Here is a 56240-nt window from a genome sequence, read left to right as displayed (position 1 = left end):
GGGCGGACTTCGAGGTAGGTGCGGGGGCGCTCGCCGAGGAGTTGCAGGGCGCGGCGAATGTAGTGGGTCTGGGATTCGATCATGTAGATGATGGAGCCGACGCCGAGGTTGGTGTTGGGACCGTAGACGAGGAACAGGTTGGGAAATTCGGGGACGGTGATGCCGAGGTAGGCGTGCGCGCCGCCGTCCCAGGCGTCCTCCAGGTTGCGGCCGCCGCGGCCGCGAATCTTCATGGGCCACAGGAATTCCGTGCCCTTGAAGCCGGTGCCGTAGATGATCACGTCGGCTTCGTGCAGCGCGCCGTCGGCGGTGCGGATGCCTTCGGGAACGATCTCGCTGATGGCGGTGGTCTCCACGGTGACATTGGGTTCGCACAGGGCCGGGTAGTAGTCGTTGGAGAACAGCGCGCGTTTGCAGCCGATCGGGAAGTCGGGGGTGAGCTTGGCGCGCAGCCCCGGATCGGCGACCTGCTCCTCGAGATGCTTCGCCGCGATCCGGGACACGAATCGCGCGATTCCGGGGAACTCGACCAGGCCCAGTGCCAGGAACTCGGCCAGCATCCACCACGAAAGCCGTTCGGCCACCGGCATTCCTGGCACCGCGATCAGCACGCGTTGATGCACCGGCTTGTAGTCGGTGTCGAACTTGGGCAGCACCCAGGCCGCGGTGCGCTGGAACACCGTCAGGTGCGCGGCCTTCGGCTGGATCTCGGGAACGTACTGGATGGCGCTGGCCCCGGTGCCGATGCTGGCCACCCGCTTGCCGGCCAACTCCACGCCGTGATCCCACTGCGCCGAGTGGAAGGACTCCCCGGCGAACTGCTCGATCCCAGGTATCGGCGGCATGGCCGGTCGCGACAGCTGCCCGACCGCCGAGATCAGCACGTCGGCGGTCCGGACTGCCCCGTCGGCGGTCCGCACCGTCCACTGCCCGGTCGTCTCGTCGAATTCCGCCTCGCTGACGTCGGCCCCGAACACGATGTGGTCGCGCAGCCCGTGCCGATCGGCGATCCCGCGCATGTACTCCCAGATGTCCTCGCGCGTCGAATACCGCTGCCGCCACCTCGGTTTGGGCTCGTGCGCGAACGAGTACAGCGGCGACGGCACATCGCAGGCCGCCCCGGGGTAGGTGTTCTCCCGCCACACTCCGCCCAGGTCCGCGGCCCGTTCCAGAATGGTGAATTCGCGGAAGCCGTTGCGTTGCAGCTCGATCGCCATGCCGAGCCCGCCGAACCCCGCACCGATGATGATCACCTTCGGCATTGTGGTGCTCCTCACATCGAAGACTCTTCTCAGGGTAGGAGCGCTCGTCGAATTTAGTGGGCGACCGGATCGAGAATTTCGGCCATAATCAGGCTATGGGCACGGTGCAGGAGGCGGGAATCCGGGATTGGGACTTCCCACGTGGGGTGGCGAGTGTCGCGCTCATGGTCGGTTTCGCACGCGAACACGGGGTCCCGGCGGCGCGCATGCTGCAGGGCAGCGGGCTGAGCGAGAAGCAGCTGGCCAACCCGGACGAGCAGATCGACGCGCACACCGAGCTGGCGGTGATCCGGAATCTGGTGCGTGAGCTGGGCGGGCGTCCCAACCTCGGGCTGGAGGTGGGGCGGCGGTACCGCATCACCACATTCGGCATCTTCGGTTTCGCCTGTGTCAGCAGCCCCACCCTGGGCGAGGCCATCGCCTTCGCCCTGCGCTACCTGGAGTTGAGCTTCACCTTCTGTATCCCGGCGGCCCGCTGGCGGCCGGGCGAGTTCGTGGCCCGGATCCACGACGAGGGCGTGCCCGCCGACGTCCGCCGCTTCCTGGTGGAGCGTGATGTCACCGCCATGCACCAGATGATGTCGGACCTCACCGGCAACCGGATCCACCTGCTGCGCGCCGACTTCGACTTCCCCGCGCCCGGCAGCCTCGACATGTATACCGAGATCTACGGCGTGACACCGAGTTTCGAGGCCGATCACAACCTGTTCACCATGGACCCGGCGGTCCTGGAACAGCCCTTGCCGCAGGCCAACGAGCACACCTGGGCCATGTGCCTGGCGCAGTGCCGCGAGCTGGTGTCGCGCCGCCGCGCCCGCACCGGCATCGCCGCCGAGGTGCGGGAGCGGCTGGTGCCGCGCGGCGGACTGGACGGTTTCGCGGTGCCGCCGGGAATCGACTCGGTGGCACGGGATCTGAATATGAGCACCCGCACCCTGCGCCGCCACCTGGACGCGGCGGGCACCAGTTACCGGCAGCTGCTGGACGAGGTGCGGCGCGCGCTGGCGGAGGAGATGCTCACCGCAACACCGCTGTCGGTCAGCGATGTGGCGATCCGGCTCGGCTACGCCGAGGCGTCGACCTTCATCCACGCCTTCAAACGCTGGACCGGCACCACCCCGTCGGCGTACCGGCGCGGCGCGGTCAGTCCAGCGGTTCGCTGAGCCAGCCGCCCATGGCGATGGGCCGGAACATGGACAGCAGCCGGCCGTCCTCGATGGAGTGGAAGATGATCGACGGGTCGGGCGCGAAGTCGATCGGCACGTGTCCCGGTGCGGCCGTCTCCCATTCGCAGCCGATGGTGGAGGACACACTCGGCGCGACGATCAGCGGCTTGCCCGCGAACTGGGTCATCAGCCCGGCGTGCACGTGCCCGGTGAGCACCGCCGCGATCCGGTCGTCGCCGGCCACGATCTCGGCCAGCCGTTCCGGATTGGTGAGCCGGATCGGGTCGACCACGGTGGACCGCACCGGCACCGGCGGATGGTGCATGGCGATCAGCACCGTCTCGTCGGCGGGGGTGGCGGCGAGCAGGTCGGTGAGGAAGTCGTAGGTCTCGTCCTCGAGCAGGCCCTCCGGCTTGCCGGGGATGCTGGAGTCGAGCAGCGCCAGGGTGACGCCGTCCACGCGGTAGGACTGGTTGATCGGGCCGGTGCCCTCGGTGCCGGGGAACAGGACGCTGCGCATATTGCCGCGGTCGTCGTGATTGCCGGGCAGGATCAGCACGGGCAGATCGGCGGTCAGCGCGGCGCGGGCCTGCTGGTATTCCTCAGGCTCGCCCTCGTCGGCGATGTCGCCGGTGACGATGATGGCGTCGGGTCGCCGCGGCAGCTCGGCCAGGAAGGCCATCACCCGTTCGGCGCGTTCGACATTGCGTGCGCCCATATTGAAGTGGGTGTCACTGAGCTGAGCGAGCAGAACCATCGGCGTTCGCTTTCTGTCATGGGTCGCAGCATTGCGCCCGGCTGTGCCACCGCACCGCAGCACCTTATTCAGGCTAGATGACCTGCCCAGATGTGGTCGCGGTGAGACCCGCCACCCAATATAGCGAACGTGAATCAGTGACCCGGCTATGTGGTGCGGGCCATGAGTTCGCTTGCGCTGCTCAGCAGTTGCCGTGGGTCGTCCGCCACGCTGGTGTCGCCGACGCGCCAGAAGTCCGCACCCGGCTCGGCTTCCAGCTCCAAGCGGCCCGACGGCCGCCAGGACGCGTCCAGTGTCAGCCGCCAGGAGTGCAGGTGGGTGCGGCCGAACGCGCCGGACTTGTCGAAGAGCGGGTCGCCGACGATGGGGTGGCCGATCCAGGCCAGGTGGACGCGAATCTGGTGCCGCCGTCCGGTGATCGGGCGCACTGCCAGGACGGTGCTGTCCGCGCCGCGGGCCAGCGTGGTGAATTCGGTGACCGACGGATAATTCTTGCCCGCCAGCACATCCTGGTCGTCCACCCGCCAGGTGTCGCCGTCGCGGCGAATGCTCTCGCGGGGCGCGGCGATGCGCACCCGGTTCTTGCGGCCCACGCTCAACGGCAGGTCGATGACGCCGCGGTCGGGGAGCCCGGTGGAGGCGGTGACGGCCAGGTACGCCTTCTCCACGGTCCGCTTGTTGAACTGGCGGGTGAGCTGCCCGTGCGCGGGCAGCTCCTTGGCCAGCAGCACCAGGCCCGAGGTGACCTTGTCGATGCGGTGCACCGGGTAGAGCGTCTCGCCCTGCGCGGCGGCCATTTCGACGATGTCGGTGTCGTGGCGTTCACCGGTGACGGAGATCCCGGCGGGCTTGTTCAACGCCAGCACCGCCTCGTCCTCGAGGATCAGGCACTCTTTCCGCAGTTCGGGCCACGACATCACCCGCTCCAGCGTAGCGAGGGCCAACTCTCGGCTCCGCGTCAGGCGACCGCTTGCTCCAGCTCGGCCAGACCGTTCTCCAGATGGTCGATCATGCGATCGAGGTCCGGCACCGTGCGGCGGCAGCCGACCAGACCGAAATCGAGGTTGTCGCCATTGGTGGTGAGCGTGATGTTCATGGCCTGCGATTCGAAGGGAATCGAGAGCGGATAGTTGGCGTCGAGGCGCGCGCCCTGCAGATAGACCGGCTTGCGCGGGCCCGGCACATTGGAGATCACCAGGTTGAACGGCATGCGCGGCAGCGCCTCGAAACCGGGTAGGAGGGAGACGCCCAGCGGCGTCATCAGCGCGGCCGACAGCAGCATCGCCTCCAGCTTCGGCAGCTGTGTGAACACCTGCTTCGCGTCGCGCATGGAGGCGCGAATCTGGTCGAGCCGCGCCACCGGGTCGGCGAGGTGGGTGCCGAGGTTCGCCAGGCAGGCCGCGACCATATTGCCCTCGGAGGTGTCGGCCTCGGCGGCATTGCGGATATTGACCGGCACCATGGCGATCAACGGCTCGTCGGGCAGCGCGTCCCGCTCGAGCAGGTAGGCGCGCAGCGCGGCGGAACTCATGGCCAGCACCACGTCGTTGACGGTGGCCCCGGTGGCCTGCCGGACGTCGTTGATCCGTTCCAGCGGCCAGGAACGCACGGCGATGCGCCGGGCCCCGCCGATGGAGGTGTTGAGCAGGGTGCGCGGTGCGGTCATGGGCAGGGTGAGTCGTCCGTCGAGGGCGCCCCGCAACGGTGCGGCGATCGACCCGCTCGCGCGCAGCAGCCGCGGCAGGGCCTTGCCCGCCTGGGCCCACAGGCTCTCGGGTTCGGGGCTGTCGTCGCGCGGCACCGGCGGAGTGCCCCACGGGACGGCGATCCGGGTGTCGAGCGGGTCGTCGGTGAGGGTGCGCTGCAGCAGCCGCATGGCCGAGACGCCGTCGATGAGGGCGTGGTGCATCTTCATGTAGAGCGCGAAGCGGCCGTCGCTCAGACCCTCGATGATGCGCCCCTCCCACAGGGGCCGGTGCCGGTCCAGCAGGATGCCGTGCAGACGCTCGGTGAGATCCAGCAGATCGCTCATGCCGCCGGGCGCGGGCAGCGCGGATCGGCGCAGGTGGTAGCCGAGATCCACGGTGTCGGCGTGTGACCAGGCGAGGCTGGAGAAGCCGCCCAGCAGCCGGCTCGGTTTGCGGCGGAAGCGGGTGCGCACCTCGGTGCTCGCGGCCATGGCCTCGAACAGTTCGTGGGTGTAGTCGGGGCCCGCGTCGGCGGGCGGCTCGAACAGCTGGAGGCCACCCACGTGCATGGGGTGCTCGCGGGATTCGATGGCCAGGAATATCGCGTCGAGCGGGTTGAGCAGGTCCATGGAAGCCGCCTTTGCCGGGTGGGCAGAACTGCCCGGAGCGGATACGGTGCGGCGACGCTGCCCCCCGCTGCGTTAACAGAAAATCAGGCTATCACTGTCTGTGACTCGGCTCTCGTTGAGCCTTTGAGCAAATCTACGGCATCACGTTCCGTTCGGGCCGCGAAGGCCATGGCGACGGCGGTTCGGCGGCCGTGCGTGAACGGGTGCACGCGATGCAGGGTGGTGTCGGTGCGCAGCAGGTAGAGATCGCCGGGGCCGAGCTCCCAGGAGTGGATCCGATTGCGCGTCAGGATCCGGTGCACATCGGTGTCGTAGGGATCGAGGCAGGTGTGCGCCACCGTCTGCACGAAACCGCCCTCGGCCGGCGGCGGGCACTCCACCACCAGGACCAGTGTGAAAGCGTAAGCGTCCCAATGCCATCGCCCGAGCACGTCGTCGTGCCGCCGGCGGCTGACGTGGAAGCGTTCGGGTTCGGGGCAGGGCAGGACGGGTTCGGCCGCGATCACGGACAGGCTGTGCCGCAAGGGTTCACAGTCGTAGAGCTGGGGGATGCAGGCGGTGTGGGCCACGACGTCGGAGCCGGTCGATTCCACGTGCTGGCGGGTCAGGCTGTCACCCTCGGGGAGCAGGTCGCCTCACTGCCGGTGGTGGTCGAGCAGTGCGAGGGTCTCGGCCGCGAGCACGCGTTTGACCCGGTGTGGGAGCAGGAAACCGAGTCTGGCGATTCCGGTCTCGGCGAACCGTTTTCGCGCGTGGGCCAGAGCCGAGGGATCGACCTCCCTCAGGTGCCGCCGAGCCGTATCGACCGTGTTGTGAACCCGCATCGCGCACGCCCTTTCGGATCGATTGTATTGCGTTGTCCGGCAACGACTATGGAGTTGGGTTTCCGCTCGATCACGATCTGAAACGAATACCTTCGCTGGACGCGCCGAATCGGCCCGTTATCGCCCGCGTCCCCGGCCCGCGCGGTAGCTTGATAATTGCTATGGCGGATTACGGGCATGAGCTCAGGTTCGGCATCTTCGTCCCGCCCGATGCGGCGCGCGGGCGTGCCCTGCTGCGCCTGGTCCGGCAGGCCGACGACTCCGGGCTGGAAGTGCTGGCCGTCCAGGATCATCCGTATCAGCCCGCGTTCCTCGACACCTGGACCCTGCTGTCCTATCTGGCCGGAGTCACCCGCACCCTGACCCTGATGCCCGCGGTCGCCAACCTGCCGCTGCGTCCGCCCGCGGTGCTGGCCCGCAGCGCCGCCAGCCTGGACCTGCTCAGCGCGGGTCGTGTCGAACTGGGTCTGGGCGCGGGCGCGTTCTGGGATGCCATCGAGGTCATGGGCGGCGCGCGACGCACCCCCGGCCAAGCCCTGAGCGCGCTGCGCGAGGCCATCGGCGTGCTGCGCGCGCTCTGGGGCGAGGCCGACCGCTCCCGTCTCCCCGGCGACTTCTACCCGCTGCGCGGCGCGAAACCCGGCCCGCGCCCGGCACATCCGATCGGCATCTGGCTCGGCGTCTACGGCCCCCGCGCGCTCCGCCTGACCGGTGAACTCGCCGACGGCTGGCTCGGCAGCGCCGCTTATGCCCCGCCCGCCACTCTCCCGGCCCGCATGGCCGCCATCGACGACGCCGCCCGATCATCCGGCCGCATCCCCGCCCTGATCCGCCGCGCCTACGTCATCGACCCCACCATGGGCCCGCCCCAGCTCACCGACCTCGCCCTGACTCAGGGCATCAGCCAATTCCTGCTCCCCGTCGACCCCGAAGGCGAGCGCCCCACCCGACATTTCGCGGCCGAGACCGCCCCCGCGGTCCGTGCGGCGGTCGCCGCCGCCCGCGCCGGGCACGTACCCCTCTAGGGGTTCGCGGCGAAGCCTTCGAGGGTCACGAGAGTTGATCAGGCCCCGAAGAAGCGGTTGTGCATGATCTGGCGGATCGGGGAGAGCAGCCCGTCGAAGGCGACGCGGTCCGACTTCACCGTGTGCAGGCTGGCGTCACCGCGCTTGGGGTCCTCGCAGATCACCCGTAGTCGTTTGCCGCCGTGATACGCCGCGCCGAGGGTGAGGTTCACGGTCCCGTCGGCCCCGACGACCCCCCATGGCCCGCTCACGTCGTGGCCCGCGATCTGGCACTTGTTGTTCGGCTTCTCGCCGGTGACGTGCGCGGTCACCTCGCCGCGCCCCTGGATGACTGCCCGGGGTTCGCCATGGGCGGTGGTGGCCGATCCCACGGCGAGCAGGAGGCCGAGGCTGCCGACCACGGTGACGGTGAGTACGCGGTTGCGCAGCGATCGAGACATAACACTGATATTGGACCGCGTCATATGAGCTTTTGATGATGTCGAGGCGTGAATCGCGGGTGAACAGCATGCCAAACCTGGGTGGTGGCCGCCATGTACGTCACGGTTGCCCTGCGGTATCTTGCATTTCGATCCCACTCCGCACCGATCGGAGTGTTTTCGGTCAAGATTGAGTAGCTGTCGGTACGCTGTGCGCCGTTCTATGTGCCCCGATTGGTAGAGCTGGACGGAACCCTCCCGAAGGAGGATGTGGTGACTGCGGTATCTCCAAAGCCCGAACAGGACCTCGAGGCGGTCCGGCCCTACCCGCCCCGGAAACGCTCCAAAGGATCGTTCATCTATCAATTGGTCACCACGACCGACCCCAAGATGCTCGGTCAGATGTACTTGTTCACGTCGATCTCGTTCTTCCTGATCGGCGGTCTGATGGCGGTGCTCATGCGCGGCGAGCTAGCGCGGCCGGGCATGCAGTTCCTGTCCACTGAACAGTTCAACCAGCTGTTCACCATGCACGGCACCATCATGCTGCTGTTCTACGCGACCGCGGTGGTGTTCGCCTTCGCCAATATCATTGTGCCGCTTCAGATCGGCGCGCCCGACGTCGCTTTCCCGCGGCTGAACGCGCTGAGCTATTGGCTGTACCTGTTCGGCGCGAGCATGGCGACCGCGGGCTTCATCACCCCGGGCGGCGCGGCGGATTTCGGCTGGACGGCCTACACCCCGCTGTCGGACATCGTGCACACCCCGGGTGTGGGCGGTGACCTGTGGATCCTGGGGGTCGCCGTCTCCGGTCTGGGCACCATCCTCGGCGGCGTCAACTTCATCACCACCATCGTGGTCCTGCGCTGCCCCGGCATGACCATGTTCCGGATGCCGATCTTCACCTGGAACATCCTGATCACCAGTCTGCTGATCCTGCTGGCCTTCCCGATCCTGACCTCGGCCGCGCTGGCCCTGTTCTACGACCGGCACCTGCACGGGCACATCTACGACCCGGCCAATGGCGGCAATCTGCTGTGGCAGCACCTGTTCTGGTACTTCGGCCACCCCGAGGTGTACATCATCGCGCTGCCGTTCTTCGGCATCGTCTCGGAGATCTACCCGGTCTTCTCCCGCAAGCCGATCTTCGGTTACACCACGCTGGTGTACGCGACGATCGCCATCGCGGCGCTCTCGATCGCGGTGTGGGCGCACCACATGTACGCCACGGGCGCGGTGCTGCTGCCGTACTTCTCGTTCATGACCTTCCTCATCGCGGTCCCGACCGGTGTGAAGTTCTTCAACTGGATCGGCACCATGTGGCGAGGTCAGCTCACCTTCGAGACACCGATGCTGTGGTCGCTCGGCTTCATCGTGACGTTCCTCTTCGGCGGTCTGTCGGGCGTCATCCTCGCGAGCCCGCCGCTGGACTTCCATGTGTCCGACACCTATTTCGTGGTCGCGCACTTCCACTACGTGCTCTTCGGGACCATCGCCTTCGCCACCTTCGCGGGCATCTACTTCTGGTTCCCGAAGATGTCCGGCCGCATGCTCGACGAGCGTCTGGGCAAGTGGCACTTCTGGACCACGTTCATCGGCTTCCATACCACGTTCCTGGTGCAGCACTGGCTGGGCAACATGGGTATGCCGCGCCGGTATGCCGACTACCTGCCGAGCGACGGATTCACCACGCTGAACACCATTTCCACCATCGGCTCGTTCGTTCTCGGCGCGTCGATGCTGCCGTTCGTGTGGAACGTCTTCAAGTCCTACCGCTACGGCGAGGTCGTGACCGTGGACGACCCGTGGGGCTACGGCAACTCTCTCGAATGGGCGACCTCCTGCCCGCCGCCACGGCACAACTTCTACGAGCTGCCCCGAATCCGTTCGGAGCGACCGGCTTTCGAGCTGCACTACCCGCACATGGTCGAGCGGATGCGCGCGGAGGCCCATGTGGGCTGGGGTTCGGGCCAGCACACGGTGCACGAGACCGAGAAGGCCTCCACCACCTAGTTCTCCCGCACGTCCACCAGGTTCTCCTCGACATCGAGCGCGGCGGTCGTCTCCGGACGGCCGCCGCGCTCGCGGGTCAGGGCCGGGGCCGCCCGTCGAGGCGTTCGATATCGGTGTCGAAGCGTTCGAGGAAGTTCGCGAGGGCGGAGCGCTCGGACACCGTCGCGGCGTGATCTCCCGGCCGCGGGTGCGGCCTGATCGGACGTCCATATAACGCCTGATCATGCGTCCATTCGCGGCACGAAAGGAATAGCAGCGGACTTGCTGCCTCGGTGCTGTACTGTCCGCATTCGGAGCGTGAAACCGCCGCGCTCCGGCGCTATCCGCAGGTCTCGACTTCGGGAGGGACAATGCTCACCGATTCTCCGGATGTTTGCGATGCCGCACCGGCTTTCGTCCGCCGCGCCACCGAGTCCATCGAATCGCCCTACGACTGGCAACGGCAACTACAGCGTTGGAACGACACCAGTACGGCCGTCGCGCTGACCCTGCCGCGGCTGTTGACCCGGGCCGCCTCCTACGACCCGGAGGCCCCGGCGGTGGTGTGCGGGGGCCTGACCCTCAGCTATCGCGAACTGGACGGGCACGCGAACAGACTGGCGCGCAAGCTGATCGGTGCGGGCATCGGCCCCGAGGACGTGGTGGCGGTGGCGCTGCCGCGGTCGCCGGAATGGGTGGTGGCGGTGTGCGCGGTGGCCCATGCCGGGGCCGCCTTCCTCGCGGTCGACCCGGACGCGCCGATCACCAGGATCGCCCCGATCCTCGCGGATTCCGGTGCGGTCGCGGGGATTACGGCCGATTACCGGCGGGACTCACTGCCGGCGCCGGGCACCGGTCCGTGGCTGAGCATCGGTCCGATCACGTCCTGGGACGGGGACGGTGATGCCCCGCTGGAGGTACTCGACGCGCGAGCCCGGGAACTGGTGGCCGAGGGCGCCGACGCGCCCTTGCGCCGGACCAGTGGCGAGAGCGCGCCCGGCCCGGCCGGGGTGTGGGCGGCTCCGCTCGCGGCCCCGATCACCGATGCCGATCGGGTGCGCCCGCTGCACCTGCGGAATCCCGCCTACGTCGTCTACCCGCTCGAATCGAGCGGTGTGGTGCGGGGCGCGACCATGACCCACGCCGCGCTCGCCCATCTCGTGGTGACCCAGGCGCAGCGCTGCGACACCGATCCCGACGCCCGGGTGCTGGCCGCCGCCACTCCGGGTCGTGACACGGCGATCTGGGAACTGTTGCTGGCCTTGGCCTCCGGGGCCACCCTGGTGCTCGCCCCCGCGGGGCCGTACGCGGGTGCGGACCTGTATGAACTCATGCTGGACGCCCGGGTCACCCACGCCGTGCTGACCCCGTACATCCTCGCCACCCTGCCCGGCGCGGAACCGCTCCCGGACCTGCGGCTGCTGGCCACCACGGGTGCGGCCTGCCCCGCCAAGCTGACCGGAATCTGGTCGGCCGGAAGGTCGTTCGTGAGCGGCTACGGCTGGGCCGAGACCGGCCTGCACGCCACCGTGAGCCGCGCCCTGACCCCGGTCGCCCCGCATGTGGCGGTCTCCATCGGGGGCCCGGTGGTCGGGACCCGCTGCTACATCCTGGACCAGAAGCTGAACCCGCTACCACCCGGTGTGATCGGCGAAATCTATGTCGCCGGTGCGGGATTGGCCCGCGGCTACCACCGCCGCCCCGCCCCCACCGGCGAGCGCCTGGTCGCCGACCCCTTCGGCGATCCGGGCGACCGCATGTTCCGCACCGGTGAGATCGGCTGCTGGCGCGGTGACGGCGAACTCGACCACCACGGCCGCCTCGGCATGCTCCCCATCGGCCAACTGGTCGGCTACGGCGACGCCACCGTCCTCAACAACACGGCGGCCGTCTGGCGCTGACGGCGGCGGCGCGGACCGGCCGCTCCTGTGACCGGCGGCTGTGCCCTGCTGCGGGCGCAGCCGGTCTGTGGCGCGCCCGATCCGGAAAGGTCGCCGCGTTGCTTGGGCGAATCTCGGGTCGACGGTCGGAAATGTCGGCCGCGCAGTGGCTTTCGCCGCGCGGTGGTTGTTGCCGGGTTACGCCTGCTGGGTGGGAAGGACGATGACCTGGCGCAGGTTCACGTGGGCCGGGCGGCTGGTGGTGTAGGCGATCAGGTCGGCGATGTCGGCGGCGCTCAGCGCGTCGATGAGACCGAACATGCCGTCGAGCTGGCCGCTGATCTCCGGATTGTCGATGTGGGTGCCGAGTTCGGTGTCGGTGAGGCCGGGCTCGATATTGGTGACGCGGACCTTGCGGGTGCCGAGTTCGGTGCGCAGGGTGGCGGAGAGCTGGGTGATGGCGGCCTGGGTGGCCCCGTACACCGAGTAGGCGGGGAAGGTGACGTGCGCGCCGATGGAGGAGATGTTCACCAGGTCGGCGGGGCGGCCCGCGTCCGCGGCGGCGAGCAGGTCGGGCAGGAAGGCGCGGATGATGCGCAGCCGGCCCGCGACATTGGTGTCGAGCATGCGGGTCCACTCGTCCTCGCGACCCTCGGTGATCGGGTTGGGCAGCATCACGCCCGCCGAGTTCACGACCAGGTCGGCGGGGCCGAAGGCGGCGTGCACGGCGGCGGCCGCGGCGGTGACGCTCGCCGAGTCGGTGACGTCGACGGTGACGGCCAGCGCGGTCCCGCCGTCGGCCTCGATCTTGGCGGCCAGGGTTTCCAGGCGGTCGGCGCGGCGGGCCAGCAGGGCGACGCGGGCCCCGTTGCGGGCCAGCAGGAGGGCGGTGGCCTCGCCCATGCCGCTGGCGGCTCCGACGATGACGGCGATACGGCCGGACAGGTTCTCGTAAGTCATGTCCTCATCCTGCGAGCGTTTCCAGCGGCCGACGAGGGTTGCGCTTTTCCTGGGTCTGCCGGTACCAGGATGGGTTCGTAGGCTGGATCCCATGCAGAACGACCTCGGTGACTTCCTGCGCTCCCGCCGCTCCCGTATCCGGCCGGGGGACGCCGGACTGCGGGAATACGGCCGCCGCCGGGTCCCGGGCCTGCGCCGCGAGGAGGTCGCGCAGCTGGCCGGGGTGAGCGTCGACTACTACATCCGCCTGGAACAGGGCCGCGGCAAACATGTTTCGGATGCCGTGCTCGACGCGGTGGCCCGGGCGCTGCGGCTCACCGATCCGGAGCGGCTGCACCTGTACGCGCTGGCCCGGCCCGGCGGCACCGTCGACGCGCATCCCACCACGGCGTCGGGCGTGTACAGCGCCGCCATCCATCCGGGTGTCCGCCTGGTGCTCGACGCTCTCACCGCACCCGCTTTCGTGCTGGGCAGGCGGATGGATGTGCTGGCCTGGAATGCCCTGGGCGACTCGGTGTCCGGTTTCAGCAGGGTTCCGGCGGGGGAGCGGAATCAGGCCCGCTACCTGTTCCTCGAGCCCGCCGCGCCGGCCTATTACCCGGAGTGGGAGACGGTGGCCGGTGAGACGGTCGCGTTCCTGCGCCGTGACGCGGGTCTGCACCCCGACGATCCGCGCCTCACCGCCCTGGTCGCGGAGCTGTCCGAGCGCAGCCCGGATTTCCGGCGGCTGTGGGCGTCGCATCCGGTCAAGGAGAAGACGCGCGGCGCCAAGCTGATCCAGCATCCCGAGGTGGGCCGCCTCGAACTCGGCTACGAGACCTTGGCGCTGCCCGCCGATCCGGACCAGCTGCTGGTGGTCTACACCGCTGAGCCGGGTTCGCCGACCGCCGCGGCGCTGGCCCGGCTGGCGGGCCTGCGCTCGGTCGGCGTCTGATCCGCGGGCCGGATCTCAGTTCGTCGCAATGGTTTTGCGGTGCACCGGACCGTGCGCGTCCTGGCAGTGCGGGACGTGGTCGTGGTCGTGGTCGGGGCATTCCGCGTGGTCGGTGTAGTCGACCTGCAGCACGCTGTGGTCGATGTGATGCTTCTCGGCCAGCATGTGGGCGACCGCGGCCCGCACCGCCTGACTGTCCGCGTCCTCGTCGACCAGGATGTGCGCCGACAGTGACGGGGTGCCCGAGGTGATCTCCCAGATGTGCAGGTCGTGCACCTCGATCACGGAGTCGACCGCGGCCATCTCGGCGCCGATCTCGACCGGGTCGAGGTAGGCGGGCGCGGCCTCGAGGAAGATGCGGCCGGAGGCGCGGACCAGGCCCACGCCGGCCTTCACCATGAGCACCACCACGATCAGGGTGGCGATGCCGTCCGCGCGGGCGAAGCCGGTGAGCATGATGATCAGACCGGCGACCGCGGTGGCGATGAAGGCGAACAGGTCGTTGAGGATGTGCTGGTACGCGCCCTCGACATTGAGGCTGGTGCGGTTGGCCTTACTGATCATCCAGCTGGCCAGCACGTTCACCACGATGCCCGCGAGCGCGGTGACCAGCACCAGGCCGCCGGTGACGTCGGGCGGGTCGATGAGGCGGCGGATGGCTTCGTAGGTGAGCCAGCCCGCGAGCCCCAGCAGGGTGAGGCCGTTGGCCTGGGCGGAGAGGATCTCGGCGCGTTTCCAGCCGTAGGTCATGCGGCCCTCGGCGGGCCGGGCGGCCAGGCGGATGGCCCACAGCGCCAGCACGATCGAGGCGGCGTCGGTGAGCATGTGCGCGGCGTCGGAGAGCAGGGCCAGCGATTGGGCGATCAGGCCGACGACGACTTCGCCGAGCAGGAACACGACGATGACGGCGAGCGCGCCGGCCAGCCAGCGCTTGTCGCTGTCGGCGGTCGCGCCGTGCGAATGCCCGGCGTGATCGTGTCCGTGTGAATGCCCGTGGTCGCTCATAACCCTCCTCCGTTGTCGCTCGAACAAGACCATATGCATAAATCGCTATGTGTGCAATATTTGTGACACGTTCGATTCGACCGGATTGCCCGAAATGTGCTTCGACCTGGTCACGAGAGATCGCGGAAGGTCATGAGGAACCCGGCGAAGGCGATCACGAACAACGCGATGAAACCCAGCGCCCGCAGCCACAGCCAGGGCCAGTCCCGGACCCAGAGTCCGGTGAGCATGACCCCGACCAGCATCAACGCCCCGTAGAGGGGGGTCCGCTGCGGATGGCGACCCATATCTCCTGCATACGCCTTTTCCCGCGATCGGGCATGCGTGACCCGCCGGGTCCATAAAATCGCAAGGGTGGACGCAATCCTGACAACCATCGGTGTCGTCGCGGTGATCGGTCTCTCGGGCGCGGCCTACGCGGCCTTCCTACTGCTACGGGGGCGTAAATAATTCGCTGACAACGGTTTTCGCGTCGTCCACCGATCAGTTGTCCACACGCGGCCAGGGGTAGAAGGCCAGGTGGATCAGCAGCACCACGAGTCCGGCGAGCAGGATCGCGGCGACCGGGTGCGCGCGTCGCTCCAGGTAGCCGATGGTGCGAAACAGCGTGGGGAACGGGACATCTCGGGTGAAGACCATGGCCAGCACGCTGGGCAGGATGACCCACATCAGGGCGATCAGTCCGTAGAGCACGTACGCGCCCAGGTAGGAGTGCGGGTTCATGCCGCGGTCGGCGATGGCGAACAGGACGCCGAAGGCGTAGGTGGCGAAGGCTGCCGTGAGATAGCCCGCGCCCAGCAGCGTGATCACCGAATCCGTCTTGGTGACACGGCCGTTCACGGTGATGGTGCGTCCCGCCACCTGCTGCACGACGGGATCGGGCGGGGTGGTCAGTTGCGGGACCGCGTAATAGGCGAGCAGCACGATCACCGTCACCACGACCACCCGCACGATCGAATGCTGGGTCTCGAGATGGCCGATCGTATTGGAGATGGTGGGCCAGCTCGCCAGCCCGAACACCGATGCCAGTTCCGATACGGCGATGGCCAGCGCGGCCAGGCCCCACATGCAATAGCCCCAGAATTCCACCGAGTGGCCCGCGGGTGTGGGTACGAGTTTGGGGCCGACACCCTCCGTCATGCTGCCGTTGTATCACTAGAACCGGGGTCTACCTGCGAGTATGTGCAGTCGATGCCAGGTTGTCACGGCTCCGACATCTCTCGGTACCGGCGGGTCGGTTCGGGTGTGCCGCAGTCGATTAGGACCGTGGGGTCCGGTTTCAGCGACCCGCCGGTTCACCGCTACCTGCCGTCCGCGGTCAGGCGACCGGCGGTACCCCAGCTGTCCGCGGGCGTCTCGTGGATCCAGACCTGCCCGGCCTCGTCCGGAATCCGACACGCGCCGGTGATGCGGCGCACCACAACTCCACGACGCTCAGGCCAGATAGCGGCCGTACCAATCGATCACGCGCCGCCAGGCTTCAGCGGCGGCGGTGGGCTGGTAGCGCGGGCCGGTGTCGTTGAAGAAGGCGTGGTCGGCGTTCTCGGCGACATAGCTGTCGTGCGGCAGGCCGGCCTGGTCCAGGGCGGCCTCGGCGGCGGGCCGGGATGCGTCCACGCGGGCATCGAGCGCGCCGTAGACCGCCAGGACGGCGGCCCGGGAGCCGGTGACCTGGCCGCCGTCGGGGAAGGGGCCGTAGAAGGGGGTGGCGGCGGCCAGCTCGGGAGTGCCGGAGGTGAGCAGCAGCCAGGTCAGGCCGCCGCCGAAGCAGAAACCGGTGGCGCCCAGCCGCTTTCCGGGCGCCCGCCGCCCCAGCTCGGTCAGGCCCGCGCGCAGGTCGGCGATGAAGCGATCCTGAGGGATCTTGCTCAAGGCGGCGGTGGCGGCGGCCTGATCGGTGAAGGTGGCGGTGCCGCCCTCCTCGGAGAGCAGATCCACCGCCAGCGCCGAATAGCCCGCGCCCGCGAAACGGCCGGTCACCGAACGGATGTGGTCGGTCAGGCCGCGGTTCTCATGGATGACCAGCACGCCGCCGCGCGGCTGCGCCGCCTCGGCCCAGGCGGCCTGCAGGGTGCGGCCCTCGGGTCCGGCGAAGGTGATGGGAGCGGCCGGTACCGCGTTCGCGGCGCCCGGCGGCGGGGACGACGGGCTCGCGGAAGGTCCGGCGGCGGTCGTGGCGGGAGTCGACTGCCGGGCCGATTCGGCGCAGGAAGCCAGCAGCGCTACCGCGGCCGGCGCTCCCATGCCGAGCAGACTCAACCGGCGTAGCGCCTCGCGGCGGCTGAGCAGGCCCTCGACGTGGTCGGTGGCGATTTCCTCTGCGATATAGCGCTGCAGCGGCGTCATGCCCTCAGCCTAGGCCGCTGCACCGCCGCGGTCCCGGAGACAACGCTGTGGAAACGCTCGGGGCGCCCAGTGTTCATTCCAGGACCGGCCCGGACGGGCTACCGGTAGGCGTTGATGTCGAACGCCCCGTTGGACTGCCGGAACGATTCCGCCGAGTCCGGCCACAGCAGGGTGACGCGGCCGGTCTGCTCGTCGCGGTACCAGCTGGTGCAGCGGCCCTGGGTCCAGACGGTGTCGCGGGCGCGGTTCTCGATATCGGCCATGGAGGATTCGACCGCCTCGGGTGTGACCTCCAGGACGGTGTCCGGTACCGCCGCCAGGTGGTCGAAAGCGCTGAGCACGTAGTCGATCTGGGTCTCGATCACGTAGATGGCCGAGTTGTGGCCGAGCGCCGCGTTCGGACCGTCCAGGACGTACATGTTCGGGAAGCCGTCCACGGTGGTGGAGGCGTGGGCCGCCATGCCGTTGCTCCAGCGTTCGGACAGCAGGGAGGTGCGGCCGTGGATGCGCTTGGCGATGGACGGGCGGGTGGCGTTGAAGCCGGTCGCGAAGACCAGCACCTCGAGGTCGTGGGCCTGTCCGCTCGCGGCGATGGCGAGGCCGTCGCTGATCCGGGTCAGCTCGGTCGACTCCAGCCGCACATTGTCCTGTTGCAGGGCCGCGTAGTACTCGTCGGAGAACAGGATTCGCTTGCAGCCGATCTCGTAATCCGGGGTGAGCCGCCGCCGCAGTTCCGAATCGCGGACCTGCGCGGCCAGGTGGTCGAGCGCGCGGCGGCTGAGCAGATCGATCTCCGGGTGCCGGCGGCGGCGCGCGGCGATGCTGAGCTCCGCCTCGGCGAACAGCTCGTCCCGCAGCGCGGTGATCGACTGCGGGTCGGCGGCGAATCCGGCCAGCTCGTCGGGGGTGTAGAAGCGGTCCCCGCGCGGCAGCACGTACGGGGCCGAACGCTGGAAGACCACGACTTCACTGGCCTCGCCCGCCAGCCGCGGCAGGATCTGCACCGCCGACGCGCCCGTGCCCACCAGTCCGACTCGCTTGCCGACCAGGGAGACCTTCGGATTCCAGCGCGCCGAATGCCAACGGCGACCACGGAATTCGGTGAGGTTCGCGATCGGCGGGATCTTGGGTTCGGTCAGCCGCCCGGTGGCGATGACCAGGTTCGCGGCCGAGAACTCGCCCTGCGAGGTGCGGATCCGCCAGCGCTCCTCGGCTTCGAGCCATTCCGCCTGTTCCAGTGCGCAATTCAGCCGCAGATACGGTTCGAGCGCTTCCTGCTTCACGCAGGAGCGCAGGTAGTCGTGAATCTCCGCGCCCTCGGCGAACACCCGCGACCAGCGCGGGTTCGGCAGGAACGAGAACGAGTACAGGTGCGCCGGAATATCGCAGGCCACACCGGGATAGCGGTTGTCGCGCCAGGTGCCGCCCACATCCTCGGCCTGTTCGATGATCACGAACGATTCCCGGCCGCGGCGGGCCAGCTGGATGCCCATGCCGATACCGGCGAACCCCGCGCCGACGATCAGGACGTCGACCTCTTCCGGGGCAGGTGCCGCGGTGAAATTCGAAGCCATGGCGTCAGATCCAGCCGTACTGGGTGGTGCGCTGCCGCAGGGTGCGGCCCAGCTCGCCCGCGATCCGCTCGACATCCTCGACGGTGAGGGTCAGTCCGGCCTCGGGACCCGATTCCGGTGCGAGCCGCCCGTCGAGCAGCAGTCCGCCGAAATCGTTGGCGCCGCAGCTCAACAGCTCGACCGCCGCGGTGACACCCAGCCGCGGCCAGGCGGCCTGAATATTGTCGATCAGCCCGTGCAACAGCAGCCGCGCGACGGCGTGAACGGCCCGGGACTGCCGCCGCAGGCGTTCCGGGACCTCAGGCGTGCGGAATCCGGCCGCCGCGGTGACGGGATCCATGGGCATGGCGATGAATTCGGTGAAGCCGCCGGTGCGGTCCTGAATCTCCGCGAGCAGGCGCAGATGCGCGAGCTGCTGCGCGGGAGTCTCGATATGCCCGTACACCATGGTCGCGGTGGAGGTCAGCCCCGCGCGATGCGCGGCCTCGATCACCCGAACCCATTCGCTCACCGGGAGGTCCGGCCCGCCCTTGAGCCGGGCACGGACGTCGTCGTCGAGAATCCGCGCTCCGGTGCCGGGTACCGACCCCAGCCCGGAAGCCTTGGCCCGCACCAGGTATTCGTCCAACGGCACCCCGAGCCGAGTCGCACCGTCGAGCAGCTCCTCGGGCCGGAAGGCGTGCAGATGCAGGGGTGCGCTGACGGTGATGGCCGAGACCAGCGACAGGTAGTCGTCATCGCTGTCGGCGGGCAGCGGGCCCTGCATGCAGATCTCGGTGGCGCCGAGTTCATACGCTTCGGCGACGAGGGCGGCCAGCCGATCCCGCGCGGCCGAGCCCGACACCGCGGCCGTGTCCAGGTTCCGATTCACGACATAGGTAACGGCATCGCCGACACTCTGCTTCCGCACGGCGTCCGCGAGTTCCCCCAGCCGGTCCAGTTCGGGCCCATCGGTCTCCAGCAGCGCGAGGTACCCCGCGTCCGGCAGGCCCGCGGGATTCCGCTCCGCCTCGGCCAGCCATTCCCGCACCTGACCCACGTCGGGCGACCCGACCTCGGCGATACCACCATCCACGATCGCCACGATACCGCCGCCCCTCCGGACCGCTACCGCGCCCGCTGGTGGCCGGGACTTCGGTGCGGACACGCGTTCGGCCCGGCGCCGCGGGGCGGCGACCGGGCCGGTCAACGTGGTCGGAATGGTCAGGCGGCGGTGCCCTGGCCGATGCTGACATTGCCGAAGGAGGTGTGGGCGTAGACCTGGACGAGGTCCCGGGGCTGGTCGACGGCGGCCAGGCGGTTCTGGACCGAACCGGACTTGGTGTTGGACTCCAGTTGGGCGGCGCTGCCGGGCTTGATGCCGACGGTGAGGTCGCCCATGGAGGTTTCCAGGCGCAGGACGCCGCGGGCGGCTTCGGTGACGTGGATGTCGCCCTTGGCGACTTTCGCGGTCACCGAGCCCTGGGGGCGCTCGACGGTGATGTCGCCGGCGGACACCTCGAGTTCGCAGTCGCCGAGGCCGCCGGCGCCGAACAGGTTGCCCAGGCCGACCGTGCCGGTGAGGCGGGAGCCGGTGGGGACGGCGATGGTGACCGCGATGGTCCCGACGGCGGCGAAGGGGTTGTGGGCGCGCCAGCCGGTGGGGGTCTTCACGGTGAGGACGCCGTCGGTGAAGTCGATCCGGACCTGTTCGGCGGCGCGCACGTCCTCCTTCTTGCCGGGGTTCGCGGGCCGGATGTCGACGACGGATTCGGTGCGGCCGGCGGCGGTGACGGTGACGTTCCCGGCGGCCACGGCGACGTCGACGGTGATCGGGGCGGGGGTCTCGAAGGCGGTCATGACTTGCTCCTCTGGGTGCGATTCCGGCTGGTACCGGGCTGATGGGAGCAACTCTGACGGCCCGCGCTGACAGCGGGCTGACGCTGCCCTGACACGGCCGCTGACACAGGTTCTGCCCCGGTCACGGGTTGACGGCACAATGGTCCGGTGCAGATCAGGATGCTTGGACCGCTCGAGATCCGAACCGAGGACGGTGGATCCCTGGACGTGCCGGGTGTCCGGTTGCGGGCCTTGTTGATCGCGCTGGCCCTCGAACCCGGCCGCGCGGTCGCGAAAACCACGCTGGTCGACTGGATCTGGGGTGAACAGCCGCCCGCCGACGCGGCGAACGCCTTGCAGGCGCTGGTGTCCCGGCTGCGAAAGGTGCTGCCGGACGGCGTGATCGACGTGCAGCCGGGCGGCTACCGGCTGGCCGTCGCGCCCCGCGCGGTGGACGCGGTCCGCTTCGAACAGCTGCTGGACGCGGCCCGCGGCGGCGCGGAAGCCCAGCAGGCGCAGGCCCTGCGCGAGGCCCTGGAACTGTGGCGCGGCGCGCCCCTGCAGGACCTCGGCGCGCAGGAGAACGCGGCTGTCGACGCCGCGATCACCCGCTTCGACGGCCTGCGCCTGGCCGCCGCCGAGGATCTCTACGAGACGGAGGTCCGGCTCGGCCGCGGCGCGGGCCAGGTCGCCGAGCTGACCGAGCTGGTGGATCGAAACCCGGTGCGGGAACGCCTCGCCGGTTCCCTGATGCGCGCGCTCGCCGCCGCGGGCCGCGGCGCGGAGGCGCTGACCGTCTATCAGCGCACTCGCGAGGCCCTCGCCGACGAGCTGGGCGTGGACCCCTCGCCGGAACTGTCCGCGCTGCATGTCGCGCTGCTGCGCGGCGAGGTGGGCGCACAGCACGAGGCGGACCGCCGTACCAATCTGCGCGCCGAGCTGACCAGCTTCGTCGGCAAGCGGGCGGACCTCGACGCCGTGCGGGAACTCGTTGCGGCACACCGGCTCACGACGGTGACCGGTCCCGGCGGCTCCGGTAAGACCCGGCTGGCCACCGAGACCGGGCGCGCCATGCTCGCCGAGCTGCCGGACGGGGCGTGGCTGGTGGAGCTGGCGTCGGCGGGTGCGGGTGGCGATCTCGCCCAATCAGCGCTGGCCGCGCTCGGCCTGCGCGACGCGCTGCTCGGCGGCGCGCCCAACGCGGAACCTGTCGACCGGCTCATCGCGGCCGTCCGCGACCGAGACATGCTGCTGATTCTCGACAACTGCGAACATCTCATCGAGGCCGCGGCCGCCTTCGCGCATCGCATGCTCGGCGAGTGCCGGCGGTTGCGCATCCTCGCGACCAGCCGTGAGCCCCTGGGCATCACGGGTGAGGCGCTCTGGCAGGTCGAGCCGCTGGCCCTGCCGGCCGGGAACGCCGACGCCGCCGAGATCGAATCCTCCCCGGCCGTCCAGTTGCTGCGCGACCGGGCGAGCGCGGTCCGCAAGGATCTCGCGACCGACGCCCGCACCCTGGCGACCATGGCCCGGGTGTGCCGGGCGCTGGACGGGATCCCGCTGGCCATCGAACTGGCCGCGGCGCGCCTGCGCACCATGTCCCTCGAGCAGCTGGCCGACCGTCTCGACGACCGCTTCCGGTTGCTGACCGGCGGCAGCCGCACCGCGATCCCGCAGCACCGCACCCTGCGCGCGGTGGTCGACTGGAGCTGGGAGCTGCTCACCGACGCCGAGCGAAAGGTCTTGCGCCGCTTGGCCGTATTCTCCGGCGGCGCGACGCTGGAGGCGGCCGAACAGGTGTGCGCGGCCGCCGAGTTCGGCGCGGACGCGGCGGTCGAGCAGTGGGAGGTGCTCGAACTGCTGACCACGCTGACCGAGAAATCCTTGCTGCGCACCGCCGGTGACGACGAGCCGCGCTATCGCATGCTCGACACCATCAAGCAGTACGCCCGCGATCGTCTCGTCGAAGCGGGGGAGTCCGACGCCGCGCGCCGCGCGCATCTGGCCTGCTTCACGGCACTGGCCGCGACCGCGGAACCGCATCTGCGCCGCGCCGAACAGGTGCAATGGCTGGCGGTTCTGGACGCCGAGTACGACAACATCGCGGCCGCCATGCGCGGCGCCCTCGCCGCCGAGGACGCGCCCGGCGCGCTGGGGCTGGCCGCGGCGGCGGGCTGGTACTGGTGGCTCAGCGGCCACAAGGCCGAGGGCCTGGAACTGGTGAGCGCCGCCGCGGCGCTGCCCGGCGAGACGGTCGACGCCGAGACCCGGGCCACCGTGTACGGGCTGGTCGTGCACTTCGTGACCTCCGGCCCCGGCGACCAGCATCAGGTGGAGGAGTGGATCCACAAGGCGAGCGAGGTCAGCCAGGGTATCCACGCCAGTCATCCGGCTCTGGCCTTTCTCGCCGCCCTGGAACGAATGTTGCAGGGGCCCGACGAGTTCCTGCCCGCCTTCGAAGCGCTGCTCGACGACGCGGACCCGTGGGTGCGGGCGCTGGCCCGGTTGCAGACCGGCAAGCTGCGGGTCGTGCTCGGTCAGGACGGGGAGCGCGCCGACGAGCAGCTGGAGTTGGCGCTGGCCGAGTTCCGGGCCATCGGTGAACGCTGGGGGATGTCGTTCGCGCTGACCGAGCTGGCCGACCGGATCGCCATGCGCGGCGAATTCGGCCGCGCGTGCGCGTATTTCGAGCAGGCGGTGGCCGCGGCCACCGAGGTCGGCGCGATCGAGGACGCCGTCCGGATGCGGTCACGCCAGGCCCAGTTGTACTGGCTGCTCGGCGATTTCGAGGCGAGCGCGGTCGCGCTGACCGAGGCCCAGCGGTACGCGGATCAAGCGGCGTGGCCGAGCGGCCTGGCCGAACTGGCCTTGGCGCGAGCGGAATTGGCCCGCTGGAACGGTGACGGCGCGGAGACCGAACGTCAGATCGCGTTCGCGACCACGATGTTGGGTGAGGATGTGGGCCAGCCCTTCATGAGCGCCCTGATCCACGATTTGCGCGGCTATCTGGCCGAGGACACCGTCGCCGCCAGAACCGAACGCGCCGCGGCTTTTCAAGCGGCGACCGCCGGCGGGCACGCGCCCCTGCTGGCCCGGATCATGGTCGGCATCGCCGATCTGGCCCTGCGCGACGGCCAGGCCGAGCAGGCCGTGCGGCTGCTGGCGGCCGGTGACGCGGTGCGCGGCCTTGCCGACCGCTCGCATCCGGACGTGGCCCGCATCGAGCAGACGACACGAAGCCGCCTCGGTGAAGACGGCTTCACCGAGGCGGCGGGGGAGGGGGCGCGGGCGGACTGGCACGAGCTGGCCCGGGTCACGCTCGCTTGCTGAAAGTGGCTCGCGACCACAGGTATCCGACGATGGCGAACCCGGCGCACCAGGCCAGCGCGGCGGCGGTGTAGCCGCCCGACGGGTGACCGGTCAGGAAGCCACGCAGGGCTTCGATGATCGGCGTGAAGGGCTGGTACTGGGCGAACTGCCGCACACCCTGGCCCATCTGGTCGGCCGGGACGATCGCGCTGCTGACGAAGGGCAGCATGATCAGCGGCACCACCGACATGCCCGCCGACTCCGGGGTCTTGGCCGCCATGCCCAGCGCGACGGTCAGCCAGGAGGCCGCGAACGAGGTCGCCACCATGACGCCGATCGCGCCCAGCCATTCGGTGGCCGAGGCCGGGGACCGGAAGCCCAGGGCGAAGGCCACGCCGAGCACGGCGGCGATGGCGATCAGGTTGGTCAGCATGGTCGCCACCACGTGCCCGGTCAGCACCGCGCCACGGGAGACGTCCATGACCTTGAACCGGTTGATGATGCCCTTGGCCATGTCCGAGCTGACCGACACCGCGGTGCCGGAGAGTCCGTAGCTGATGGCCAGCAGGATCATGCCCGGCGTCGCGTAGTTGATGTAGTCCTCGCCGACATTGAAGGCGCTGCCGAACACGTAGACGAAGATCAGCAGCATCATCACCGGCATCAGCGCGGCATTGAAGATGGCGACGGGGTTGCGGGCGATGTGTTTGAAGTTGCGGCGCAACATGATCGCGGAGTCGCCGAGCGAGGCGGTCAGGCCGCCGGTGGCGCCGGTGCGGTCGGTCGCGGTGGATTCGGTGGAAACGATGGTGCTCATGCTGCGTCGGCCTCCGTGGTGGCGTGCCCGGTCAGGGCAAGGAAAACGTCGTCGAGATCGGGGGTGTGGATGGAAACGTCGGTGGCTTCGACCGAGTGGTCGGCGAGCCGGTTCAGCAAGGCGCGCAGGGCATTCGACCCGCCGTCGCCCGGCACCTGGAGGGTGAGGGCCTCGTGGTCGGCGGTGCCGTCGGGCAGGATCCGGGCGGCCGCTTCCAGCTGCGCGCTGTCGCGGAACCGGAGCTGCAGGTAGCTGCCCGGCACCCGGCGCTTGAGGTCGTCGGGCGTGCCCTCGGCGACGATGCGGCCGCCGTCGAGCACCGCGATCCGGTCGGCCAGCTGGTCGGCTTCCTCGAGGTACTGGGTGGTGAGGAAGATGGTGACGCCGTCGGAGGTCAACTCGCGCACGATCTCCCACATGGTGCGGCGGCTGCGCGGGTCCAGTCCGGTGGTCGGCTCGTCGAGGAAGACGATGTCCGGCTTGGTCACCAGGGTCATGGCCAGGTCCAGTTTGCGGCGCATGCCGCCGGAGTAGGTCGAGGCCGGTTTGCGTGCCGACTCGGTCAGCTCGAACCGCTCGAGCAGTCCGGCGACCACCCGCTTGCTCTCGCTGCCGCGCAGGCGGTGCAGGTCCGCCATGAGCCGCAGGTTCTCCTCACCGGTGAGCAGGTCGTCGACCGCCGCGAACTGACCGGTGACCCCGATCGCCGCCCGCACCGCGCGGGTCTCGGTGGCGATGTCGTATCCGGCGACGCGGGCCGTCCCCCCGTCGGCCCGCAGCAGGGTGGTCAACACGTTGACCGTGGTCGTCTTGCCCGCCCCGTTCGGCCCGAGCAGCGAGAAGATGCTCCCGGTCGCGATGTTCAGATCGATGCCGTCGAGGATCGTCTTGTCCCCGTATGCCTTCCGCAGCCCCGAGGCCGCGATTGCTGTGCTGTTCATGGAGAGAACTGTCGCCCCGGCGCCTGATATCGGCCTGATGCCGACCTGATACGGCTCCTGACACTCCTGACACGGCATTGGACCTGGGTTTACCGACGACAGAGACCCAATCGGACTACCGTTCAGTCATGGCAAGCAGGGACATCGTGGTGAGCGTCGGGGATGACGACTGGCTCACCCTCAGCGATGCCGCCGAATGCGCGGGGATGAGCGTGGCGGCATACGTGGCCTGGGGAGTTCGGGTGCTGGCGTTCCAAGCCCGCCCGGGCGGCTCGAAGCGTCGGCCGTCGACCTCGCCGTCGGCGACCCGGCGTCGTGCGAAGAACACCGACGAGACCGAGTCGATGGCCTGGGCCGAGACCTTCTCCGAGCGACTATCCCACCGCGCCGACCGCTACCGAGGCCCCGCGGTGGGCTTCGACGAGCGGTGACCACCGGGTTGCCCGTAACCCCGAAGGGCATGGTGCGGGTGCCGGGCGGCAGCTTCGCCATGGGGTCGGAGGACTTCTTCCCCGAGGAGCGACCGGTCCACACCGTGACCGTCGAACCGTTCTGGATCGACGAGCACCCGGTGACCAACGCCGAGTTCCGCCGCTTCGTGAAGGCGACCGGGTATGTGACGGTTGCCGAAAGACCCTTGGACCCAGACGATTTCCCAGGCGCGGATCCCGCCGACCTGGTACCCGGCGGACTGGTCTTCCAGCGCACCACCGGACCGGTACGCCTCGACGACTACCGGCGGTGGTGGGCATATGTGCCCGGCGCGTCGTGGCGGCATCCGCGCGGCCCGGCCGGCACCCTCGACGGCCTCGACCGTCATCCCGTCACCCAGGTCGCCCACGAGGACGCCACCGCCTACGCCACCTGGGCGGGCAGATCGCTCCCGACGGAAGCCGAATGGGAATTCGCCGCGCGCGGCGGCCTCGGCGCCGCCACCTACGCCTGGGGTGACGAATTCGAACCACGCGGCCGCCGCATGGCCAACACCTGGACGGGCCGCTTCCCGTGGGAATTCCTCCCCGCCCGTGGACAATCCGAACAGCCCGGCACCACCGCCGTGGGCACCTATGCGCCCAACGGTTACGGCCTGTCGGACATGACCGGCAATGTCTGGGAATGGACCAGCGACCTCTTCACCGCTGACCACCGGCGTCTCGCGCCCGCCTCGTGCTGCGCGCCCGCCAATCCGGCGGTCACGGAATCCGATACGGTGGAACGCTTTCCGCGTCGCGTCACCAAGGGGGGCTCGTTCCTGTGCGCACCCAACTACTGCCTCCGGTATCGACCGGCGGCCCGGCAGGGCCAGACCGAGGACACGTCCACCTGCCACCTCGGCTTCCGGACGGTCATGCGTGCAGGCGCGAACGACGGCCGATCTCGGTGACCGGCGGCTCGTCGTAGAGCCATTCCCGGGCGATCCGGTGCCAGTTGCCGGTCGCTCCGAGTTGGCCCAGTGCCGCGAAGGTGAGCAGGTCGGCGCGGCGGGAGAAGACGTGCTCGGGCGGCAGGAGCTGGCGGCGCATGCCGCGGAAGTCGGCCGAGCGCGGGTCGACGGCGTGGACGACGGCGGCCGTGGCGAGTTCCGGGGTGATGGTGATCTCCTCGTCGAGGAGATGCCATCCGGCCGCGGCCCACACGTATTCGAAGCATTCCTGGGGTGTGACGCCCGCGGCCGGGTCGATGATGCCGCGGTCGGTCCACAGGTCGTACAGGTCCCGGGGCCGGTTCTCGGCGGCGGCGCGCAGGGCGGTGCGTTCGAATTCGACGTGCCGCGGATCCATCCGGTGGTAGAGGCCGAAATCCACGAAGCCGATGCGGCCGTCGGCGGCGAGCAGCATATTGCCGGGGTGCGGGTCGCCGCAGAACTCGGCATCGGTGAACAGGCCGGTGATGTAGAAGCGGTAGATGAGCTCGCCGACGCGGTCGCGGTCGGCGGCCGGCAGGGTGCGGATGTGCTCGAAGGGGGAGCCGTCGATGAATTCGGTGACGAGAACGTGTGGCGCGCAGAATTCTTCGATGCTGTCGGGGATCACGATGTAGGGGTGGCCGCGGAAGCGGGCGGCGACGCGGTGCTGGGTGCGGGCCTCGCGCACGTAGTCGAGCTCGGTGCCGATATTGCGGGCGATCTCATCGAGGACACCGCCGTCGGCGGCGCTGGGTAGCGCGGATTTCCAGAGCCTGCTGAAGAATTCGAGGTTGCGCATGTCCGCGGCGACAGCGTCGTCGACGCCCGGATACTTGGCCTTCACCGCCACGGTGCGGCCGTCGTGCAGGGTGGCGCGGTAGACCTGCCCGATGGAGGCGGCGGCGACCGGGGTCTCGTCGAAATCGGCGAAGACACGGGACAACGGACCGAGATCGTCCTCGATGACCTTGCGCATGGCGGCGAAATCCACGGCGGGGGCGCGGTCGCGCAATTCGGCGAGCTTGGCGCGGAACATCTCCTGATGCGCCTCCGGGATCAGGTCGACCTCGAGCACCGAGAGCATCTGTCCCAGCTTCATCGCCGCGCCCTTCATCCCGCCGAGGACGGTGACCAGCTGTTGCGCCGCCTGCAACGTGGACCGTTCGGCGAGGATGCGCCGGGCCTCCTCGGTGCGGCCGATCATCTGCACACGGGTTCCCGCTCCACGCAAGGCTTGCCCGGCGGCCAGCTTGCCCAATCGGCGGCCCCGGGCCACCCGGCCGCCGCGTACTCGACCGGTCATGGATGGCACCTCCGTGTGGGCCTTCGAGCCTGTGTGGCAACAACATACAGCCGGGTCGAGCTCGTCGCCCTAAGATGAGCAAAGCTCATTTTCGCCGCACAGCAGGGAGGCTGTGATGCCGCCGAAGGCAGCGCGACAGCGTCGCGGACCCACCCAGGAGCGGTCGAAGGCCACCCGCGCGCACATCCTCGACACCGCCGCGCGGCTATTCGGCGAGCGGGGCATCGCCGACACCTCCACCAATCGGATCGCGGCCGAGGCCGAGGTCAGTATCGGCACCGTCTACCGGTACTTCGCCGATCGCGGCGTCATGGTCGACGAACTGCTCGAGCAGCTGCTGCAACGGGTCGAGAACCGCTTCACCCAATGGCTTTCCGGGCTGCCGCCGCAATCGGAGACGCAGACCCTTCAGTCGCGCACCGACGTGGTGACCGGACTGCTGGAGATGTTCACCCAGGAACCGGTCGCGAACGCGAAGCTGGTGCGGGCCCTGGTCGGCGGCGTGCAGTTCTACAACAGTGGACTGCCGGAGTTCGAGCCACGGCTGCGGTTGCTGGTCAAGGTGCTGCTCATCCAGCTGCTCGGCCCGGGCAACGACCACAAATACGATGTGATGGCCGCGGTGCTGGTCAATACCGGATTCGCCGGGGTGATGCGCGCGTCCGCGCTCGAGGTCGGCAGTGACGAACGGCAGGAGGTCGTCGCCATGACCGGGTACATGATCGCGGCCTGGATCAGCGCCGAAATGGACGGCAGCCCGGCGGACATCACCCGATGACGGTGATGGCGATGCCCGCCGAGCCCCCCGACCGAGGCGTCTACAACCCTCCGCCGCCGCCGATCACCCACGGATTGAAGGTGCACTGCAGCGTCGGGAACCGCTCCGGATCCAGTGCCCGCAAGGCGATCGACAGCGCTCGCGGCGAGTACATGAGCGTCAGATGGTCGGAGACATCCTGCTCACAGCCGTCCTGGAGCACGATATTGTCCACGCGCGCACCCGGACCCGCCTTCAGATAGGTCAGCTCCGAGGGGTTGGTGATCTCGTCGTAGCGGGTGCCGACCACCGTGTAGTCGATGCCCGGCACGGTGTCGCCGCCCGCGTTCAGCTTGTTGATGAAATCCGAGCCGATGGTCTGCTGGATACCGGCGTGCCCGACGAACAGCTCCACGAAGCCGAGCACGTCGATACCGAAGTTGTTGATCGCCCGGCCCAGCGCGCCGATCCCGTCGAGTGAGGTGCCGTGATGCGTCGCACCATAGGTGATCAGGTGTTTCACCTTCGCGCCGCCGCCCTCGAACTTGGTGTACCAGCCCGACATCGGGCCGCCCTGCGAGTGCGCGACGATGTCGACCTGCGGTGCGCCGGTCGCCGCCAGCACCCGATCCACGAGCACGGCCAGCTGCTTCGCCGAATCCTGGATGTAGCCGGTGCCCATCACGCCCGGCAGCACCGAACCCAGCCCGCCGCCCTGCACCAGGCCGGAACGGCCGTAATTGAAGGTGAAGGTGCAGAATCCGGCGTCGGTGATGGGCTTGCTCATGTACGCGAAACCGTTGTAGGCGTTCATCCAGGTGCCGTGCACCAGCACCACCGGCCGCGGATGCGCGGCGGTCGGCTTGCAGTTCCAGTCATTGGTGCCGGGCGGCGCGATATCGGGATTGGCCAGGCCGTACCCGAACGCGGCCAGCCAGGACGTCATGGGCGGACCGTAGCCGACGGTGTCGGAGGCGTAGCCGCCCGACAGTCCGGCGCTGGATCCCGAACCGCCGAAACAGTTTCCGGAGCCATTGCCCGAGCCGGCGCCGCTCCCGGAGGTGCAGGCCGATCCGGTGCCGCCGCTGCCGGAGGGTTCGGCCGCCGCCGTCCCCGCGAATCCGAGCGTCAGCAGTGACACTCCCACCATGACCAGTGCCCGTAGCGCGTGCGGGCGGGTTCTTCGTCTCATGAGGGCGAACCTAGGAGCGGAAACGCTGGTCGGACCGGTGCTGAACGGGAATTTGGAAAGCAGCCCGAATCGGCGGTGGCGCAGCCATGGCGTGCAACAAAGGGTGCGCTGATGCGGGGGTTCTCCGTCACAAACCCGGTTTCGCGCGGCGGTGAGTCTTCTGAATCTGACGAACGAACGCGCGAGTAGCCAGGCGGACGGCGAATCATCGATCGGGTGAACACAGATGCTCGGAGCGCGGCCGCGGAGCAGGCGCGCGCGCTGGTCGGGCACCACTATCGGTGCGCGGGTTCGTTTCCGGTGGAGCGCGGCAGGATTCGGGAGTTCGCGCGAGCCGTGCAGGCTTACCATCCCGCGCATTGGCAGGAATCCGCGGCGGCGCGCTGGGGTTTCGACGCACTCGTCGCCCCGCCGACCTTCGGGGCGCTGGTGTGGCAGCAGGCGCGTCGCGAGGTCCTCGAACGGTTGATCACCGGATACCGGGCGGACCGGGTCGTCCACGTGGACCAAACCCTCGAGATCGGTCGTCCGTTACTCGCGGGGGACGTGCTGAACTGCGACTTCTCCATCGAATCATTCCGGCATTTCCGGTCTTTCGATGTCGTGACCGTCACCGGCGCGCTCACCGATCAGCTCGGGAAGCCGGTGCAGACCTGCTCCACGGCTCTCCTGGTCGGTGGTCGCGAGACCGGCGGCGCGCCGGCCCGCGCCCGGCCGGCCGCCAGGGTGGGTCTCACCGAATACGCCGACCCGGTGGTCCGGGCGGCCGTCCGGCGCAGCGGGAAGCCGCGAGCGGACGGCTCGCACATCGATTTCGATGGTCTGGCCGTCAATACCGCCCTGCCCACGGCGGGGGCCACCGTGACCGCACGCGATCTGGCGAACTACGCGCTCGCGGTGGGGGATACGGAGGTCGACCGCCGTCGGTTCACAGCGTCGGGGCGGCCCGTGCAGGTCGCGCCCGGGCAGCTGGTGCTGGCGCTGGCCACCGGGTATGTCAGCTCGTGGACCCGGGATCCGGCCGCGGTCGTCAAGTTCTGGGCCGAATTCGCCAATCACGTGCACTATCTCGCGGTTCCGCGTTTCGAGGGCGCGGATATCGAGTTCAACGGCCGCGTCATCGCCTGTGACCGGCGGCGGCGGACCGCGACGATCGCGATCGACGCCCGATCGCAGGGGCGCAAGCTGTTCGGCTATGCCACCGCGGAAGTGTCGTTCGCGGCTACTCGCGGTCGGTGAATGAGCGGGCGATCAGCGCCGCCCGCAGCTGCCACAGACCAGAGGTCACCGTCGGGTCGAAACCGGTGATCTGGCAGATGCGTTTGACCCGGTAGTCGACGGTGTTGGTATGGATGTGCATCAAACGCGCGGTGCGGCGGCGGTTGAGGTTCGTGCTGATGTGGCAGCGCAGGGTTTGCAGCAGTTCGGGATGCGCGTCGAGCGGATCCAGTAGGGCCCCGAGGGTTTCGCGCCCCAGACCGGGCCGGGTGAGCTGGTATTCCAGCGCCATATCGGTGAATCGGTAGAGGCCCGGTTCGCAGGCCAGGCGGTGCACGATGTCCAGGAGTTCGTGGGCCCGGTCGGCGGCCGACGGGATATCGGACGGTGCGGCGACGACCACCGTCGCGGTGATGGGAACGCGCGCGGCCGCCGACAATCGCGTGAGCAGTTCGTCGAGTTGTTCGGTGATCGGGCTCGTGGTGGGCAAGAGGACGGTGCCGCCGTCCACGCTCAACAGGGCCAGCGCGGATTCGCCGCAGCGTGTGGCGAGTTCGGCCTGCACGCGGCGTAATTTGCGGCGGGCCACCACCTTTCCGTCCAGCATCGGGTGCTGTTCGTCCGGATGCCGCGGAATGTCCAGGGCCACCACCGAATACTCGGCCGCGATATCGATGCCGCATTCGCGGGCCATGGTGGAGGTCGGGTGGCCGCCCAGCAGCGCCGAGGTGAGGGTGTGCACGGCATTGTGGTGTTCGCTGACCACTGCCCGGAGCTCACTCACGTACGCCCGCGCCACCGTCGCGCTGATGGTGTCCAGCAGCTCCACCACCAATCTCGCCGCGTCCATCAGGTGCGCGTAATCCTGTGCGGTGGCCCCGGAGGTGATCAGGTCCATCCCGACCTTGAATCCCTCGTGGACCGAATGCAGCACGGTGTCGATCGGCACCCCCTCCCGCGCCCACCCCGCGGCCGCGTCCGACAGCCGCTCGACCTTCGCGGGAATGTCCTTGCCGTCCAACATGCTGACGGCCAGCTCCAGGCAGACCCGGGTGACCCGGGTGACGTCCCCGGAGATCACATCCCCGGGCAGGGTGCCGCACGGGATCACGGTGTCGACGAAATGCCCCACCAATTGCCGGGACAGCGTGCGCACGTCCTGCAGCGGCCCGGACATGGGACGGCCGGACACGGTCAGCCCGGTGCGGAGCGCTGGGTCGGTTGTCATCATCGACTCCCTTCCGAGGTGATCTACCGCAAGGTCACGGTGATTCGAACTCTAAAGTGACCACCAGCTCACCTTCTACTCCCTTTCGAATCACCCCTCCGCGCCCCCGGAATACCCTGCCCCACCTGTGTATTCTTCCTCCGGGTACAGCAAATCCCGCCGCTCCCGGTCCACCGGAGCAGCAGGATTGCTCACTTTTCGACAGGACTACTTGGGATTGGTCACCTCGGTCGGGAAGTCCCGATCCGGCGTCACCGTATGACCGTCCGCCCCCAGCATGAGGGTCACGACCACCGGCCCACCCGACGGGCAGCAGCTGGGATCGCTTGCCGCCAGCCACCGGTACTGCACCTGCACGCTGCGATCCGACGACCCGACCACCGACGTATAGGACGTCGACTTCTTCGTCGCGGTCCCCAGGTACCCGGCCTGGTTGAACAACATCACATGCCACGGTGAACTGGCCGTCCCATGCGGCGTATCCGCCAGCACCCACATCAGCGCCGGACAGGACCCCACCTTCGCCTCGGTCCCGCTCTGCGCGGAGAACCCCTCCCCACCCACATTCGCCCCGAGCTTCCCCAACGCCGCCGTCACCACCGGCGACTTCAGATCCACACACTTCCCACCACCCGCCGTGGCAGGCGTCCCGTCCCCCGCGGGCTTCGTCACCACCGGCGCCTGCTCCGCACCCGTCGGCTGCACACCCCCGGGCGCACCCACCGTGGTGGTCGGCGTCCCTGCGGGCTTGGGCGTGGTGGCCCCGTCCTGACAGCCCGTAACGAGCGCCAACGCCGCAACCGCCATGCCCATCCCGACGATCCGTTTCATGACCAGTCCTCTCCCCTCGGTACTACCGAGATATTCGCGGACCACGCGAGAAACGTTGCGCGATCGGCCGTGTCACACATCCACGGGCTGCGTCGTCACCGTGACGAAGCCGACCGAAACGCACCGCGCTCCGGACCCCGGCTACCGCACTCGCAGAGGGCCTTATAGCTCTCTCCCGCAATGAAATTGGAGTCCATCATGTACATCGCCTATGTCATCGTCACCGTCGTGGCCGCCGCCTGGGTGGGTTTCTCGGCGTTCTCGCTGTACCGCCGGGCCGAGTTCGTGGTGGACCCGCTACGCCAGTACTCGGTGCCCGAATCGTGGTGGACCCCGCTGGCGCTGGCCAAGGCGGCCGGCGCGGTCGGCCTGATCGCCGGACTGTTCATTCCCTTCATCGGGGTAGCCGCCGCGATCGGCTTGATCCTGTACTTCGCCGGTGCGGTGATCACCATTATCCGCGCCCGCCACTACGGCAGCATCCCGTTCCCCCTGCTGTACCTGGTCCCTGTCGCCGTGGCCATGGGCCTGGGCTTCGCCGCCTGACCGAGACCGCTACCAACCTGTCGATCGAGAGAAGAGAAGATCATGGAACCGCGTTTCAACCTGTACGCCAATGACATTGCCGCCAAGTTCAACAAGCGACTGGTCACCGCCGCCCGTGTGATCGACGAGTCCAGCCTGCCCAAGGCCACCCAGGAACTGGTGAAGATCCGTTCCTCGCAGATCAACGGCTGCGGTATGTGCCTGGACATGCACACCAAGGACGCCGCCCACGCCGGCGAGACCCCGGTCCGCCTGGCGATGATCGCGGCCTGGCGCGAATCCACCGTCTTCACCGACCCGGAACGCGCCGCCCTCGCCCTCACCGAGGAGGGCACCCGCCTGGCCGACACCTCCTCAGCCATCTCCGACGACACCTGGGCCCAGGTCCGCAAGCACTACGACGACGACCAGATCGGCGCCCTGATCTCCCTCATCGCCACCATCAACGCCTGGAACCGCCTCAACGTCCTCGCGGGCATGGTCGGCGGCTCCTACACCCCCGGCCAGTGGTAACCCGCCCTCGCCCCTGAAGATCACCGCTGTCGAGGAACTCCTCGACAGCGGTGATCTGCGCTGTCCACTCCGAGATGGTCTCCCCATCCTCGCCCAGCCGAATCACACCTCCGGCCGGTGCGGGATCGCGTCGTGTCCGTGGATCCCCGAACTGGATGCCGAATGTCCCCATCTCACTTCCTGATCCGTCAGAAGCCGGTCACGCCCTTGGCGAGGGCGGTGGTGCCCATGACCATGAACACCACGGCGATCACGGTGTGGTTGTTCGCCTGTAGCCAGTTCTTCAGGCGGGCCAGGGCGCCGCGCAGTTGATCGGCCGCGATGGCGTACCCGCCGACCGGGACGAGTACCGAGGCGGCGCCCAGCAGGACGAAGACGGTCAAGGCCGTCGCCGTGCCGGTCGGGTTCAGGCCCGCGGTGCCGATGGTCACTCCCGCCGTGATGCACAGGAGCAGGTTCTTCGGATTCAGCAGGGACACCAGCAGTCCGAAGCCCGCGGCCTTGGCGACCCCGAGTTCGTCGATGGCTTTCATCCACCCCGGAATCGAATCGTCCTTGCGACTGCCCCACTGGCGCACCGCGATGTACACCAGCAGCAGGCCCATGGCGGTCTTGATCACCGAGGCCGCGATCGACGGCTGGCTCGCCGACCGCATCAAACCCGATGCCGCGGCCGCGGTGACGAGGCCCGTGACCGTCACGATCCCCGTCACCCAGCCGAGCGCGAAGCCGGCGCTCGCCCGTCCGGCATTGGCGGACAGCAGCATGAGGATGGCCGCCACCACCGGTATGGGCGAGAGCGCCACACCGATCGCCAAGGGCAGCAGGTCTGCGATCACGAGGCCATCGCCGCGAGGTTGCGCCAGAAGTTGACGAGGCTGTCGGTGCCGCCGAACAGGGTCGTGAAGTTGGTGGAGTCCGCCATCACGATGTCGCCGGCGCGAACATCGTTGGGCGGCAACCACAGCAGGGTGTTGAACTCGGTATTGCCCGCCTCGATGAACGGATGCGGGCGGGACAACTCGATCGGCTGACGGGCGAGCAGCCGCACGGAATCGCTCTCCGGCTCGGTGAGCTGGTAGTGCGGCAGGTGCGGGTGGAAGTTGAACGTGGTGACGTTGTCGAGCAGGCGCGGCGCGTCCAGATCGCGGAACGCCGTGAGCGGCGCGATCGACTTGGTGCCCTCGACGACGGCCGGACGCAGGCCGTACACATTGTGGACGGGGACGTTCAGGGCCGTCATCAGCGAACGCGTGTACGCGCCGAACCGCTGCTGGCGCGGCACCAGCGGGTCGCCGTGGTGCTCGAACTCCACCTGACGCTGCGCCAGGTCATCGGTGAAACCGACATCGTGGTGCGGGGCGAGCAACAGACAGGTGCCTTCCCGCTGCAACCACTGCTGGATGGCCGCGATCTCCTCCGGCGCCGCCGCCTCCTGCGCGAGCAGGTGATCCAGGCCGAACACCATGAGGGTGTCGGTGTCGGCCAGGATGCGCTCGTCGATCGGCAGCTTGTATCCGGCCTGGTCGATGCGCTGGAATACCGCCACCGGATGCTCGGTCACCTCACCGGCCAGCTGCTGGAAGTGCAGGGTGGAGCGGTGGAACAGTTCGAGGGTGCCCGCGATGCCCTGCAGGAAGTGGGCGGCGTCGTATTCGGGGGTCTCGTAGGCGGGCCAGAGGACCTGGCGCACCTCGGTCATGGTGGAGAAGCGGTTGTCCAGCTCGGCCGGATTCCGCTGGGCCTCCCAGGGATAGCTCCAGGTCCAGTAGATACTGATGCGGCGTTTGCCCGGCGTGTAGGGGCGGGCCACGTGGGACTGGTTATAGGTTCGGGCCGCGGTGAACGAGCTCATGCTTCCTCGCTGTCGGTGAGAGTGGTCAGGTAGCGCAGGGCCCGCAGCCCCGGCAGGAAGAAATAGGCGCCACCGGTCACGGTGGTGAACGCGGGAATTCCCTTGATGGTCTTGCGAATCGGGCGCTTCGGAATCTTGTATTCCAGGGTGCCGTCCTGATTGCCGATGATCGGATCACGCTCGTTGCCCAGTTCGTGGAAGGACTTGTCGTTGGCCCACACGTTCTGGGCGAACTCGAACTGGCGCACCAGGCTGGCGCACAGGATGAAGGCCGCGATCCCGCGATCCGCGCCGTCCTCGGGCGTGCCCTCGGGCAGGTGCGGACCGTAGGTGGCACCGCGCCGAATCATGCGGCGGCGCTGTATGTTCACGCCGGTATCGCGCGGATTCATGCGGCGCATGTGGGAGCCGAGCGGCACCGCGTAGCCGTGCGGATCCATCTCCTTGTAGTTGAAGTCGTTGTTGCGCGACAGATCCGCGCCCAGCTCCGGGTCATCGGTTTCCGGAGCCAGGACCAGCGGCGCGCCACTGCGCCACCGGCCCATCAGCTTGGCCGCCACCATTTCCTGCTCGTCGGCGGTCGCGCCGTGGTCGGCCAGGAAGTCGCGGAATCGACCCACATGCTCGCGCAGCCGGCGGTAGGCCATGAAGGTGCCGTTGCGCGACAGCATCTCGGGCTGCGGCTGTTCCTTCGGTTCGCCTCGCTCGTCGGGGTAGCCCAGGATGAATTCCCCGGCCTTCACCGGCGCACCGCTGCCGGGGGTGGGTTCCTCGCCGCTGCCCTCGATCACTGGCTGCGACAGGCGATCCCGGTAACCGAAGTGGTCGTGCGCGTAGTCGAACGGCGGCACCGCCTCCAGGTCCAGCGAGGACAACACGGTCACGCCCGGGAAGGCGGCCAGCAGGGCATTGTGGTCGGCCACCCGGCGTTCGCGTTCGGCGGCGTCGCGGGCGAACAGGATCACGATGGCGTGCAGATCCTCGCCCGCGGTGCCGTCGACCCAATGGTCGGGATGGTTGGCCCCTTCGTCGCCCAGGACCTCCGCCCGGGCGGCCATGCCCTGGCGGAATTCCTCCGGGAAGCTGGCCAGCGCGTCCGCGGGGACGCCCAGGGCGCGCAGACCGTTCCAGGTGAAAGCCACGGACACCCACTGCTTGTCGGTGTCCACCGACTCCTGGAGATCGGCGGCCGAGGGCACCCGGTCGGTCATGGCCGCGAGCCATGCGCGCGCCGCGGCCGGGTCGGTGAAGGAAAGGAACTCGTAGCGCCCGGTCAGCGCGGGCACCCGGGTCAGCAGGATGTGCTGGATATCGTCGAATTCGAGCACGATCGGTCCCGCTACTGCATCTCGTCGAGCATGTTCGAGAACGCCGACTTGAGCCGCAGTGCCTTCTTGATCTCGTCGGAGGTCACATACGGGTACTCGCCGTACTCGAGGAAGCTCGGGAACTGGTGTTTGCGGAAGAACTCGATGGCGGCGGACCGGTTGGTGCGCCAATCTTCGGGAAAGCCTTCGAGATTCACGAATGTGGTGGTGAGGCCCGTGGATAGGAACAGGTCGAGGGCGTCCTCGAGGTACTTGTCGAAGTCGGTGTCGAAGATGCCCTGGTACTGGAATGTGAGGCCGTCGCCGATATCGAACAGCACCCAGCGCAGGTAGTGCAGGCGCAGGGGCGCGAGCACGGTCGGGTCTTGTTCGACCGCGGTCTGGATGACCTTGCCGTGCTCCCGGATCGCGGCCTCGTGGCCGGGCTTCACCTTGGCGATGATCGAGAATCCGTAGTTGGCGGGGGTGCGGGGATAGACCGGTCCGTATCGCCCCTGCTCGAATTCGAAATATCCCGTCTCCGGGAGTGCCATGGCGGCCGGCTTGGACCAATCCTCGTTGCTTGTGGCCACGTTCTCGTCCTTCCACTTCGATCTGGCTGCGGTAGCTGGAACATAACCAACTGTAGGGACGGGAAATGTCGATCGCTTATCATTGCGGGACGGAGGATTGATCATTTGGGGACATCGGAGAGACGTTGAAACCGCTGGCCCGTTACGCGGCACTGAACGAGTACGTTGACCTGGGTAAATCGCTGGGAATTGACCCGGTGGGGTTATTGCGCGCATCGGGTCTGGACCCCGCCGGGCTGAGCTTGCAGGACCGATGGGTCCCCGCCGCGGCGATAGCTGACCTCCTGGAGCGCTCGGCCGCCGCGGCCGAATGCCCCGATTTCGGGCTGCGCCTGGCCGCCCGCCGCCGCTTCGCCAACCTGGGTCCGCTGAGCCTGGTCATTCGCGAGGAACCCGATGTGCGCAGTGCGCTGACCGTGATGTCGCGGCACGAGGACACCTACAACGAGGCGCTGCGCACCCGCCTGACCGAACAGAACGGCCTCGCCACCATCCGGCTCACCCTCGATACCGGCCAGCCCGGCGATACCCGCCAATCGGTCGAACTGGCCGTCGGCGTGCTGCACGGCCTACTGGCCGGATTCCGCGGCGCCGCGTGGCAGCCCGTCGAGGTTCGCTTCACCCACCCCGCCCCGCCGGACTCGCGCGCCCATCACCGCACCTTCGGGCCGCATGTGACCTTCGGGCAGGACTTCAACGGAATCCTCACCTACACAAGCGATCTCGACGCACCCAACGCCATGGCCGATCCGCAGCTGCGCGCCTACACCCAGCAGCTGCTGGACCCCCTCCTCCCCGTCCGCCCCGTCACCACCGCCGAACGCGTCCGCGAACTCATCGAACTGCTCCTGCCCACGGGCCGCTGCTCGGTCGACAATGTGGCCCGCAGCCTCGGCGTCGACCGCCGCACCATCCACCGCCGGCTCGCCGCCGAAGGCGAGACCTTCAGCTCCCTGCTCGACTCCACCCGCGCCGAACTGGCCCGCCACCTGGTCGCCAACCCCCGCCGCTCGCTCACAGACGTCGCCGGCCTCCTCGGCTACACCGCCCCCGCGAACTTCTCCCGCTGGTTCCGCCGCCACCACGGCTGCAGCCCCGCCGAATGGCGTCGCGCCCGAATGGCGGCCGAAATTCCCTGACCTCCGAAAACGGGGATATCCGCCGCTCTGGTCGGATACGCTGCCCGGTTGAGTTGAAAAGATCGCGCTTCAGTATGGATTCGGGGTGTCAGTAGTGTCTGTTGGGTCGCTGGGTAATGGCCGACGGTGGATGTGCGCGGCCATCGCGGCGCTCGCGGTCACGACGGCGACGGCGGGCAGCGTCGCGGCGGACCCGGCTCCAGCGGGCAAAGAGCTTGTGGTGCTGGGAGATTCGTTCTCCGCCAACGACTGGGATCATTTCGAGGGCAAGAACGACTGCAATCGGCACGGAGCCACGGCCTGGCCGGTGCAGCTGGCCAAGCTGATGGGCGTGCACGGGACCGACCGGGTGTCCGATCCTTCGTGTCCCGGTGCGTCGATCGACAGCGGCCCCGGATGGACCATGGCCCAGCAGGCGCAGCGCGCCGACAAAGAAGGCGCTTTCGGGCCGAGCACCAAACTGGTGACTTTGCAGTTCGGAATGAACGACAAATGGGGATCATCGGATCAGACCCTGTTCAGCTCCTTGCAGTCCTGCGTGTTCAACCTCGAACTGGGTTGTGACCCGGATTCGGTCGAGCAGGGCCGCATGACCGACTACACCGGCGTCTCCGGTGCCCTGATGGCCAAGCGCATGAGCAACGCCGTCACCTACATCAAGTACTACGCACCGAACGCCCGCATCGTCCTGGTCGGCTACCCCGAACTCCTCACCCCGGGAAGCGGCACCATCTGCCTCTCCATCCTGGGCGTCGCGCCGTTCGTCAACCCGAGAGGCCGCGCACTGGTGGAATTCCTCGACCGCATCGACGTCGCGCAACGAGAGGCCGCCCAACTCCTGGGCATCGATTTCTTCGACGGCCGAGCCCTGTCCGTAGGCCACGACCTCTGCTCCCCCCAGCCCTGGCTGAACGGAATCCTCGACCCCCGCACCGGAATCGACGGCCTCCCCTTCCACCCGTCGACCCAGGGCGACACTGTCGTCGCGAACGCGATCTACAACGGCTACGGACGCTGAGTGCGCCCTCGGGCGCGGTGACCGTCTCCGGAACCTAGGTGCGATCGACGGCGTAGGAGAACGAGTACGCGTCCAGCCGTTCGGTCAATGCGCCGATCAGTTCGTCGGACGCGTTGCCCGCCAGTTCGATCCGCGCGTGCGTGTGGCTGTTGTGCGTCGAGACGGCGATGTCGCCACGTAACCGGGTCGCGTGCAGCTCCTGGGCTACGACCTGGCGCGTGGCGTCATGGACCAGCGGCACCTTGTGCACCTTGCCCACGGCGGTGAGGGGTATCGCACCGATGAGGTCGATGAACTTCGGTGCGGCGGCCGGTTCCGGAGCGTGCGCGGCGGCCCAGGTCAGCAGTTCGGCGACCGGTGCCGCGGCGCCCGGGCGCAGGACCACATAGGCCGCGGGAACTTCCCCGGCATGCGCGTCGGGTCTCGGAACCACCGCGGCGGCAAGGATATCCGGGTGCCCGAGCAGTGACTCTTCGACCAGTCGAGGGTCGATATTGTGGCCGCCGCGGATGATGACGTCGCGGGCCCGGCCGGTCAGGGTGACGAATCCCGCCGGGTCGACGCGGCCCAGGTCCCCGGTGATCAACCAGTCGTCCACCACGATTCCGGTGGGGTCGGGTGCCGGACCGGTGAGTCCGGCCCGGAGGTATCCGGGAAAGACGCTGGGGCCCCGGATGGCGAGCACACCGTCCTCGCCGGGCGCGCAATCGCCACGGGGCATTCCTTCGTCGTCGACCCGCACGGCTTTGATCCGCTGGTACGGCAGCCGCAGCCCGACCGCGCCCGGTCGATTGCCGGTCGTCGGCGCGAGCACGCTGACGCAGGTGGCCTCGGTGAGGCCGTATCCCTCGAGCATCGGTACTCCGGTAGCGGATTCGAAGTCCGTGCGGACTCGGCCGGGAAGTGGTGCGGCCCCGACTATTCCGCCGCGCAGGCTCGAGATTTCGACGCCATCGGGGACGGCGGGCAAGGCGGCATAGACGGTCGGGACCGCCGAGAAGCCGGTGATGCCATAGCGTTCCACGATCCGCCAGAAGTCGGCCATCGCCGCCCGGTCCCGATAGCCGAGGGGGCCGAGCGAGACGGCCGATCCCCCCGAATGGAACGGCGCGAGCGCGGTGACGTGCACGGCGTTGACATGGAACAACGGCAGCCCCGCCAGCATGACCGACGTTCCGGCGAACATCGCGTGCTGCGCGAGGGCCCAAGCGACATACACCTGATTCGCGTGCGCCTGCGGCGCGACTTTCGGTGTCCCCGTGGTGCCGCCGGTATGGAAGTACGCCGCCAGATCCGCGGGTCCGGGTCGCCGGTCGAAGGTGAGCTCCCGCGGCTGGGCCGCGGCCAGCTCGTCGAAGTCCCCGGCCCATAGCGGCGGCGCGTCGTCGACCGCGCCGCCGACGGAGATCAGCGCCCGCAGATCGGGCAGGGCCGCGGCGACCGCACACGCTCTACGCCACACCGCGGCATCGAGTTCCGGTGCGGGAGCGACCAGGACGCGCGCACCGGTGAGCCGGAAGATGTCGACGATGTGTTCGGTGGCGAGCATCGGATTGACGGGGTTGGCGACACCGATCACCTGCGCGCCGAAGAACGCGGAATAGGTGGTCCCGGTATTGGGAAGCATCAGCCCGACGACGCCGCCGGGCTCGAGGCCCAGCGCGGCGTACAGATTCGCGGCCTGGTCGATGCGCCGCAAAAGCTCGCCGTACGACCAGGTTTCGGGACGGTCCCACCCCTTCCCGCCGGGCAGCAGATGCAGTGAGGTCCGGTCGTGATGGCGGCGAGCCGTCCGTGCGATCAGCTCGTAGGTGCTTCCCGGCAGGTCTCGGTCGCTGAGCGGAATCGACTCGAGGTGCGCGAGTTCACCGGCAACGGAGGCCGCATCGAGCTGGGCGTTCACGCGCACACCACCCGATTCGCGAGCACGCCGATGCCCTCCACCTCCACCTCGACCACATCACCCGCCCGCAGATACCTCCCGGAGAACACGCCGGCCCCGCGCGGAGTGCCGGTGCAGATCACGTCACCGGGTTCGAGGGTCTGATACCGCGACACGTGCGCGATCAACTCCGGTATGGAGTGGATGAAGCCGCTGGTCCGATCGTCCTGACGCAGTTCGCCATTGACCCGGGTCCGGAGGGCGAGGTCGGGTGTCTCGGTGAATTCGTCGGCGGTCACCAGACAAGGCCCGAGCGGTTTGAAGGTGTCGAAGCTCTTGGCGACGCCGATGGAAGCGCTCGGGTCGCCGGTCATCGCGCGCAGCTGGATATCGCGCGCGGAGGCATCGTTGACGATGGTCAACCCGGCCACGTGACGCCAGGCCTCGTCGACGGACACACCGCGTGCGGGCGTGCCGATGACGAGCGCGACCTCACCCTCGTAGTCGACCTGTTCCGCGGCGACCTCCGGCAGCACGATCGGATCGCCGGGCCCGACGACCGCCGATCCCGCGGTGACTTGCATGTTCGGTTCATTGGGCACTGTGATGTCGGTCTTTCCCAGCGCCGCGAACATTTCCAGGGCTTCGGCCGCATGGCTCGCATAGTTCAATCCGATGATCAGCACCTTGCCCGGACGCGCCACCGGCGGCCGCAGCACCGCTTGGTCGAGGGCCTGTTCCCGCAGCGTCATCGCGGTGCGGGCGGCGTCCAGTCCCGGACCGCGCAACAGCGCGCCGACATCGGCGTAAGGCAAATCGAGCAGCGTGAGCACGCCCGCGCGGTCTTCTCGCGCGAGCCCGTCGTCGGTGGAGTAGAGACGCATGCCGAACCTCCTTGTTCACCGGCACCACACCGGCCTTCTCTTGATTCATAGTTAAGAGCAGGTCTTGGCTCTCAGTCAAGAGCGGGCCTAGAGTTGCCCCATGCCCAAGAATCGCCAGGACATCCCCAAGGCCGAACGTCAGGCCGAGCTCGTCGCGCATGCGCGCGAACTCTTCGCCGCGAATGGCTATCGCGGCACCAGCGTGGCGGCGGTCGGCCGGGCCGCCGGTATCGCGCCCGCCGCGGTGCACTGGTATTTCCCCACCAAGGACGACCTCTTCGCGGCCGTCGTCGATTCGATCTTCAGCGAGACGCGCGCACTCGTCGAGGCGGAATCGGTGGGCGATCCGCGGGACGAATTGGTCGACCTGCTGGTGCGCATGGAGCCCTATCGCGGGCTGCATCGCGTCGCCTACGAGCGCATGGACGAGACCGAGACGCTGCGCGCGGTGTACGGGCGCATGCAGGACTGGCTCGAAGAACGGCTGCTGGCCGCGATCTCGCAGCGCGCCGCCGCCGGGGCGGATCCGGCGTCGATCACCGATCTCGCCCATGTGCTGTTCGAGGGGTTGCTGATCAGCGTCCGCCGGCTGGATCGGCCTACCGGCGAGCTGATCGACCTGCTCATCACCTCGCTGGTGGCCACCGCGGAGGCGAGTCGATAATCACCTCTTGACTTCCATTCATGAGCGGGCCTAGCTTCTCTTGTATCCCATTCAAGAGAGTCTCGGCTCAAAGGAGAGTCCGCTCATGGCATCACCCGCAAAACTCGCCCACGTCGTCCTGCGCACCGGCCGGCTGCCGGAGATGGTCGACTGGTACGTGCAGGTGCTCGAGGGCCGCCTGGTGTTCGGCAACGACATGCTGGCCTTCGTGACCTACGACGACGAGCATCATCGCGTCGCCTTCCTCGCCACCGGCGCGTCCCAGCGGCCCACGGACGCGCACTCGGGACTGCACCACATCGCCTTCACCTACGACTCGCTGGGCGACCTGCTCGGCACCTACCAGCGTCTGAAGGCCGTTGGCGTGCAACCGTTCTGGACCATCAACCATGGCCCCACCACCTCGATGTACTACGAGGACCCGGAGGGCAACCACATCGAATTGCAGATCGACAACTTCGCCACCGACGCGGAGCTGGCGGACTTCTTCGACTCCGGCGCGTTCGACGCCAATCCCATCGGCGTCGAATTCGATGCCGACGAACTCGTCGCCCGATTCGAAGCGGGCGAGCCCCTGGCCGATCTGGTGCGGCGGCCGTGAGCGCGGACGAACAGACCCCGGTGCTCATCGCCGGCGCGGGCCCGGTCGGCCTCGCCACCGCGTATGTGCTGGGGCGACACGGTATTCCGAGCATCGTCTGTGAGCGTTTCGGGGCGGTCAATCCGCATCCCCGCGCGCACGTCGTCAATACGCGCTCGATGGAACTGCTGCGCGCCTGGGGTGTCGCCGCCGCTGTCACCGGTGACGCGGTGGCCCCGGAGTGGATGCTGAACATCGTCTGGAAGCAGACCCTCGCGGGGGAGCCGCTCGGCCGGATCAATCTGGCCGACGGAGGAGCAGATCGAATCGTGCGCCGCGGCAACGCTTCTCCCGAGATGATCACCTCGTGCGCGCAGGATCGCGTCCAGCAGCGGCTGCTCGACGCGCTGCGAGCGCAGGGCATGGCCACCGTTCACTTCGACACCAGCGTCGTCCGCGTCACCGATACCGGTGATCAGGTCGACGTGCTCGTCGAATCCGGCGGTGCGACAAGAACTATCGCGGCAGGCTATGTGGTCGCGGCGGATGGTGCGGCGGGCACATTGCGCGCCGACCTCGGAATCGGCATGGCGGGAATGCCGGAGCTGGGTCGGCAGGTGAACATCTACTTCCACGCCGACCTGTCGCCGTGGACCGACACCGATCCGGCCCTGCTCATCTGGATGATCAACGCCGAATCGCCGGGTGTGTTCATCGGAATGGACGGCAAGCACCGATGGACGCTGAACCGGCCGTTCGACCCCGCCCTGGAATCGCTGTCGGACTACACCCCGCAGCGCTGTATCGACTTGGTACGCACCGCGGTCGGCAGCGCGGACCTCGCCGTCGACATCCGCTCGATCGGGACCTGGACCATGGCGGCCAGTACGGCCGAAACCTATCGCACCGGCCGGGTGCTGCTCGCCGGTGACAGTGCGCACCAATTCCCGCCGACCGGTGGGCTCGGCATGAACACCGGGCTCGCCGACGCCGACAACCTCGGCTGGAAGCTGGCCGCGGTGCTCGGTGGCTGGGCGCCCGAATCCCTGCTCGACACTTATGAAACCGAGCGCAAGGCGGTCGCGATCAGCAATGCCGAGCGCAGCGTCGCCAATGCCCTGAAGATGTTCGACGCCGGAATCGGACCGCTCACCATCCAGATCGCCGAGCGGCTCGACAGTGCCGAACCCTCGGTCGCCCAGCGTGAGCGCGAGCTGCTGGCCGCGGCGATCCCGCGGCATCGAGAGCACTTCGACGATCTCGATCAGGAATTGGCCTATGTCTACGGCGGGGAGGACACCGACGCCGATCCGATCGCCGTAGCGGTCCCGGGCGCGCGGCTGCCGCATGCGTGGATCGCCCACGAGGGCGCCACGGTATCGACCCTCGATCTGATCGGACCGTGGTTCACCGTGATCGCCGGTCCCTCCGGATCGGACTGGGCGACAGCGCTTTCCGAAGCCGCCGGGGAGGTCCCGTGCCGGGCCTTCATCGTCGGTCACGATTTCGAACTCGACACCGACCGCTTCGGTCTCGGCTCGGCCGGAGTCATCCTGGTCCGGCCGGATGGGCATATCGCCTGGTCGACCGATCAGGGCTCCAGCGCACCCGCCGCCGATCTCGCCGCCGCACTCCGAACCGCCTGCGGCAGAAAGCCGAACCCATGACGAACCAGATCGCACCGGTCACCCTGTCGGACCGGTACACCCGGCAGCACGGCGCCGTCCACCTCACCGGGATCCAGGCCCTGGCCCGGCTGCCACTGGAGCTGCGGCGCGCGGACCTGCGTGCCGGTCGGCGCACCGCGGCTTTCATCTCCGGCTACGAAGGCTCGCCGCTCGCCGGCTACGACACCGAACTCGCCCGCAACGCCGCCCTGCTGGACGAGCACGACATCGTGTTCCGCCCCGGCGTCAACGAAGAACTGGCGGCGACCGCCGTGCAGGGCACGCAATGGGCGGCGACCCAGGACGATAAACGTGTCGATGGCGTCCTCGCGCTCTGGTACGGCAAGTCGCCGGGGCTGGATCGTGCCTCCGACGCCATCCGGCACGCGAACCTGATGGGTACGCACCCCGAAGGCGGGGTGCTGGCGCTGGTCGGCGACGACCCGGCCGCCAAATCCTCCACCGTGCCCGGCGCGTCCGAGGGGCTGCTGGCCGACCTCGGTCTGCCCACCCTGTATCCGGCGGATCCGCAGGAGGCCTTGGACTTCGGGCTGCACGGGGTGGCGATGTCGCGGGCGTGCGGACTGTGGGTGGCGCTGAAGATCGCGACCAATGTGGCGGACGGTTCGGGGACGGTGGACCTGGACCCCGATCGGGTGCGGCCCGTCGTGCCCGACCTGACGGTCGACGGTGTCGCCTACCGGCACGAGGTGACCGCGCACGTCCTGCAACCGACGCTCGGGGTGCTCGAACGCAGCCGCGAGGGCGCCCGAATCGAGATCGCCCGACGCTACGCCGTGGCCAATGACCTCAACCGGATCACCCACGCCGGCGCGGGCGACCGGCTGGGGATCGTCGCGGCGGGCAAGACGTATCTCGATGTGCGGCAGGCCTTGCGGATGCTCGGGCTCGACGACGCCGAGCTGGAGCGCCGCGGCGTCCGGCTGCTGCGGCTCGGGATGATCCATCCGCTGGAACCATCCATCGTCCGGCGATTCGCCGAGGGCCTCGACGAAATTCTGGTGATCGAGGAGAAGCGACCGTTCCTCGAGATCGCGGTCAAGGATCTGCTGTACGGCAGCCCCGGAGCTCCCGCTGTGCACGGCAAGCGGCTGCCCGACGGAGCGGTATTCATGCCCGCGGACGGCGAACTCGACCCGGACGTCATCGCCGGGAAGTTGGCCGCACGGCTGTCCGTGATCGGCGGATTCCCGACCGCGGAGCAGTGGCGTGGTCGCCGCCGCACCGGAATCGGCTCGCGCGCACTGCCGCTCGTCACCAGGACGCCGTACTTCTGCTCGGGTTGCCCGCACAATGTCTCCACGAAGACGCCGGACGGGGCCACCGTCGGCGCGGGCATCGGCTGCCACGGCATGGTGTCGCTGATGAGCCCGGACCAGGTCGGCGACATCACCGGCCTCACCCAGATGGGGGGTGAAGGTACGCAGTGGATCGGCATGGCGCCGTTCCTTTCCCGCACCCATCTGATCCAGAATCTCGGTGATGGGACCTTCCACCATTCGGGCAGCCTGGCGGTGCGTGCGGCGATCGCCGCGGGCAGTCACATCACCTACAAACTGCTGTACAACTCGGCGGTGGCGATGACCGGCGGTCAACAGGCTGTCGGGGTGATGCCGGTCCCGGCGATCTGTACCGCCATGCTGGCCGAAGGAGTCGCACGGATCATCGTGACGACCGATGACGTCAAGCGGTATCGAAAAGTACGGTTACCCAAGGATGTTCAGGTCTGGCATCGTGACCGTTCGATCGAGGCGCAGGAAACCCTCTCCCGCACAGCGGGTGTCACCCTGTTGATCCACGATCAGGAATGCGCCACCGAGCTGCGCCGCAAACGCAAACGCGGGCTCACGCCCACACCCGTGGACCGCATCGTCATCAATGAACGCGTCTGCGAGGGCTGTGGTGACTGCGGGCAGAAGTCGAATTGTCTCTCGGTGCAACCGATCGACACCGAATTCGGCCGCAAGACCCACATCGACCAATCCTCCTGCAATATCGACCGGTCCTGCCTGGCGGGAGACTGCCCGTCATTCCTTTCCGTCGTCCCCGCCGGGAAGCGTGCCCGGCCCGCCCCCGCGGCCCTCGACCCGAACGACATGCCTGCCCCGCCCGGAACCTTCCCCGGCACCCACACCACGCGCATCACCGGCGTCGGCGGGTCCGGTGTGGTGACGCTGGCCCAACTGCTCAGCACCGCGGCCACCCTGGCCGGGCATCGGGTCCGCGCACTCGATCAGACCGGGCTCGCGCAGAAGGGCGGCGCCGTCGTCTCCGATCTCAAATTCTCCACCGAGCCGATCGAACAGGGCAGCAAGGCGACTGCCGACGAGTGCGACCTCTACCTCGGCTGCGATCTGCTCGTCGCCGCTGAGCCCCGCTACCTCACGGCCGTCGATCCGGCCCGCACTGTCGCGGTGATCTCCACCAGCGAAGTCCCGACCGGGCAGATGGTGATCGACCCGGCCGTCTCCTTCCCCGCGCACGGTCCGATCCGGGACACCATCCAGGCTGCCGCCGCCGACAGCCGCTTCCTCGATGCGCGTGGCGCCGCGACCACCTTGCTCGGCGCGGATCAATTCGCCAATCTGCTGCTCGCGGGCGCGGCCGTGCAGGCCGGGGCACTGCCGTTGCCGCCGGCCGCCATCGAGGAGGCCATCGCCCTCAATGGCGTGCAAGCCGAGGCGAATACGACGGCATTCCGATACGGCCGATTGTCCGTCGCCGACCCGGCAGCCTTCGATATCGCCATGGAACGTGCCCGTGGTCCGGTCGAAACCGTTCGTGAATTGTCGAGCGCGGCCGCAGACCTCATTTCGGCCGTGCCCGCCGAGCCGGGATCGGAACTCCACCGCCTACTCGGAATCCGGGTTCCGGATCTGATCGACTATCAGAATCTCTCCTACGCACGGCAATACAGCGGCTTCGTCGCGCAGGTCCTCTGGGTCGAATCCGAACGGATGCCCGGGTCGACCGCACTCACCGAGTCCGTGGCCCGAAACCTGTACAAGCTCATGGCCTACAAGGACGAATACGAGGTGGCCCGGCTCTCCCTCGACCCCGGGGTGCGCCGCGCCGTCGAAGCCGAATTCGGTCCCGGCGCTCGGATCTCCTATCGGCTGCATCCCCCGGCGCTCCGAGCCCTCGGTCTGAAGAACAAGCTCGAACTGGGCCCTTGGTTCCGACCCGTCTACCGTGCGCTGATGGCCCTGCGACGCCTGCGCGGCACCCGCCTCGACCCTTTCGGCCGAGCCGAGATCCGCCGGACCGAACGCGCTCTGATCACCGAATACCGCGCCACCATCACGGAACTTCTCGAGTCCCTGAATCCCGGCACCCACCCGATCGCCGTCGACATCGCAGGCCTCCCCGACATGATCCGCGGCTACGAGGCGATCAAGGCCGCCAACGTCGACGCCTACCGCGCCGCCGTCGCCGACCGCCTACCGGCAGTGGTCACCGGTCGCTGACTCCCCGCGGCCGGTTTCCCGCCCGACCTCCGACATCGGGGGTGGGCGGGTCGCCGGTCGGATAATGTGCGGTTGAGATGAAAAGGTGGTGCTTCACTGTGGATTCGGGGTATCGATAGTGTCTGTTGGGTCGCTGGGTACTGGCAGGCGGTGGTTGTGCGCGGCCATCGCGGCGCTCGCGGTCACGACGCCGACGGCTGGCAGTGCGGTAGCGGATCCGATCCGGTCGGGTAAAGAGCTTGTGGTCCTGGGTGATTCGTTCTCCGCGAACGAATGGAACCATTTCGACAATTCGAACACCTGCAATCGTCACGGCCTCACGGCCTGGCCGGTGCAGCTGGCCAAGCTGATGGGCGTGCACGGGACCGAGCAGGTGTCCGACGCTTCATGTCCGGGTGCGTCGATCGACAGCGGGCCCGGATGGACCCTGAGTCAGGAAGCGGCGCGGGCGGACAACGAGGGTGCCTTCGGTCCGAACACCAAACTGGTGACACTGCAGTTCGGGATGAACGACAAATGGGGAGCGTCGAAGCGGACGCTGTGGGATTCCTTGCATACCTGCGTATTCAACCTCGAACAGGGCTGTGATCCGGACTCCGTCGCCCAGGGCCGGATGACGGACTACACCGGCGTCTCCGGTGCGCTGATGGCCCAGCGCATGAGCAACACCGTCGCTTACATCAAGTACTACGCCCCGAACGCCCGCATCGTATTGGTCGGCTACCCCGAACTTTTCACCCCGGGCAGCAGCACCATCTGCCTCTCCATCCTGGGCGTCACGCCGTTCATCAATCCGCGAGGCCGCGCGTTGGTCGAGTACCTCGACCGCCTCGACCTGGCGCAACGAGAAGCAGCCCAACTCCTGGACATCGATTTCCTGGACACCCGAGCCCTCTCCACCGGCCACGACCTCTGCTCGTCCCAGCCCTGGCTGAACGGAATCCTCGATCCCCGCACCGGAATCGACGGCCTCCCCTTCCATCCCTCCGCCCAGGGCGACACCGCCCTCGCCAACGCGATCCACACCCGCTACGGCCACTGAGCGGTCGATACCGAAGGGGCAGTGGGGAATCGATCCCTCGGCTACTTCAGCCGGTCGCGCCGTCGGGACGGGCGACCGGCATGATCGTGACGAGGTCGTCCAGACCCTCGAAGTCCTTCGGATTGGTCGTGTAAAGCGGCAGTCCGTTGCGTGCGGCGGTGGCGGCGATCATCAAGTCGGCGGTGCGCCGTCGTGGCTGCCGGCCGATCGCGTACACCGAAGCGCAGATCAGGCCGAAGATGCGTGCGGCCTCGCTGTCGTACGGGAGGGCGTCGCCGAACGTGGCCTCGGTGTGCTGCAGCACGGCGATCCGGCGTGCCCGCTTGATCGGATCGTCGGTCGCGTACGGCCCTCGTGACAGTTCGCCCAATGTGACTGCGGTGATGGCGGATTCGATCGGGAGCTCGGCCGGATCGAACAACGACAGTGCGGCGATGATGCTGGTGTCGAGCACGCCTCGGGCGTGGCGGTTCACAGGCCGGTCCCCTCGAGTGGGTCGTCGGACAGTTCATCGGTGACGGCGGTATCCAAGTCACGCCGCAACTCGTCGTAGTCGAGGGCGGGAGCGGCGGCGAACATCGCCTGAGCCTGGCTGGTGTGGACGAACCGATGTCGCCTGATCGGCGTCACCTCGGCCAGTGGCTCGCCATTGATGGTGAGCACGTACTGCCTGCCCTCGCGCAAGCCGCGAGTCACAGCGCCGGAGTCATTGACGAACTGGCGCACGCTGACCTCGGTCGGCTGCTTGTACTCGGGAGCAGACACCCCCACAGCGTACCACGCCGTGGTACGGCAGCTGGGCCTGATCTCGCCCTCGCCTGTGAAGATCACTGCTATCGAGAAAGTGAACCTTGCTGAGTTCCGCCTGCGTATCCATCGTCGGATTGTTCCTGGAAGATCGGTGCTGCGACGTCGAACAATGCTGCCCGGGGCCGGTCGAGGTACAGCTCCCACGGCTCAGGCACCTGGTGGTAAGCCGCGCTATACAGCGCTTGGACGAAGGGCAGGGCCGCATCGCGAATGTCCCGCGGACAGAACACCGCGACTTCCTGCCATCTGAGCCACATCTCCGAGGTGGCACCCGGCACATCGATGCCGTCCAAGGTCTCCCCATCGCGACGACGTTCAGCCAGTCGCTCGACCGCTTTCGTGGCCGCGAGCATGTCGCGGAAGACCACGATGCTCAATGCGTTGACCCGCCCTATGGCGATGTGACGCAGCTTCTCTCGCTCGAGAACGATCATTCGGCGCTGGATCAGGATGGTTGTCACTGCGCCGAGGCCTGCGCCGATCACCGCGAACGCTCCTGATGCCAAGGCGGTCCACATGGGAAGATGTTAAGTACTTGGACTCGGGGGCGTGGCTGGAACGGAAGCTGTTCAACCTACTGAAAACCGAATATTGCACTGTGGCACAAGCTATCTCGGTCGAGCGGCGCAGCTACAGCGATAAGCTGGAAGCGCGCCGAATATTGTTCTGAGAGTCGGATATTCGTGCCTGCGGGTTCGGTCAGGAGGGCACGACGCCTACGCGCTGTGCCAGCTTGCCCAGTTGCCCTGTGGCGAGATCCCGCCGTGCTTCCCGCAGCATCGCGCCGACCAGTTCGCGCACCGGGGCCAGCCCGCGAACATGTTGGGGCGCGGCGTGTTCAGCCCTCAAGAGGGCGTGAAGTGTCGCGCGGTGGTCGCGCTTCATCGCGTACGCGCGGCCGACCTCCACGAAGTAGAGGGCGTGGCGTGAACCCTTGGGCAGGTCCGCCGGGTTCAGGGTCTCTGCGATACGCAGCGCCTGGACGGGTTCGCGCCGTTCGACGGCCGAACTCAGCTGCCACAGAGCGACATTGGCCGGGCCGAAGGTTCGATTGCGTGCGGTGCTGTGGCCGGTCGGTGCGTTGCTGAGCCTGCCCGCCATCTCGGCCGCTTCATCCAGATGGGGTTGCGGGTCGCCCCCGGCCAGGGTCTCGACGAACCCGGCCTGGAGGCGTGCCATCCCCACCGTCTCCAGCTCGCCGCGCGTGCTCGCATCGGGTGTCAGCTGATCGGCTACACCGGTCGCGACCGTCAGCGCGGCCGACAGAGCACCGGGGCGGGCTGCGAGAACTTGGGACTTCAGGAACTGGGCGGCGGCGATCGGGGCCAGCGAATCGGCGTGCGCCGCAGCCCGTTCGGATTCCTGCACCGCGGTCCATGCCAGGGCATCGTGACCGCGCTGGCGGAGCGCGGAGGAAACGCCGTAGGCGGCGGTAGCCAGCAGGTCCCACGCCGCAGTGCCGCCGGTCTCGGTGAGGTGATAGGCGTCGTTGAGGAGATCAGGCAGCAGCGGGCCGAGTGCGGCGTAATCCCCGCCCTGTCGCAGCCGTGATGCGTGCTCGACGGCGGCGCTCAGTTCGTCCAGGGTGCGCGGCGGACGGGTTTCGGTAACGTCGCCCCGGGTCCACAACGCCGTTTCGATCGCGGGCACCGCACGGTGGAATGCGCTGGTGGACGGGTCAATTCGGTCGTCACTGCCGGTCAGGTCGCCGAGCGTGCAGCCGAGCGCTTCGGCAAGAGCCAGCAGGGTGCGGCGTGAGTCCACAGGCCGTAGCCCGGTCTCGTACTTCGCGATCACCGATCGGCCATTCCCGGAGCGGTCGGCCAGTACCTGTTGCGAGATCCCGCGCCGCGCCCTGATCTCGCGGACCCGCTGCCCGATATAGGTGTCTTGTTCGTCGATCATGCGCCGCTCCCTCCGATGCGCCCTGACAAGGCACAGGTTACGTGCCCTGTGTTCCCGGTGGGAACAAAGTTCGGCGCCCGCGCTGCGAAGGTCAGGAAGCGGGTATCCGCCGCCGGTCCACCTGGCACTCGGAACCCGACCACGAACACATCGGCGACCAAGGGGGTAGCGATGGCAACCGGGTCCATAGCGGAGGCGGCGGTGCTGGGCGTGCTCGCGCCCGGCGGAATGCTGACCGCCGCTCAGATCAGCGAACAGGCCCAGATAACAGGGGCGTCCACCCGCCGGGCAATCGGGCAACTGGAGTCGCGTGGCCTGGTGATGGCCGCCTCGCACGCCTCCCGCTGGTCGATCACTCCCCGAGGTCGCGCGGCTTGGGTCACGAAGTTCAGGCGGTACGCGCAATGACCCGCCGAAGTCCCCGGCCCACAGGGCGATCCAGGCTCGGCTACCTCCAGCACGCCGATGGCTCCTGGTCGGTGGTCGGCGCGGACGGGTAGCCGATCTCGATGGACGAATACCGCTTGCGGCTGTGCGAGCTCGAGGCCGACGTGTCCGACCTGGAGGCGCTCGGCCTGGTCGCGATCGAGGCGTCGCCCGTGAGCATCGATGAAATCAACGGGAATGCAATGGATTCCGCGCGAAGGGAGCTGGAGAGATGATCACCTACCTGGCCGACTACGAGACGTCGCTGGTCTGGGGGTGGGTGCTGGCCATGGTTGTTCCCAGCATCGCCCTGATACGGCTCGCGCTCTGGTCCGATCGGATGCCGCCCCAGAACAGCGTGGGTGCGATCAGAGCCAGGATCGAGCGGGAGCGCCGGGCCGCCGCTGCCGACCCGATACGGCGGCGGCCGGTGACGGACACGCGGGCCGCCCGAAGGCCGGTGCACAGGCGCAGCGCAGCCTGATCGCCTGTCGTGCACGGGGCTGTTCGAAAGCCGCCGTCGAGCGCGGGGAAAGTCAACGAGCCGAGGTCATCTCGATCACAAGGAATCGGCCTGCTTGCGTCGTTGCCGGAGCGCGCGCATCGACACCTGCGATCCACATCCGGGACTGCAATAGCGCGCTGCCCGGTTGCGGGTGCGATCGATGAAGCCGAAGTGACACGGCGGATTGCAGCATGCCTTGATTCGCATCCAGTCCCCGCGCTGCGCCGTCTCGGTCACCGCCGCAAGAACGCTCCCCAGGACACCGGGGACGCCGGTCGATCCGGCGAGAAGTTGCGCCGCCTGCGCGGTGACGACCGTCGTCAGCGGATAACGGACACCGGCCTGCCGTAGGTACCGTTCCGCCTCGGCGACCTGGGCGTCACCGACATCAGGATCGCCCGCGTGGGTCAGCAGCGTGGTGACCAACGCGTCGCGAAGCTCGCGGGCGGCGACCGCGTCGGAGTCGGTCACCACAGTGGCTGCGTCGAGCAGACCTCGCTGGATCGCCCAATCCGCGAATCCCGCAGCCGTGCCGAAGATCTCGGCACGCCCCGCGCCGTCGGCCCTGGTGTTGACGAACCCCAGCACCAGGGCGGCCGCATCATCGCTCCACTGCGGTATCTCCACTCCTTCACGATACCAACGGCACATTCGAGGTAGCCCATTCGGTCGCAACTCCCTCAGGGGAACCTCTTGAAATGTTGCGTTCTAAACCGTTACGGTCGCAACATGACAAATGAAGGACACACCCCGCGAGTCTGGTTCATCACCGGCGCCTCCTCGGGCATCGGACGCGAGCTCACGATGCAGGCGCTGGCATCTGGCGAAGCCGTTATCGCGGTAGCCCGACACACCGAAACCCTTACCGGCCTGGCGCAACCCGACCAGCTGCTCACGATCGAGGCGGACGTGCGCGACGAGAGAGCCGTCGCGAAGGCGGTCGAGCAGAGCGTGGCTCGCTTCGGCCGCATCGACGTCGTCGCCAACTTCGCCGGCTACGGGCTCTTCGGGGCCGTCGAGGAAGCCTCCGACACGCAAGCACGGGCGATCTTCGACACCAATGTCTTCGGAGTGCTCAACGTCCTGCGCGCGACGCTGCCGGTGCTACGGAGCCGGCGATCCGGGCACATTCTGCAAGGCTCGTCCTACTACGGCCAGACCGCCGACCCCGGCGTCGGGCTGCTCGCCGCGACCAAGTACGCCGTCGAGGGTCTCTCCGACGCGCTCGCCGCCGAGTTGGCTCCACTCGATATCCACGTCACGCTCGTCCAGCCCGGCCTGACCGCGACACCTTTCCTGTCGAACCTCGCCGCGGCTACAGCGACCCACGCTGACTACGACCAGACGGTACGCACCCTGCAACAGGCGATCCAGGCACTGCCCGCCACGGCATTCTCCGCTGTCGATCGCGTAGCCGCAGGCATCCGAACCGTCGTTGCCAGTGACAATCCGCCCCGCCGTCTCGCCCTCGGCATCGCGGGCTCCGACAGCATGCGCACCGCGCTCACCGCACGCCTCGACGACCTCGACGAATGGGCCACGATCACCAGCCTGGTTGATGCCCACACGGGATAGGCAAGTTCATAGCGAGAGCGCGGGATTGCGCGCCGGAACATCCCGGCGGCACCAATGCCCGCGCGACCGCCCGATAGACCACCCCGTGCTTGCGCTGAATCACCCTGTCGGACAACGTTACCCGTGCGTCACTACGAACTCGAACTCGCTTTGCGAGAGAAGCGTGCCGTCTTCACTGAGCTCAACATGGCTGCGCGACTGCTGCGTTCCCTATTCGCCCCTGCGACACCCGCTTCAGGAGAGTGAGATTAGACCGTTTTGCCCGGTCCGCTTGATCATCCGATACTGCCGCGACTCGAGCCTTCGGCACCAGCGGCAAGCGCGGCCGGCGAGTGCACATACCTGCAGAGTCCAGGATGATTTGCAGGCCTGGCCGTATGGCGTCAGTCGGCCTTCAAAACCCGCAGGTAGCGGCGTCGGTAAACGCGTTGCGCGAGAAGCAGGATGGGAAATCCCCATCTCCACGGTCCGGTAGGCGCGGCGCGTGTCAGCGATCGCAGGGTGAGGTAGACCGTGCCATCGCGGTCGCGGTGGACGATGAACGCCTCCTCGCCGGAAACC

The 56240-nt window shown here is 68.3% G+C and carries 56 protein-coding genes (1 of these 56 running past the window's edge); 24 read left to right on the top strand and 32 right to left on the bottom strand.

The window, feature by feature from the left end; translation table 11 throughout:
- Window positions 1–1262, bottom strand: partial view of an NAD(P)/FAD-dependent oxidoreductase gene (locus tag ABZ412_RS20015; protein WP_357282482.1) — the 5' portion only. Its footprint begins 193 nt before the window's first position; 1262 of the gene's 1455 nt are visible here — the first part of the coding sequence; it begins with the start codon at window positions 1260–1262; the stop codon falls past the left edge of the window.
- A gap of 95 nt (window positions 1263–1357) precedes the next feature.
- On the opposite strand from ABZ412_RS20015, the gene ABZ412_RS20010 reads away from it, so the two are divergent.
- Entirely contained in the window at window positions 1358–2425 is a 1068-nt protein-coding gene (locus ABZ412_RS20010; protein ID WP_357282480.1) for an AraC family transcriptional regulator, read from the top strand.
- On the opposite strand, the gene ABZ412_RS20005 is transcribed toward ABZ412_RS20010, so the two are convergent.
- The 4 genes from ABZ412_RS20005 to ABZ412_RS19990 form a co-directional block, all read right to left on the bottom strand.
- Window positions 2406–3185 carry a metallophosphoesterase gene (locus ABZ412_RS20005; RefSeq protein ID WP_357282478.1) on the bottom strand — a complete coding sequence of 260 codons (780 nt, stop codon included), beginning with the start codon at window positions 3183–3185 and terminating at the stop codon, window positions 2406–2408. The two genes, ABZ412_RS20010 and ABZ412_RS20005, sit on opposite strands and share 20 nt — an antisense overlap.
- 146 nt (window positions 3186–3331) lie before the next feature.
- Window positions 3332–4129 carry an RNA pseudouridine synthase gene (locus tag ABZ412_RS20000; protein WP_357282476.1) on the bottom strand — a complete coding sequence of 266 codons (798 nt, stop codon included), beginning with the start codon at window positions 4127–4129 and terminating at the stop codon, window positions 3332–3334.
- A 14-nt stretch (window positions 4130–4143) separates the two neighbouring features.
- Window positions 4144–5502 carry a wax ester/triacylglycerol synthase family O-acyltransferase gene (locus ABZ412_RS19995; protein ID WP_357282474.1) on the bottom strand — a complete coding sequence of 453 codons (1359 nt, stop codon included), beginning with the start codon at window positions 5500–5502 and terminating at the stop codon, window positions 4144–4146.
- 83 nt (window positions 5503–5585) lie between these two features.
- Entirely contained in the window at window positions 5586–6095 is a 510-nt protein-coding gene (locus ABZ412_RS19990) for a hypothetical protein (RefSeq protein WP_357282471.1), read from the bottom strand.
- On the opposite strand from ABZ412_RS19990, the gene ABZ412_RS19985 reads away from it, so the two are divergent.
- Both ABZ412_RS19985 and ABZ412_RS19980 read left to right on the top strand, forming a co-directional pair.
- Window positions 6096–6407, top strand: coding sequence for a hypothetical protein (locus ABZ412_RS19985; protein WP_357282470.1), 312 nt, complete (start codon window positions 6096–6098; stop codon window positions 6405–6407).
- An 80-nt stretch (window positions 6408–6487) separates the two neighbouring features.
- On the top strand, window positions 6488–7351 hold the full coding sequence (locus ABZ412_RS19980) for an LLM class flavin-dependent oxidoreductase (protein WP_357282468.1): 864 nt from the start codon (window positions 6488–6490) through the stop codon (window positions 7349–7351).
- A gap of 38 nt (window positions 7352–7389) precedes the next feature.
- Here the strand turns inward: ABZ412_RS19980 and ABZ412_RS19975 are convergent, their stop codons facing one another.
- A complete protein-coding gene (locus ABZ412_RS19975; protein ID WP_357282466.1) occupies window positions 7390–7791 on the bottom strand; it encodes a hypothetical protein in 402 nt (133 codons plus the stop codon).
- 252 nt (window positions 7792–8043) lie between these two features.
- Here ABZ412_RS19975 and ctaD point away from each other — a divergent pair, with 252 nt between their 5' ends.
- Together ctaD and ABZ412_RS19965 are read left to right on the top strand one after the other, a co-directional pair.
- Window positions 8044–9783, top strand: coding sequence for a cytochrome c oxidase subunit I (ctaD, locus tag ABZ412_RS19970; protein WP_357282465.1), 1740 nt, complete (start codon window positions 8044–8046; stop codon window positions 9781–9783).
- Window positions 9784–10133: 350 nt separating this feature from the next.
- On the top strand, window positions 10134–11663 hold the full coding sequence (locus ABZ412_RS19965; protein ID WP_357282463.1) for an AMP-binding protein: 1530 nt from the start codon (window positions 10134–10136) through the stop codon (window positions 11661–11663).
- Window positions 11664–11840: 177 nt separating this feature from the next.
- Here the strand turns inward: ABZ412_RS19965 and ABZ412_RS19960 are convergent, their stop codons facing one another.
- Entirely contained in the window at window positions 11841–12602 is a 762-nt protein-coding gene (locus ABZ412_RS19960) for an SDR family oxidoreductase (protein ID WP_357282461.1), read from the bottom strand.
- A 91-nt stretch (window positions 12603–12693) separates the two neighbouring features.
- On the opposite strand from ABZ412_RS19960, the gene ABZ412_RS19955 reads away from it, so the two are divergent.
- Window positions 12694–13536, top strand: coding sequence for a helix-turn-helix transcriptional regulator (locus tag ABZ412_RS19955; RefSeq protein WP_357282459.1), 843 nt, complete (start codon window positions 12694–12696; stop codon window positions 13534–13536).
- 15 nt (window positions 13537–13551) lie between these two features.
- On the opposite strand, the gene ABZ412_RS19950 is transcribed toward ABZ412_RS19955, so the two are convergent.
- The 7 genes from ABZ412_RS19950 to ABZ412_RS19920 form a co-directional block, all read right to left on the bottom strand.
- Window positions 13552–14541: a cation diffusion facilitator family transporter gene (locus tag ABZ412_RS19950; RefSeq protein ID WP_357282457.1), complete on the bottom strand. Its 990-nt coding sequence runs from the start codon at window positions 14539–14541 to the stop codon at window positions 13552–13554.
- 110 nt (window positions 14542–14651) lie between these two features.
- The gene (locus ABZ412_RS19945) at window positions 14652–14828 is read right to left on the bottom strand and encodes a hypothetical protein (RefSeq protein WP_357089339.1); all 177 of its coding nucleotides are present in this window, start codon (window positions 14826–14828) and stop codon (window positions 14652–14654) included.
- Between the two features lie 196 nt (window positions 14829–15024).
- Entirely contained in the window at window positions 15025–15681 is a 657-nt protein-coding gene (locus tag ABZ412_RS19940; RefSeq protein ID WP_357282455.1) for a hypothetical protein, read from the bottom strand.
- Window positions 15682–15975: 294 nt separating this feature from the next.
- Entirely contained in the window at window positions 15976–16887 is a 912-nt protein-coding gene (locus tag ABZ412_RS19935) for a dienelactone hydrolase family protein (protein ID WP_357282454.1), read from the bottom strand.
- Between the two features lie 98 nt (window positions 16888–16985).
- Complete coding sequence (locus ABZ412_RS19930; RefSeq protein WP_357282452.1) at window positions 16986–18461, bottom strand: NAD(P)/FAD-dependent oxidoreductase; 1476 nt, start codon at window positions 18459–18461, stop codon at window positions 16986–16988.
- A 4-nt stretch (window positions 18462–18465) separates the two neighbouring features.
- Window positions 18466–19536: an FO synthase gene (locus ABZ412_RS19925; RefSeq protein WP_357282451.1), complete on the bottom strand. Its 1071-nt coding sequence runs from the start codon at window positions 19534–19536 to the stop codon at window positions 18466–18468.
- A 128-nt stretch (window positions 19537–19664) separates the two neighbouring features.
- On the bottom strand, window positions 19665–20300 hold the full coding sequence (locus ABZ412_RS19920) for a DUF4097 family beta strand repeat-containing protein (RefSeq protein WP_357282449.1): 636 nt from the start codon (window positions 20298–20300) through the stop codon (window positions 19665–19667).
- 159 nt (window positions 20301–20459) lie between these two features.
- Between ABZ412_RS19920 and ABZ412_RS19915 the strand changes: the two genes are divergently transcribed.
- On the top strand, window positions 20460–23609 hold the full coding sequence (locus ABZ412_RS19915) for a BTAD domain-containing putative transcriptional regulator (protein WP_357282448.1): 3150 nt from the start codon (window positions 20460–20462) through the stop codon (window positions 23607–23609).
- Here ABZ412_RS19915 and ABZ412_RS19910 read toward each other — a convergent pair.
- The gene (locus ABZ412_RS19910; RefSeq protein ID WP_357089323.1) at window positions 23593–24405 is read right to left on the bottom strand and encodes an ABC transporter permease; all 813 of its coding nucleotides are present in this window, start codon (window positions 24403–24405) and stop codon (window positions 23593–23595) included. The genes ABZ412_RS19915 and ABZ412_RS19910 overlap by 17 nt on opposite strands.
- Window positions 24402–25346, bottom strand: a complete 945-nt coding sequence (locus ABZ412_RS19905; protein WP_357282446.1) for an ATP-binding cassette domain-containing protein — start codon at window positions 25344–25346, stop codon at window positions 24402–24404. The genes ABZ412_RS19910 and ABZ412_RS19905 overlap by 4 nt, the downstream gene beginning before the upstream one ends.
- A 128-nt stretch (window positions 25347–25474) precedes the next feature.
- Between ABZ412_RS19905 and ABZ412_RS19900 the strand changes: the two genes are divergently transcribed.
- Both ABZ412_RS19900 and ABZ412_RS19895 read left to right on the top strand, forming a co-directional pair.
- A complete protein-coding gene (locus ABZ412_RS19900; protein WP_357282445.1) occupies window positions 25475–25777 on the top strand; it encodes a hypothetical protein in 303 nt (100 codons plus the stop codon).
- Between the two features lie 29 nt (window positions 25778–25806).
- Complete coding sequence (locus ABZ412_RS19895; protein ID WP_357282813.1) at window positions 25807–26730, top strand: formylglycine-generating enzyme family protein; 924 nt, start codon at window positions 25807–25809, stop codon at window positions 26728–26730.
- Here ABZ412_RS19895 and ABZ412_RS19890 read toward each other — a convergent pair.
- Window positions 26693–28054: an AarF/ABC1/UbiB kinase family protein gene (locus ABZ412_RS19890; protein WP_357282443.1), complete on the bottom strand. Its 1362-nt coding sequence runs from the start codon at window positions 28052–28054 to the stop codon at window positions 26693–26695. The two genes, ABZ412_RS19895 and ABZ412_RS19890, sit on opposite strands and share 38 nt — an antisense overlap.
- 115 nt (window positions 28055–28169) lie before the next feature.
- Here ABZ412_RS19890 and ABZ412_RS19885 point away from each other — a divergent pair, with 115 nt between their 5' ends.
- Window positions 28170–28832: a TetR/AcrR family transcriptional regulator gene (locus ABZ412_RS19885; protein WP_357282441.1), complete on the top strand. Its 663-nt coding sequence runs from the start codon at window positions 28170–28172 to the stop codon at window positions 28830–28832.
- A gap of 40 nt (window positions 28833–28872) precedes the next feature.
- Here the strand turns inward: ABZ412_RS19885 and ABZ412_RS19880 are convergent, their stop codons facing one another.
- Window positions 28873–30003 carry an alpha/beta fold hydrolase gene (locus tag ABZ412_RS19880; protein WP_357282440.1) on the bottom strand — a complete coding sequence of 377 codons (1131 nt, stop codon included), beginning with the start codon at window positions 30001–30003 and terminating at the stop codon, window positions 28873–28875.
- A 216-nt stretch (window positions 30004–30219) separates the two neighbouring features.
- Between ABZ412_RS19880 and ABZ412_RS19875 the strand changes: the two genes are divergently transcribed.
- On the top strand, window positions 30220–31242 hold the full coding sequence (locus tag ABZ412_RS19875; protein WP_357282438.1) for a MaoC family dehydratase N-terminal domain-containing protein: 1023 nt from the start codon (window positions 30220–30222) through the stop codon (window positions 31240–31242).
- Here ABZ412_RS19875 and ABZ412_RS19870 read toward each other — a convergent pair.
- The gene (locus tag ABZ412_RS19870) at window positions 31226–32449 is read right to left on the bottom strand and encodes a helix-turn-helix domain-containing protein (RefSeq protein ID WP_357282436.1); all 1224 of its coding nucleotides are present in this window, start codon (window positions 32447–32449) and stop codon (window positions 31226–31228) included. The genes ABZ412_RS19875 and ABZ412_RS19870 overlap by 17 nt on opposite strands.
- A gap of 207 nt (window positions 32450–32656) precedes the next feature.
- A complete protein-coding gene (locus tag ABZ412_RS19865) occupies window positions 32657–33280 on the bottom strand; it encodes an LppP/LprE family lipoprotein (protein ID WP_357282435.1) in 624 nt (207 codons plus the stop codon).
- Between the two features lie 180 nt (window positions 33281–33460).
- Here ABZ412_RS19865 and ABZ412_RS19860 point away from each other — a divergent pair, with 180 nt between their 5' ends.
- Together ABZ412_RS19860 and ABZ412_RS19855 are read left to right on the top strand one after the other, a co-directional pair.
- Window positions 33461–33826, top strand: a complete 366-nt coding sequence (locus ABZ412_RS19860; protein WP_357282433.1) for a DoxX family protein — start codon at window positions 33461–33463, stop codon at window positions 33824–33826.
- A 42-nt stretch (window positions 33827–33868) separates the two neighbouring features.
- Window positions 33869–34339 (top strand): carboxymuconolactone decarboxylase family protein, encoded by a 471-nt coding sequence (locus tag ABZ412_RS19855; RefSeq protein WP_357282432.1) that lies wholly within the window; start codon window positions 33869–33871, stop codon window positions 34337–34339.
- Window positions 34340–34527: 188 nt separating this feature from the next.
- Here the strand turns inward: ABZ412_RS19855 and ABZ412_RS19850 are convergent, their stop codons facing one another.
- From ABZ412_RS19850 to ABZ412_RS19835, 4 genes are read right to left on the bottom strand one after another with little or no spacing between them, the layout of a single operon-like run.
- Window positions 34528–35178: a GAP family protein gene (locus ABZ412_RS19850; RefSeq protein WP_357282431.1), complete on the bottom strand. Its 651-nt coding sequence runs from the start codon at window positions 35176–35178 to the stop codon at window positions 34528–34530.
- On the bottom strand, window positions 35175–36194 hold the full coding sequence (locus ABZ412_RS19845; protein WP_357282429.1) for a hypothetical protein: 1020 nt from the start codon (window positions 36192–36194) through the stop codon (window positions 35175–35177). Before ABZ412_RS19845 ends, ABZ412_RS19850 begins: the two co-directional genes overlap by 4 nt.
- Entirely contained in the window at window positions 36191–37522 is a 1332-nt protein-coding gene (locus ABZ412_RS19840) for a peroxidase (protein ID WP_357282428.1), read from the bottom strand. Before ABZ412_RS19840 ends, ABZ412_RS19845 begins: the two co-directional genes overlap by 4 nt.
- A gap of 11 nt (window positions 37523–37533) precedes the next feature.
- Window positions 37534–38055 (bottom strand): hypothetical protein, encoded by a 522-nt coding sequence (locus ABZ412_RS19835; protein ID WP_357282812.1) that lies wholly within the window; start codon window positions 38053–38055, stop codon window positions 37534–37536.
- Window positions 38056–38219: 164 nt separating this feature from the next.
- On the opposite strand from ABZ412_RS19835, the gene ABZ412_RS19830 reads away from it, so the two are divergent.
- Both ABZ412_RS19830 and ABZ412_RS19825 read left to right on the top strand, forming a co-directional pair.
- On the top strand, window positions 38220–39233 hold the full coding sequence (locus tag ABZ412_RS19830; RefSeq protein WP_357282426.1) for an AraC family transcriptional regulator: 1014 nt from the start codon (window positions 38220–38222) through the stop codon (window positions 39231–39233).
- A 94-nt stretch (window positions 39234–39327) separates the two neighbouring features.
- Window positions 39328–40251, top strand: a complete 924-nt coding sequence (locus tag ABZ412_RS19825) for an SGNH/GDSL hydrolase family protein (RefSeq protein ID WP_357282424.1) — start codon at window positions 39328–39330, stop codon at window positions 40249–40251.
- A gap of 34 nt (window positions 40252–40285) precedes the next feature.
- Here ABZ412_RS19825 and ABZ412_RS19820 read toward each other — a convergent pair whose 3' ends face one another.
- Window positions 40286–42154 carry an acyl-CoA synthetase gene (locus ABZ412_RS19820; protein WP_357282423.1) on the bottom strand — a complete coding sequence of 623 codons (1869 nt, stop codon included), beginning with the start codon at window positions 42152–42154 and terminating at the stop codon, window positions 40286–40288.
- On the bottom strand, window positions 42151–43017 hold the full coding sequence (locus ABZ412_RS19815; RefSeq protein WP_357282421.1) for a fumarylacetoacetate hydrolase family protein: 867 nt from the start codon (window positions 43015–43017) through the stop codon (window positions 42151–42153). The genes ABZ412_RS19820 and ABZ412_RS19815 overlap by 4 nt, the downstream gene beginning before the upstream one ends.
- A gap of 100 nt (window positions 43018–43117) precedes the next feature.
- Between ABZ412_RS19815 and ABZ412_RS19810 the strand changes: the two genes are divergently transcribed.
- The 5 genes from ABZ412_RS19810 (at window position 43118) to ABZ412_RS19790 (ending at window position 50458) form a co-directional block, all read left to right on the top strand.
- Complete coding sequence (locus ABZ412_RS19810) at window positions 43118–43681, top strand: TetR/AcrR family transcriptional regulator (RefSeq protein ID WP_357282420.1); 564 nt, start codon at window positions 43118–43120, stop codon at window positions 43679–43681.
- 85 nt (window positions 43682–43766) lie between these two features.
- The gene (locus ABZ412_RS19805; RefSeq protein WP_357282418.1) at window positions 43767–44282 is read left to right on the top strand and encodes a VOC family protein; all 516 of its coding nucleotides are present in this window, start codon (window positions 43767–43769) and stop codon (window positions 44280–44282) included.
- A complete protein-coding gene (locus ABZ412_RS19800) occupies window positions 44279–45928 on the top strand; it encodes an FAD-dependent monooxygenase (protein ID WP_357282417.1) in 1650 nt (549 codons plus the stop codon). Before ABZ412_RS19805 ends, ABZ412_RS19800 begins: the two co-directional genes overlap by 4 nt.
- A complete protein-coding gene (locus ABZ412_RS19795; RefSeq protein WP_357282416.1) occupies window positions 45925–49416 on the top strand; it encodes an indolepyruvate ferredoxin oxidoreductase family protein in 3492 nt (1163 codons plus the stop codon). Before ABZ412_RS19800 ends, ABZ412_RS19795 begins: the two co-directional genes overlap by 4 nt.
- Before the next feature lie 241 nt (window positions 49417–49657).
- Complete coding sequence (locus ABZ412_RS19790) at window positions 49658–50458, top strand: SGNH/GDSL hydrolase family protein (RefSeq protein WP_357282414.1); 801 nt, start codon at window positions 49658–49660, stop codon at window positions 50456–50458.
- A gap of 46 nt (window positions 50459–50504) precedes the next feature.
- Here ABZ412_RS19790 and ABZ412_RS19785 read toward each other — a convergent pair whose 3' ends face one another.
- The 4 genes from ABZ412_RS19785 to ABZ412_RS19770 form a co-directional block, all read right to left on the bottom strand.
- Complete coding sequence (locus tag ABZ412_RS19785) at window positions 50505–50933, bottom strand: type II toxin-antitoxin system VapC family toxin (RefSeq protein WP_357282413.1); 429 nt, start codon at window positions 50931–50933, stop codon at window positions 50505–50507.
- Entirely contained in the window at window positions 50930–51223 is a 294-nt protein-coding gene (locus tag ABZ412_RS19780; protein WP_357282411.1) for a hypothetical protein, read from the bottom strand. The genes ABZ412_RS19785 and ABZ412_RS19780 overlap by 4 nt, the downstream gene beginning before the upstream one ends.
- Window positions 51224–51291: 68 nt before the next feature.
- Window positions 51292–51786: a hypothetical protein gene (locus ABZ412_RS19775; RefSeq protein ID WP_357282409.1), complete on the bottom strand. Its 495-nt coding sequence runs from the start codon at window positions 51784–51786 to the stop codon at window positions 51292–51294.
- 181 nt (window positions 51787–51967) lie between these two features.
- On the bottom strand, window positions 51968–53173 hold the full coding sequence (locus tag ABZ412_RS19770) for a helix-turn-helix transcriptional regulator (protein ID WP_357282407.1): 1206 nt from the start codon (window positions 53171–53173) through the stop codon (window positions 51968–51970).
- A 171-nt stretch (window positions 53174–53344) separates the two neighbouring features.
- Here ABZ412_RS19770 and ABZ412_RS19765 point away from each other — a divergent pair, with 171 nt between their 5' ends.
- The 3 genes from ABZ412_RS19765 (at window position 53345) to ABZ412_RS19755 (ending at window position 54083) form a co-directional block, all read left to right on the top strand.
- Window positions 53345–53581 carry a helix-turn-helix domain-containing protein gene (locus tag ABZ412_RS19765; protein ID WP_357282405.1) on the top strand — a complete coding sequence of 79 codons (237 nt, stop codon included), beginning with the start codon at window positions 53345–53347 and terminating at the stop codon, window positions 53579–53581.
- Between the two features lie 101 nt (window positions 53582–53682).
- Complete coding sequence (locus ABZ412_RS19760) at window positions 53683–53835, top strand: hypothetical protein (RefSeq protein ID WP_357282404.1); 153 nt, start codon at window positions 53683–53685, stop codon at window positions 53833–53835.
- On the top strand, window positions 53832–54083 hold the full coding sequence (locus ABZ412_RS19755; RefSeq protein ID WP_357282402.1) for a hypothetical protein: 252 nt from the start codon (window positions 53832–53834) through the stop codon (window positions 54081–54083). The genes ABZ412_RS19760 and ABZ412_RS19755 overlap by 4 nt, the downstream gene beginning before the upstream one ends.
- A gap of 75 nt (window positions 54084–54158) precedes the next feature.
- Here the strand turns inward: ABZ412_RS19755 and ABZ412_RS19750 are convergent, their stop codons facing one another.
- Window positions 54159–54731 (bottom strand): CGNR zinc finger domain-containing protein, encoded by a 573-nt coding sequence (locus tag ABZ412_RS19750; RefSeq protein WP_357282400.1) that lies wholly within the window; start codon window positions 54729–54731, stop codon window positions 54159–54161.
- A gap of 102 nt (window positions 54732–54833) precedes the next feature.
- Here ABZ412_RS19750 and ABZ412_RS19745 point away from each other — a divergent pair, with 102 nt between their 5' ends.
- Window positions 54834–55679 carry an SDR family NAD(P)-dependent oxidoreductase gene (locus tag ABZ412_RS19745; protein ID WP_357282398.1) on the top strand — a complete coding sequence of 282 codons (846 nt, stop codon included), beginning with the start codon at window positions 54834–54836 and terminating at the stop codon, window positions 55677–55679.
- Between the two features lie 383 nt (window positions 55680–56062).
- On the opposite strand, the gene ABZ412_RS19740 is transcribed toward ABZ412_RS19745, so the two are convergent.
- Window positions 56063–56240 (bottom strand): DUF1990 family protein (locus ABZ412_RS19740; protein WP_357282811.1); only part of this gene is annotated, 178 nt, incomplete at its 5' end.

The sequence above is a fragment of the Nocardia sp. NPDC005746 genome, assembly GCF_040630785.1.
Classification (GTDB): domain Bacteria; phylum Actinomycetota; class Actinomycetes; order Mycobacteriales; family Mycobacteriaceae; genus Nocardia.
Note: the sequence above shows the minus strand (reverse complement) of the source record. Positions and strands in the feature narration are given on the sequence as shown.

Bases quoted from the DNA above. Each gene is read 5' to 3' on its own strand.
- ABZ412_RS19815 (WP_357282421.1), bottom strand. From the start codon at position 43,017: ATGCGTCTCTACTCCACCGACGACGGGCTCGCGCGAGAAGACCGCGCG.
- ABZ412_RS19910 (WP_357089323.1), bottom strand. From the start codon at position 24,405: ATGAGCACCATCGTTTCCACCGAATCCACCGCGACCGACCGCACCGGC.
- ABZ412_RS19980 (WP_357282468.1), top strand. From the start codon at position 6,488: ATGGCGGATTACGGGCATGAGCTCAGGTTCGGCATCTTCGTCCCGCCC.
- ABZ412_RS19755 (WP_357282402.1), top strand. From the start codon at position 53,832: ATGATCACCTACCTGGCCGACTACGAGACGTCGCTGGTCTGGGGGTGG.
- ABZ412_RS19770 (WP_357282407.1), bottom strand. From the start codon at position 53,173: ATGATCGACGAACAAGACACCTATATCGGGCAGCGGGTCCGCGAGATC.
- ABZ412_RS19765 (WP_357282405.1), top strand. From the start codon at position 53,345: ATGGCAACCGGGTCCATAGCGGAGGCGGCGGTGCTGGGCGTGCTCGCG.
- ABZ412_RS19995 (WP_357282474.1), bottom strand. From the start codon at position 5,502: ATGGACCTGCTCAACCCGCTCGACGCGATATTCCTGGCCATCGAATCC.
- ABZ412_RS19885 (WP_357282441.1), top strand. From the start codon at position 28,170: ATGCCGCCGAAGGCAGCGCGACAGCGTCGCGGACCCACCCAGGAGCGG.
- ABZ412_RS19880 (WP_357282440.1), bottom strand. From the start codon at position 30,003: ATGAGACGAAGAACCCGCCCGCACGCGCTACGGGCACTGGTCATGGTG.
- ABZ412_RS19845 (WP_357282429.1), bottom strand. From the start codon at position 36,194: ATGAGCTCGTTCACCGCGGCCCGAACCTATAACCAGTCCCACGTGGCC.
- ABZ412_RS19975 (WP_357282466.1), bottom strand. From the start codon at position 7,791: ATGTCTCGATCGCTGCGCAACCGCGTACTCACCGTCACCGTGGTCGGC.
- ABZ412_RS19890 (WP_357282443.1), bottom strand. From the start codon at position 28,054: ATGACCGGTCGAGTACGCGGCGGCCGGGTGGCCCGGGGCCGCCGATTG.
- ABZ412_RS19900 (WP_357282445.1), top strand. From the start codon at position 25,475: ATGGCAAGCAGGGACATCGTGGTGAGCGTCGGGGATGACGACTGGCTC.
- ABZ412_RS19955 (WP_357282459.1), top strand. From the start codon at position 12,694: ATGCAGAACGACCTCGGTGACTTCCTGCGCTCCCGCCGCTCCCGTATC.
- ABZ412_RS19860 (WP_357282433.1), top strand. From the start codon at position 33,461: ATGAAATTGGAGTCCATCATGTACATCGCCTATGTCATCGTCACCGTC.
- ABZ412_RS19795 (WP_357282416.1), top strand. From the start codon at position 45,925: ATGACGAACCAGATCGCACCGGTCACCCTGTCGGACCGGTACACCCGG.
- ABZ412_RS19950 (WP_357282457.1), bottom strand. From the start codon at position 14,541: ATGAGCGACCACGGGCATTCACACGGACACGATCACGCCGGGCATTCG.
- ABZ412_RS19920 (WP_357282449.1), bottom strand. From the start codon at position 20,300: ATGACCGCCTTCGAGACCCCCGCCCCGATCACCGTCGACGTCGCCGTG.
- ABZ412_RS19745 (WP_357282398.1), top strand. From the start codon at position 54,834: ATGACAAATGAAGGACACACCCCGCGAGTCTGGTTCATCACCGGCGCC.
- ABZ412_RS19805 (WP_357282418.1), top strand. From the start codon at position 43,767: ATGGCATCACCCGCAAAACTCGCCCACGTCGTCCTGCGCACCGGCCGG.
- ABZ412_RS19870 (WP_357282436.1), bottom strand. From the start codon at position 32,449: ATGACAACCGACCCAGCGCTCCGCACCGGGCTGACCGTGTCCGGCCGT.
- ABZ412_RS19930 (WP_357282452.1), bottom strand. From the start codon at position 18,461: ATGGCTTCGAATTTCACCGCGGCACCTGCCCCGGAAGAGGTCGACGTC.
- ABZ412_RS19915 (WP_357282448.1), top strand. From the start codon at position 20,460: ATGCTTGGACCGCTCGAGATCCGAACCGAGGACGGTGGATCCCTGGAC.
- ABZ412_RS19865 (WP_357282435.1), bottom strand. From the start codon at position 33,280: ATGAAACGGATCGTCGGGATGGGCATGGCGGTTGCGGCGTTGGCGCTC.
- ABZ412_RS19760 (WP_357282404.1), top strand. From the start codon at position 53,683: ATGGACGAATACCGCTTGCGGCTGTGCGAGCTCGAGGCCGACGTGTCC.
- ABZ412_RS19940 (WP_357282455.1), bottom strand. From the start codon at position 15,681: ATGACGGAGGGTGTCGGCCCCAAACTCGTACCCACACCCGCGGGCCAC.
- ABZ412_RS19935 (WP_357282454.1), bottom strand. From the start codon at position 16,887: ATGACGCCGCTGCAGCGCTATATCGCAGAGGAAATCGCCACCGACCAC.
- ABZ412_RS20010 (WP_357282480.1), top strand. From the start codon at position 1,358: ATGGGCACGGTGCAGGAGGCGGGAATCCGGGATTGGGACTTCCCACGT.
- ABZ412_RS19945 (WP_357089339.1), bottom strand. From the start codon at position 14,828: ATGGGTCGCCATCCGCAGCGGACCCCCCTCTACGGGGCGTTGATGCTG.
- ABZ412_RS19775 (WP_357282409.1), bottom strand. From the start codon at position 51,786: ATGTGGACCGCCTTGGCATCAGGAGCGTTCGCGGTGATCGGCGCAGGC.
- ABZ412_RS19905 (WP_357282446.1), bottom strand. From the start codon at position 25,346: ATGAACAGCACAGCAATCGCGGCCTCGGGGCTGCGGAAGGCATACGGG.
- ABZ412_RS19835 (WP_357282812.1), bottom strand. From the start codon at position 38,055: ATGGCACTCCCGGAGACGGGATATTTCGAATTCGAGCAGGGGCGATAC.
- ABZ412_RS19810 (WP_357282420.1), top strand. From the start codon at position 43,118: ATGCCCAAGAATCGCCAGGACATCCCCAAGGCCGAACGTCAGGCCGAG.
- ABZ412_RS19960 (WP_357282461.1), bottom strand. From the start codon at position 12,602: ATGACTTACGAGAACCTGTCCGGCCGTATCGCCGTCATCGTCGGAGCC.
- ABZ412_RS20005 (WP_357282478.1), bottom strand. From the start codon at position 3,185: ATGGTTCTGCTCGCTCAGCTCAGTGACACCCACTTCAATATGGGCGCA.
- ABZ412_RS19895 (WP_357282813.1), top strand. From the start codon at position 25,807: ATGGTGCGGGTGCCGGGCGGCAGCTTCGCCATGGGGTCGGAGGACTTC.
- ABZ412_RS19855 (WP_357282432.1), top strand. From the start codon at position 33,869: ATGGAACCGCGTTTCAACCTGTACGCCAATGACATTGCCGCCAAGTTC.
- ABZ412_RS19965 (WP_357282463.1), top strand. From the start codon at position 10,134: ATGCTCACCGATTCTCCGGATGTTTGCGATGCCGCACCGGCTTTCGTC.